Source organism: Pseudomonas sp. UBA6315 (genome assembly GCF_002438125.1).
GTDB classification, from domain to species: domain Bacteria; phylum Pseudomonadota; class Gammaproteobacteria; order Pseudomonadales; family Pseudomonadaceae; genus Aquipseudomonas; species Aquipseudomonas faucium.
The window spans coordinates 1-57,671 of the sequence record NZ_DJTF01000172.1 but is presented as its reverse complement, the minus strand read 5'-3'; the positions used below and the strand labels follow the sequence as shown (position 1 = coordinate 57,671).

General features: G+C 65.4%; 48 protein-coding genes and 1 tRNA gene (1 of these 49 running past the window's edge). 27 read left to right on the top strand and 22 right to left on the bottom strand.

All coding sequences use genetic code 11. From position 1 onward, the window contains the following. Positions 1-3,590 carry the 3' portion of an EAL domain-containing protein gene (locus B3E94_RS20270; RefSeq protein ID WP_176517385.1) on the top strand. The gene continues 157 nt to the left of window position 1, outside the view, so the window shows 3,590 of its 3,747 coding nt (coding positions 158-3,747); its start codon lies off the left edge, out of view; its stop codon occupies positions 3,588-3,590. A 16-nt stretch (positions 3,591-3,606) separates the two neighbouring features. Next, positions 3,607-3,683 (top strand) — tRNA-Ile (locus tag B3E94_RS20265). A gap of 49 nt (positions 3,684-3,732) precedes the next feature. Here the strand turns inward: B3E94_RS20265 and B3E94_RS20260 are convergent. Next, on the bottom strand, positions 3,733-4,254 hold the full coding sequence (locus B3E94_RS20260; protein ID WP_286914905.1) for a serine acetyltransferase: 522 nt from the start codon (positions 4,252-4,254) through the stop codon (positions 3,733-3,735). A 152-nt stretch (positions 4,255-4,406) separates the two neighbouring features. Here B3E94_RS20260 and B3E94_RS20255 point away from each other — a divergent pair, with 152 nt between their 5' ends. The 11 genes from B3E94_RS20255 (at position 4,407) to B3E94_RS20205 (ending at position 15,617) form a co-directional block, all read left to right on the top strand. Next, a complete protein-coding gene (locus B3E94_RS20255) occupies positions 4,407-4,868 on the top strand; it encodes an Lrp/AsnC family transcriptional regulator (RefSeq protein ID WP_286914903.1) in 462 nt (153 codons plus the stop codon). 300 nt (positions 4,869-5,168) lie between these two features. Further along, positions 5,169-5,483 (top strand): helix-turn-helix domain-containing protein, encoded by a 315-nt coding sequence (locus B3E94_RS20250; RefSeq protein WP_236238286.1) that lies wholly within the window; start codon positions 5,169-5,171, stop codon positions 5,481-5,483. 162 nt (positions 5,484-5,645) lie between these two features. After that, positions 5,646-7,328 carry a flavin monoamine oxidase family protein gene (locus tag B3E94_RS20245; RefSeq protein WP_286914901.1) on the top strand — a complete coding sequence of 561 codons (1,683 nt, stop codon included), beginning with the start codon at positions 5,646-5,648 and terminating at the stop codon, positions 7,326-7,328. A gap of 15 nt (positions 7,329-7,343) precedes the next feature. Further along, positions 7,344-8,138, top strand: coding sequence for a carbon-nitrogen hydrolase family protein (locus B3E94_RS20240; RefSeq protein ID WP_286914900.1), 795 nt, complete (start codon positions 7,344-7,346; stop codon positions 8,136-8,138). A gap of 11 nt (positions 8,139-8,149) precedes the next feature. Next, positions 8,150-10,438 (top strand): pyrroloquinoline quinone biosynthesis protein PqqF, encoded by a 2,289-nt coding sequence (gene pqqF, locus B3E94_RS20235; RefSeq protein WP_286914899.1) that lies wholly within the window; start codon positions 8,150-8,152, stop codon positions 10,436-10,438. A 169-nt stretch (positions 10,439-10,607) separates the two neighbouring features. Beyond that, a complete protein-coding gene (pqqA, locus tag B3E94_RS20230) occupies positions 10,608-10,679 on the top strand; it encodes a pyrroloquinoline quinone precursor peptide PqqA (protein ID WP_003243383.1) in 72 nt (23 codons plus the stop codon). Between the two features lie 80 nt (positions 10,680-10,759). Then, complete coding sequence (pqqB, locus tag B3E94_RS20225; protein WP_286914898.1) at positions 10,760-11,671, top strand: pyrroloquinoline quinone biosynthesis protein PqqB; 912 nt, start codon at positions 10,760-10,762, stop codon at positions 11,669-11,671. Between the two features lie 9 nt (positions 11,672-11,680). Next, positions 11,681-12,436 (top strand): pyrroloquinoline-quinone synthase PqqC, encoded by a 756-nt coding sequence (gene pqqC / locus B3E94_RS20220; protein ID WP_176514892.1) that lies wholly within the window; start codon positions 11,681-11,683, stop codon positions 12,434-12,436. After that, complete coding sequence (gene pqqD / locus B3E94_RS20215) at positions 12,433-12,708, top strand: pyrroloquinoline quinone biosynthesis peptide chaperone PqqD (protein ID WP_176514890.1); 276 nt, start codon at positions 12,433-12,435, stop codon at positions 12,706-12,708. Before pqqC ends, pqqD begins: the two co-directional genes overlap by 4 nt. Next, positions 12,680-13,828 carry a pyrroloquinoline quinone biosynthesis protein PqqE gene (gene pqqE, locus B3E94_RS20210; RefSeq protein WP_286914897.1) on the top strand — a complete coding sequence of 383 codons (1,149 nt, stop codon included), beginning with the start codon at positions 12,680-12,682 and terminating at the stop codon, positions 13,826-13,828. Before pqqD ends, pqqE begins: the two co-directional genes overlap by 29 nt. Continuing rightward, positions 13,794-15,617, top strand: coding sequence for a S9 family peptidase (locus tag B3E94_RS20205; RefSeq protein WP_286914896.1), 1,824 nt, complete (start codon positions 13,794-13,796; stop codon positions 15,615-15,617). Before pqqE ends, B3E94_RS20205 begins: the two co-directional genes overlap by 35 nt. A 3-nt stretch (positions 15,618-15,620) precedes the next feature. Here the strand turns inward: B3E94_RS20205 and B3E94_RS20200 are convergent, their stop codons facing one another. Together B3E94_RS20200 and B3E94_RS20195 are read right to left on the bottom strand one after the other, a co-directional pair. After that, positions 15,621-15,779, bottom strand: a complete 159-nt coding sequence (locus B3E94_RS20200) for a YqaE/Pmp3 family membrane protein (RefSeq protein WP_009681539.1) — start codon at positions 15,777-15,779, stop codon at positions 15,621-15,623. A gap of 139 nt (positions 15,780-15,918) precedes the next feature. Beyond that, a complete protein-coding gene (locus tag B3E94_RS20195; RefSeq protein ID WP_286914895.1) occupies positions 15,919-17,199 on the bottom strand; it encodes an aspartate aminotransferase family protein in 1,281 nt (426 codons plus the stop codon). Positions 17,200-17,410: 211 nt separating this feature from the next. On the opposite strand from B3E94_RS20195, the gene B3E94_RS20190 reads away from it, so the two are divergent. Continuing rightward, the gene (locus B3E94_RS20190) at positions 17,411-18,337 is read left to right on the top strand and encodes a LysR family transcriptional regulator (RefSeq protein WP_286914894.1); all 927 of its coding nucleotides are present in this window, start codon (positions 17,411-17,413) and stop codon (positions 18,335-18,337) included. Between the two features lie 230 nt (positions 18,338-18,567). On the opposite strand, the gene B3E94_RS20185 is transcribed toward B3E94_RS20190, so the two are convergent. From B3E94_RS20185 to bioB, 9 genes are all read right to left on the bottom strand, one after another. Further along, positions 18,568-20,346: an acyl-CoA dehydrogenase C-terminal domain-containing protein gene (locus tag B3E94_RS20185; protein ID WP_286914892.1), complete on the bottom strand. Its 1,779-nt coding sequence runs from the start codon at positions 20,344-20,346 to the stop codon at positions 18,568-18,570. A 124-nt stretch (positions 20,347-20,470) separates the two neighbouring features. Continuing rightward, positions 20,471-21,754, bottom strand: coding sequence for a GGDEF domain-containing protein (locus B3E94_RS20180; protein ID WP_176514877.1), 1,284 nt, complete (start codon positions 21,752-21,754; stop codon positions 20,471-20,473). 202 nt (positions 21,755-21,956) lie between these two features. Further along, complete coding sequence (locus B3E94_RS20175; RefSeq protein ID WP_176514875.1) at positions 21,957-23,762, bottom strand: phenylacyl-CoA dehydrogenase; 1,806 nt, start codon at positions 23,760-23,762, stop codon at positions 21,957-21,959. A 303-nt stretch (positions 23,763-24,065) separates the two neighbouring features. Beyond that, a complete protein-coding gene (locus tag B3E94_RS20170; protein ID WP_176514873.1) occupies positions 24,066-24,362 on the bottom strand; it encodes a pyrroloquinoline quinone biosynthesis protein PqqE in 297 nt (98 codons plus the stop codon). Between the two features lie 117 nt (positions 24,363-24,479). Next, complete coding sequence (gene bioD / locus B3E94_RS20165) at positions 24,480-25,160, bottom strand: dethiobiotin synthase (protein WP_176514871.1); 681 nt, start codon at positions 25,158-25,160, stop codon at positions 24,480-24,482. 10 nt (positions 25,161-25,170) lie between these two features. Beyond that, positions 25,171-25,989 (bottom strand): malonyl-ACP O-methyltransferase BioC, encoded by an 819-nt coding sequence (gene bioC, locus B3E94_RS20160; RefSeq protein WP_286914891.1) that lies wholly within the window; start codon positions 25,987-25,989, stop codon positions 25,171-25,173. Next, on the bottom strand, positions 25,982-26,713 hold the full coding sequence (locus B3E94_RS20155; protein WP_286914889.1) for an alpha/beta fold hydrolase: 732 nt from the start codon (positions 26,711-26,713) through the stop codon (positions 25,982-25,984). The genes bioC and B3E94_RS20155 overlap by 8 nt, the downstream gene beginning before the upstream one ends. Next, complete coding sequence (bioF, locus tag B3E94_RS20150; RefSeq protein ID WP_286914888.1) at positions 26,706-27,878, bottom strand: 8-amino-7-oxononanoate synthase; 1,173 nt, start codon at positions 27,876-27,878, stop codon at positions 26,706-26,708. The genes B3E94_RS20155 and bioF overlap by 8 nt, the downstream gene beginning before the upstream one ends. A 1-nt stretch (position 27,879) precedes the next feature. Further along, the gene (gene bioB, locus B3E94_RS20145) at positions 27,880-28,938 is read right to left on the bottom strand and encodes a biotin synthase BioB (RefSeq protein ID WP_286914887.1); all 1,059 of its coding nucleotides are present in this window, start codon (positions 28,936-28,938) and stop codon (positions 27,880-27,882) included. Positions 28,939-29,027: 89 nt separating this feature from the next. Here bioB and B3E94_RS20140 point away from each other — a divergent pair, with 89 nt between their 5' ends. From B3E94_RS20140 to rarD, 4 genes are all read left to right on the top strand, one after another. Next, positions 29,028-29,765 carry a ComF family protein gene (locus B3E94_RS20140; protein WP_286914886.1) on the top strand — a complete coding sequence of 246 codons (738 nt, stop codon included), beginning with the start codon at positions 29,028-29,030 and terminating at the stop codon, positions 29,763-29,765. 54 nt (positions 29,766-29,819) lie between these two features. After that, a complete protein-coding gene (locus B3E94_RS20135; RefSeq protein WP_286914885.1) occupies positions 29,820-30,584 on the top strand; it encodes a TOBE domain-containing protein in 765 nt (254 codons plus the stop codon). 136 nt (positions 30,585-30,720) lie between these two features. Further along, a complete protein-coding gene (locus B3E94_RS20130; RefSeq protein WP_286914883.1) occupies positions 30,721-31,695 on the top strand; it encodes a serine/threonine protein kinase in 975 nt (324 codons plus the stop codon). Between the two features lie 64 nt (positions 31,696-31,759). Further along, positions 31,760-32,647, top strand: coding sequence for an EamA family transporter RarD (rarD, locus tag B3E94_RS20125; protein WP_176514855.1), 888 nt, complete (start codon positions 31,760-31,762; stop codon positions 32,645-32,647). Positions 32,648-32,866: 219 nt separating this feature from the next. On the opposite strand, the gene B3E94_RS20120 is transcribed toward rarD, so the two are convergent. Then, a complete protein-coding gene (locus tag B3E94_RS20120) occupies positions 32,867-33,385 on the bottom strand; it encodes a glycine cleavage system protein R (protein ID WP_286914882.1) in 519 nt (172 codons plus the stop codon). A 455-nt stretch (positions 33,386-33,840) separates the two neighbouring features. Between B3E94_RS20120 and B3E94_RS20115 the strand changes: the two genes are divergently transcribed. Next, a complete protein-coding gene (locus B3E94_RS20115; RefSeq protein WP_286914880.1) occupies positions 33,841-36,018 on the top strand; it encodes a malate synthase G in 2,178 nt (725 codons plus the stop codon). Positions 36,019-36,114: 96 nt separating this feature from the next. Here B3E94_RS20115 and B3E94_RS20110 read toward each other — a convergent pair whose 3' ends face one another. Beyond that, the gene (locus B3E94_RS20110) at positions 36,115-36,558 is read right to left on the bottom strand and encodes a response regulator (protein WP_176514849.1); all 444 of its coding nucleotides are present in this window, start codon (positions 36,556-36,558) and stop codon (positions 36,115-36,117) included. 190 nt (positions 36,559-36,748) lie between these two features. Here B3E94_RS20110 and B3E94_RS20105 point away from each other — a divergent pair, with 190 nt between their 5' ends. The 7 genes from B3E94_RS20105 (at position 36,749) to B3E94_RS20075 (ending at position 45,104) form a co-directional block, all read left to right on the top strand. After that, positions 36,749-38,686, top strand: coding sequence for a putative nucleotidyltransferase substrate binding domain-containing protein (locus B3E94_RS20105; RefSeq protein ID WP_236236987.1), 1,938 nt, complete (start codon positions 36,749-36,751; stop codon positions 38,684-38,686). Continuing rightward, positions 38,683-39,393 (top strand): 3'-5' exonuclease, encoded by a 711-nt coding sequence (locus tag B3E94_RS20100; protein ID WP_286914879.1) that lies wholly within the window; start codon positions 38,683-38,685, stop codon positions 39,391-39,393. Before B3E94_RS20105 ends, B3E94_RS20100 begins: the two co-directional genes overlap by 4 nt. Before the next feature lie 201 nt (positions 39,394-39,594). After that, the gene (locus tag B3E94_RS20095) at positions 39,595-40,113 is read left to right on the top strand and encodes an RNA polymerase sigma factor (RefSeq protein WP_286914877.1); all 519 of its coding nucleotides are present in this window, start codon (positions 39,595-39,597) and stop codon (positions 40,111-40,113) included. Beyond that, entirely contained in the window at positions 40,110-41,066 is a 957-nt protein-coding gene (locus tag B3E94_RS20090) for a FecR domain-containing protein (protein ID WP_286914876.1), read from the top strand. Before B3E94_RS20095 ends, B3E94_RS20090 begins: the two co-directional genes overlap by 4 nt. A gap of 233 nt (positions 41,067-41,299) precedes the next feature. After that, positions 41,300-43,732: a TonB-dependent siderophore receptor gene (locus tag B3E94_RS20085; RefSeq protein WP_286914875.1), complete on the top strand. Its 2,433-nt coding sequence runs from the start codon at positions 41,300-41,302 to the stop codon at positions 43,730-43,732. 83 nt (positions 43,733-43,815) lie between these two features. Next, positions 43,816-44,928 carry a PepSY-associated TM helix domain-containing protein gene (locus tag B3E94_RS20080; protein WP_286914874.1) on the top strand — a complete coding sequence of 371 codons (1,113 nt, stop codon included), beginning with the start codon at positions 43,816-43,818 and terminating at the stop codon, positions 44,926-44,928. Then, complete coding sequence (locus B3E94_RS20075) at positions 44,925-45,104, top strand: hypothetical protein (RefSeq protein ID WP_176516939.1); 180 nt, start codon at positions 44,925-44,927, stop codon at positions 45,102-45,104. The genes B3E94_RS20080 and B3E94_RS20075 overlap by 4 nt, the downstream gene beginning before the upstream one ends. A gap of 473 nt (positions 45,105-45,577) precedes the next feature. On the opposite strand, the gene B3E94_RS20070 is transcribed toward B3E94_RS20075, so the two are convergent. From B3E94_RS20070 to glnE, 8 genes are all read right to left on the bottom strand, one after another. Next, a complete protein-coding gene (locus B3E94_RS20070) occupies positions 45,578-47,017 on the bottom strand; it encodes a lipopolysaccharide kinase InaA family protein (RefSeq protein WP_286914873.1) in 1,440 nt (479 codons plus the stop codon). Beyond that, positions 47,017-47,769, bottom strand: coding sequence for a lipopolysaccharide kinase InaA family protein (locus B3E94_RS20065; RefSeq protein ID WP_286914872.1), 753 nt, complete (start codon positions 47,767-47,769; stop codon positions 47,017-47,019). The genes B3E94_RS20070 and B3E94_RS20065 overlap by 1 nt, the downstream gene beginning before the upstream one ends. Continuing rightward, the gene (locus B3E94_RS20060; RefSeq protein WP_176516945.1) at positions 47,766-48,500 is read right to left on the bottom strand and encodes a lipopolysaccharide kinase InaA family protein; all 735 of its coding nucleotides are present in this window, start codon (positions 48,498-48,500) and stop codon (positions 47,766-47,768) included. The genes B3E94_RS20065 and B3E94_RS20060 overlap by 4 nt, the downstream gene beginning before the upstream one ends. After that, a complete protein-coding gene (gene rfaP / locus B3E94_RS20055; protein ID WP_236236995.1) occupies positions 48,500-49,306 on the bottom strand; it encodes a lipopolysaccharide core heptose(I) kinase RfaP in 807 nt (268 codons plus the stop codon). Before rfaP ends, B3E94_RS20060 begins: the two co-directional genes overlap by 1 nt. Next, positions 49,303-50,427 carry a glycosyltransferase family 4 protein gene (locus B3E94_RS20050; protein WP_236236996.1) on the bottom strand — a complete coding sequence of 375 codons (1,125 nt, stop codon included), beginning with the start codon at positions 50,425-50,427 and terminating at the stop codon, positions 49,303-49,305. Before B3E94_RS20050 ends, rfaP begins: the two co-directional genes overlap by 4 nt. Next, on the bottom strand, positions 50,427-51,485 hold the full coding sequence (gene waaC, locus B3E94_RS20045) for a lipopolysaccharide heptosyltransferase I (protein WP_286914869.1): 1,059 nt from the start codon (positions 51,483-51,485) through the stop codon (positions 50,427-50,429). The genes B3E94_RS20050 and waaC overlap by 1 nt, the downstream gene beginning before the upstream one ends. Then, complete coding sequence (gene waaF / locus B3E94_RS20040) at positions 51,486-52,535, bottom strand: lipopolysaccharide heptosyltransferase II (RefSeq protein ID WP_286914867.1); 1,050 nt, start codon at positions 52,533-52,535, stop codon at positions 51,486-51,488. A gap of 198 nt (positions 52,536-52,733) precedes the next feature. Next, positions 52,734-55,667: a bifunctional [glutamate--ammonia ligase]-adenylyl-L-tyrosine phosphorylase/[glutamate--ammonia-ligase] adenylyltransferase gene (gene glnE, locus B3E94_RS20035; RefSeq protein WP_286914866.1), complete on the bottom strand. Its 2,934-nt coding sequence runs from the start codon at positions 55,665-55,667 to the stop codon at positions 52,734-52,736. A gap of 383 nt (positions 55,668-56,050) precedes the next feature. On the opposite strand from glnE, the gene aceE reads away from it, so the two are divergent. Beyond that, the coding region (gene aceE / locus B3E94_RS20030; RefSeq protein ID WP_286914865.1) for a pyruvate dehydrogenase (acetyl-transferring), homodimeric type at positions 56,051-57,671 on the top strand (1,621 nt) is incomplete at its 3' end.

Sequence of the window (57,671 nt, the reverse complement as noted above, 5' to 3'; positions counted from 1 at the left end):
ACCAGGAAGGCCGGTACCAGGGATTGGCCGCCGATTACATCGCCTTGCTCCAGGAACGCCTGGGTGTAACGCTCAAGCCGATCGAGCCCAGCAGCTGGACCGAGGTACTGCAGCAGGCACGGGAAAGCCGCATCGACCTGCTACCCGGCATCATGTCCACGCCGGAGCGCCAGGGTTACCTGGCCTTCACCCGCCCTTACCTGGATTTCCCCATCGTCATCCTGGCCCATGAAGGCGGCGCACAACCGCGCACCCTCAAGGACCTTTACGGCCTGAAGATCGCCGTGGTGGAGAACTATGCGCCCCATGAGCTGCTACGTACCCACCACCCCGACCTCAACCTGGTGGCCATGCCCAATGTCAGTTCGACCTTGCAGGCGCTGGCCACCGACGAAGTGGACGCGGTGGTCGGCGACCTTGCCTCGAGCATCTGGAGCCTGCGCCAGCTCAAGCTCGAGGGCCTGTACGTCAGCGGCGAAACCCCGTACCGCTACCAGCTGGCCATGGCCGCACCGCGCGACGACAAGGTCTTGGTCGGTATCCTCGACAAGGTCATGGCCGACATGTCCAGCGACGAAATCAGCCAGATCCAGCAACGCTGGGTCGGCAACGTGGTGGACCAACGCACCTTCTGGCACGACATGCTGATCTACGGCCTGCCCGCCATGCTGCTGCTGGTCGCCATCCTCGCCGTGGTCATCCGCATCAATCGCCGGCTCAGCTCGGAAATTTCCCGGCGCATCGCGCTGGAGCAGGAGCTTCGCAGCAGCGAGTACCACTACAGGGGCCTGATCGAGAGCCTGTCGGCCATTGCCTGGGAGGCCGACGCCAACGATTTCACCTACAGCTACGTCTCGCCACATGCCGAAGACCTGCTCGGCTACCCCTTGCACGACTGGCTCAAACCCGGGTTCTGGCGCAGCATCCTGCACCCTGACGACGCCCTCTGGGCCCAGGCCTTCTGCGAAAGCGAAACTGCCGCCGGGCGCGACCACAGCCTCGATTACCGGGTGATCCGCGCCGATGGCCAGGCGCTTTGGGTACGCAACATCGTCAGCATGATCGAGCACGGCCACCGGCCGGTGATGCGCGGGCTGATGATCGACATCAGCGAAACCAAGCACACCGAAGACGCCCTGCGCTTGTCCGAGCAAAAGTTTGCCTCGGTGTTCCAGCAATGCCCCGACATCCTGCTGATCGCCCGCCTTGGCGACGGCTGCCTGCTGGAGGTGAACGAAGCGTTCGAGGAACAGATCGGCCTTTCCCCTGGCCAGGTGGTCGGCCGCACGGCGACCGAGCTGAACCTGTGGGGCGTGCAAGGCACCGGCCCTTTACTGCTCGAGCGCCTGCACCAGGGCAATGGCATCCGCAACCTGGAGATGAGCTTCCGTCGCAGCAATGGCCAGCTGTTCACCGGCCTCACCTCCGCCGAAACCTTCGAGCTCGACGGCACCCTGGCCTTCGTCGTGGCAGTGCGCGACATCAGCCAGCTGAAGGAAACCCAGCAGCAGCTGCAAATTTCCGAAGAAAAGTTCGCCAAGGCCTTCCACGCCTCCCCCGACGGCCTGCTGCTGTCGCGCCAGAGTGATGGCCTGCTGGTCGAGGTCAACGAAGGCTTCTGCCGCCTGACCGGTTACGAACTCAACCCATCGATCGACCAGACCTCGTTCGACCTGGGCATCTGGGTCGACCTCAACGAACGCAAGCGCCTGATCGACCTGCTGGCCCGCGACGGCTTCGTGCGCGACTTCAGCTGCCACATCCGCCGCAGCGACGGGCAGATTCGCCTGTGCGAGCTGTCCACTCGGCCACTGCCGATCGGCGGCGTCGACTGCATGCTGACCATCGCCCGCGACATCACCGAACGCCACCTGATGCAAGAGAAGCTGCAGCTGGCCGCCACCGTTTTCGAAAACACCGCCGAAGGCGTATTGATCACGGATATCGACCAGCGCATCAGCGCCGTCAACCGCGCCTTCAGCGAAATCACCGGCTACAGCGAAATCGAAGCGCTCGGGCAAACCCCGCGCCTGCTCTCCTCTGGCCAGCATGACAGTGCGTTCTACGCCGCCATGTGGCACCAGCTCACCGCCGAAGGGCATTGGCAGGGCGAAATCTTCAACAAGCGCAAGAACGGTGAGCTTTACCCGGGCTGGCTGACGATCAGCGCCGTGCGCAACAGTGAGCGCGCGATCACCCATTTCGTCGCCGTGTTCGCCGACATTTCCAGCCTCAAGCACGCCCAGGCCAAGCTCGACTACCAGGCCCACCACGACCCCCTCACCGGGCTGCCCAATCGCGCCCTGTTCGAAAACCGCCTGCAGGCGGTGCTCACCTGCTCGCAGGTGTCCAACCGCCAGGGCGCGGTGCTGTTCCTCGACCTCGACCGCTTCAAGCACATCAACGACAGCCTCGGCCATCCGGTTGGCGACCTGCTGCTCAAGGGCATCGCCCAGCGCCTCAAGGAGCAGGTACGCGACGTCGATACCGTGGCCCGCCTGGGCGGCGACGAATTCATCATCCTCCTGCCCGGCCTGCACAAGCCCAGCGATGCCAGCGCCATCGCCAACAAGCTGCTGGCAGGCTTCAGCGCACCGTTCCAGGCCGGCGAGCACGAATTCTTCACCAGTGCCAGCATCGGCATCAGCCTCTACCCGCAGGATGGCACCGACGTCGCCACGCTGATCCGCAACGCCGACGCCGCCATGTACCGCTCCAAGGCCAAGGGCCGCAACCGCGTCGAGGCCTACACCCGCGACCTCACTGCCCAGGCCAGCGAGCGCATCGCCCTGGAGCACGAACTGCGCCGCGCCATCGAGCGCAACGAAATGAGCTTGAGCTACCAGCCCAAGTTCAGCCTCAAATCCCAGACCCTGGTGGGTGCCGAAGCGCTGATCCGCTGGAGCCACCCGACCTTCGGCGAGGTGCCGCCCGAGCACTTCATCCACCTGGCCGAGGAGAACGGCACCATCCTGCAGATTGGCGACTGGGTGCTGGACCAGGCCTGCCGGCAGATGCACCACTGGAAGATGGATTACCAAGCCTTCGGCCCCTTGTCGATCAACCTCGCCGGGGCACAGCTGCGCCACGGCGGCCTGGCCAAACGCATCGAACAGCTGCTCAAGACCTACCAGCTCAAGGCCGGCGACCTGCAGCTGGAGATCACCGAGAACTTCATCATGAGCCAGGCCGAAGAGGCCCTGGCCGTGCTGCACCAGCTCAAGCAGCTGGGCGTGCAGCTGGCGATCGACGATTTCGGCACGGGCTATTCGTCGCTCAGCTACCTCAAGCGCCTGCCGCTGGACATTCTCAAGATCGACAAGTCGTTCATCCGCGGCCTGCCCGATGACCCGCACGACGCCGCCATCGCCCGGGCCATCATCGCCCTGGGCCGCAGCATGCAATTGACGATCATTGCCGAGGGCGTAGAGAACCTGGCGCAGCAGCGGTTCCTGGCCGCCGAAGGCTGCGAGCAGATCCAGGGCTACATCGTCAGCCTGCCACTGCCGCCCGAGGAATTCGCCGCGAGCTTTCTTCGCATAGCACTATCCGATCTTTCGGATGGCACCCTTTCCAAACCCTCGTTATAATCCGGGCGCTTACTGAGGGCCTATAGCTCAGTTGGTTAGAGCAGAGGACTCATAATCCTTTGGTCCACGGTTCGAGTCCGTGTGGGCCCACCAGATACGACAAAGCCGCGCCAATGCGCGGCTTTTTTGTGCCTGCTCGAATCTACTGCGCGTTATCGCGCAATTGCGTCCGGCGAGGGTTGTAGAAGGTGCTGTCGGCCGGGATATCACGGGTTACCAGCGACATGGCGCCGATCACCACATTGTCACCAACGCTGATGTGGTCGGCGATGATGCAGCTGTTGGCCCCCAGGCTCACGTTGTCGCCGATGCGCAGCGCGTAGTCCTCCAGCCCCAGGGTCTTGATCCCGATCGAGCAGTTCTGGCGAATGAAGAAGTTGCGGCCGATGCTCACATGGCGGGTTATCACCACGCCGGGCAGGTGAGCGATGCGCAGGCCGGGGGCGATCTGTGCGCCGATGTCGATATCCACGGCGTACTTCAGGTTCAGGCGCTGCTGCATCCGCCGGGCATGGCGCCTGGCCAGGCCGCCGCGAGCCTCGAGGAACTGGGCCAGGCGAAAGGCGAAGAGAAAGCGCAGTTTATTGTCCTTGCGGGCACGCCGCAGAACATTGAAAAACAGGCTGGTAGAGCGTCCTGGCCGTTTCTTGTTGGAGACTTCCATCCTCCAACATTCGAGCAGGTCGGCGAACTTCACACCGGGGCCTCCAGCAAATGGGCCCACCATGATGACGCAAAACTCGTCTCGATGCACTTGGCCTTGCCCTGCCAACCCTTGCGTGGCTAGGCTTGCCAGCCCACTGCCGAGAGCTTTCCATGACCGATTCACGCCCCATCACCCTCGACGAAATCGACCGCCAACTGATCGCCCTGCTGCAGATCAACGCCCGCGAGAGCGTCGCCACCCTGGCCCGCCAGCTGGGTATCGCCCGCACCACGGTCAACTCGCGCCTGGCGCGGCTGGAAAAGGGCAAGGTCATCACCGGCTACGGCGTGCGCCTGGGACAGCGTCTGATCGGGGGTGGCCTGCAAGCCTACGTGGGGATCAAGGTGCAGCCGCGTTCCGGCAAGGAAGTCGTGCGGCGCTTGAGTGCAATGGGGCAGGTGCAGCAACTGTGCGCGGTGAGTGGCGAGTTCGACTACGTGGCCTGGTTGCGCAGCGATACGCCGGAACAGCTGGACCAACTGCTGGACCAGATTGGCAGTGTCGAGGGCGTCGAGAAGACCACCACCTCGATCATTCTCAGCAGCAAAGTCGATCGCGGTCAGCCGGTATGATTTCGGAGTTTTCCTACACGCGTTACAAGCGGTAATTCTCCAGCGCGCTCATGCAGCGCCGAGAAGTATAGGCTGGAAAAACGGCCCATTGACGGGCCTGCTCACCCCCTCCAAACTATACGCAGATAACGTACAATCAATGGATGCCATTTTTGTTGAGCTGCCGCCGTTCGAACGTCACCGGTCCGAGTTTCTCAGTGACGAGGAATATCGCTCGTTGCAGCAAATCCTGCCTAACTGATCAGCAGTGCAAGGTGCTGAAAAACCTGCTTGAACGCGAAATACTGATGAGGACACTCCATGCCCCGCAACCTCTTCACTGAACTGACTGAAGGCTTTGACGCGCTAGCCGAACAACGGGTGGGCAAGATGACCTTGCGCACGCATAAAGCCACCTTGACCGAGCTCGCCCCCCTGGCACCGAACGAGCTGATCGAACTGCGCCAGCAGCTCAACATGTCCAGGGCGCTCTTCGCCAACTACCTGCGGACCAATGCCCGTACCTTGGAAAACTGGGAACAGGGCCGCTCCAAACCCAATGCCCAGGCAATCGCCCTGATCCGCCTGGTACAGAAATTCCCGGAGACCGTAGAGCATCTTGCCTCCTTGGCGTGATCAGTCAAAATCTATCAACCCATCGTCGTTACGACGAAACAACATACATTAAGCCACCACTCTGCTCCTTAATTACGAACACCCCGCTCCCTAAAATGACCCCCAGGCATCTCCTATACTCAGGCTCCGCTCCTCGCGCAGCCGCTCTGGCAAGGTCACTTCATGAACAAGAAAAACCGCCACCCCGCAGACGGCAAGAAACCCATCACCATCTTCGGCCCGGACTTTCCCTTCGCCTTCGACGACTGGCTGGAACACCCCGCAGGGCTGGGCAGCATTCCGGCGGCTCGACACGGTGAGGAAGTGGCCATCGTCGGTGCCGGCATCGCAGGCCTGGTGGCGGCCTACGAGCTGATGAAGCTGGGCCTCAAGCCTGTGGTGTACGAGGCATCGAAGCTGGGCGGCAGGCTGCGCTCGCAAGCCTTCAACGGCACCGACGGCATCATCGCCGAGCTGGGCGGCATGCGCTTTCCGGTGTCCTCCACCGCCTTCTACCACTATGTCGACAAGCTGGGCCTGCAGACCAAACCCTTCCCCAACCCGCTGACCCCGGCCTCGCGCAGCACGGTGATCGACCTCGAAGGCCAGACCTACTACGCCGAGAAGGCCAGCGACCTGCCCGCACTGTTCCACGAAGTGGCCGATGCCTGGGCCGATGCGCTGGAAAGCGGTGCCCAGTTCGCCGAGATCCAGCAGGCGATCCGCGACCGCGACGTGCTGCGCCTCAAAGAACTGTGGAACAAGCTGGTACCGCTGTGGGACGACCGCACCTTCTACGACTTCGTCGCCACCTCGCGCTCGTTCGCCAAGCTCAGCTTCCAGCACCGCGAAGTGTTCGGCCAGGTCGGTTTCGGCACCGGCGGCTGGGACTCGGACTTCCCCAACTCGATGCTGGAAATCTTCCGCGTGGTGATGACCAACTGCGACGACCACCAGCACCTGATCGTCGGCGGCGTGGAACAGGTGCCGCAAGGGATCTGGCGCCATGTGCCCGAACGTTGCAGCCACTGGCCCGAAGGCACCAGCCTGAGCTCGCTGCATGGCGGTGCGCCGCGTACCGGGGTCAAGCGCATCGCCCGCGCAGCCGACGGGCGCCTGGCGGTCACCGACAACTGGGGCGACACCCGCCACTACGGCGCGGTTCTCGCCACCTGCCAGAGCTGGCTGCTGACCACCCAGATCGACTGCGAAGAATCGCTGTTCTCGCAGAAGATGTGGATGGCCCTGGACCGCACCCGCTACATGCAGTCGTCGAAGACCTTCGTCATGGTCGACCGACCGTTCTGGAAAGACAAAGACCCGCAAACCGGCCGCGACCTGATGAGCATGACCCTCACCGACCGCCTGACCCGCGGCACCTACCTGTTCGACAACGGTGACGACAAGCCGGGGGTGATCTGCCTGTCCTACGCCTGGATGAGCGACGCCCTGAAAATGCTGCCGCACCCGGTGGAAAAACGCGTGCAGCTGGCCCTGGATGCACTGAAGAAGATCTACCCGAAAACCGACATCGCCGGGCATATCATCGGCGACCCGATCACCATTTCCTGGGAGGCCGACCCGCACTTCCTCGGCGCCTTCAAAGGTGCCCTGCCGGGCCACTACCGCTACAACCAGCGCATGTACGCGCACTTCATGCAGCAGGGCATGCCCGCCGAGCAGCGGGGCATGTTCATTGCCGGTGACGATGTGTCGTGGACACCGGCCTGGGTCGAAGGCGCAGTACAGACTTCGCTGAATGCGGTGTGGGGTATCATGAACCACTTTGGTGGCCACACCCACCCGGACAACCCAGGCCCGGGCGATGTGTTCGACGAGATCGGGCCCATCGCACTGGCAGATTGAAACAAAGGAGGCAGCATGCGCATCGCTCTGTTCCAGGGCGCACCCCACCCGCTGGACGTGCCTGGCAACCTGCAACGTCTGCGGCACCAGGCGCAACTGGCGGCCGAGCGCGGTGCGCAGTTGCTGGTGTGCCCGGAAATGTTCCTGAGCGGCTACAACATCGGCCTGGCCCAGGTAGAGCGCCTGGCCGAGGCCGAGGATGGCCCGTCGGCCATGGAGGTGGTGGAGATCGCCCGGGCCCACCGCATCGCCATCGTCTATGGCTACCCGGAGCGCGGCGACGACGGGGCCATCTACAACAGCGTGCAACTGATCGACGCCCATGGCCGCAGCCTGAGCAACTACCGCAAGACGCACCTGTTCGGGGAGCTGGACCGGGCGATGTTCAGCGCCGGCGCCGACCACTTCCCGGTGGTCGAGCTCGATGGCTGGAAGGTCGGCCTGCTGATCTGCTACGACATCGAGTTCCCGGAAAATGCCCGACGCCTGGCCCTGGCCGGAGCCGAGCTGATCCTGGTGCCGACGGCGAACATGGCCCCTTACGACTTCGTCTGCCAGGTGACGGTGCGCTCGCGCGCCCAGGAGAACCAGTGCTACCTGGTGTACGCCAACTACTGCGGCGCAGAAGGCGAGATCCAGTATTGCGGGCAGGGCAGCATCATCGGCCCGGACGGCAGCCTGCTGGCGATGGCCGGGCGCGAGGAGTGCCAGTTGCAGGCAGAACTGGAGCATGAGCAGGTAGCAAAGGGGCGCGAAGCGTTTCCTTACCTGACCGACCTGCGTCAGGAACTGCACCGGCGCGGGCACTGACGAGCCCCGCCATGCCAGACGCCACCCGCCACCTCTGCCTGGCCAACGGCCTGCACCTGACCCTGCGCCACGCCCCGCGTCTGCAGCGCTCGGCGGCGGCGCTGCGGGTGCACGCAGGCAGCCATGATGCACCGGCGAAGTGGCCTGGCCTGGCGCATTTTCTCGAACACCTTTTCTTCCTCGGCACGCCGCGCTTTCCACTGGCGGACGGGCTGATGCGCTATGCCCAGGCCCTGGGCGGCCAGGTCAACGCCAGCACCCGCGAACGCACCACCGACTTCTTCTTCGAAGTACCGCCTGCAGCCTTGGCCGGCGGGCTTGAGCGCCTCTGCCAGATGCTCGCCGAACCCGACCTTGGCATCGAGCGCCAGCGCCGCGAGCGGGAAGTGATCCACGCCGAATTCATCGCCTGGTCGCGCAACCCGCAAGCCCAACAGCAACATGCGCTGCTGCAAGCGGCACCCGCAGGCCATCCCCTGCGCGGCTTTCATGCAGGCAACCGCTACACCCTGGCCTTGCAGGACCCGGCCTTCCAGAAGGCCCTCGGCGGTTTCCACGAGCGCTTCTACCAGGGCGGCCAGATCACCTTGAGCCTGTGCGGCCCCCAGTCGCTCGACACACTCGAACAGCTTGGCAGGCAGGCGGCGGGCCTCTTCGCACCCGGCGCGCCCGTGCCGCAGGCGCCGCCACCTGCCTTGCCGGCGCAGCACAGCCAACGGATCGTTGCCCACGACAACCTGCCCGCAGGCGCCGAACAGGCACTGGAGCTGTTGCTCGCCTGCCTGAACGACAGCAGGCCGGGCGGCTGGCTCGACGCCCTCCAGCAGCGAGGCTGGCTGCAAGGGTGCAAGGCGCAGATGCTGTACGCCTTCGCCGGGCAGTTGCTCTGGCACATCGACTTGCAGTTGAGCCCCGAGGCCAGCGCCGATGAAGCCTGGGCCTTGCTGCAGGGTTGGTTCGGCTTCCTTCGCCAGGTTGGCACCGCGCAGCTGAATGCCGAATTCGGGCTCTTGCAACAGCGCCGCGAACGCAGTGCCAGCGCGCTTGAGCTGGCGCGCCGGGACAGTACCGGTCAACCTTTTGCGGCGCTGGCGCCTCAAGGGCTGCGCGCCTTCACGTCGCTGCTGGAACAGCTGCCAAGCCGCGAGCACGGGCAATGGTCGCTGCCTGCGGTCGACCCACTGCTGCTGGATCAATTGCCTGATGGCCCGGTAAAACCGCTGCCCGCCGCGTTGAAGTTCAGCGACCAACTGCCCATAACGCGCCAGTACGCGGCACTCTATCTGCGCTGGCAGGTACCTTCGGCTTTGCGCCAGCCGCTGCACGCCGCACTCGATCGCGCCCTGCGCCCCTTGCAGCAACGATGCGAACGAGCCTCGCTCCAACTGCAATTCAACGCTGCCGGCGAGTTCTGGCAGTTGCGCTGCGCGGGGCACCCGGCAGCGGTGACAAGGGCCGTGGAACAGGCGCTGGCGATCTTGGCCGCGCCCCCACCCGCTAGCTGGTCTGCACCCGTCACTGCGCCACCTGCGCTGATCCCGATCAGAGCCCTGCTCGAACAACTGCCAGATGCCGTGCTCGGCGCCCCTCCCAAACCTGCGCCCGCCCATACCCTCGACCAGCAGGTGCTCGAAGACGCCTGGCAGCACAGCCGCTGGCATGGGCTGGCCATGGGCTTCGACGAAGCCGCAAGCGCGACTTTGGCTACAGTGCTGCAAGGCTGCCCTGGCCAAGCCGGCAACGCAGAGGCGCCACCTGCCTGGCAGGGTGGTCGCTGGCATCACGCCGAGGTTCCCGGCAGCGAACATGCACTGCTGCTGTTCTGCTCGCTGCCGCCCCACCTGCAAGCCTGCGGCCGCCTGCTCGCGCAATTGCTGCAGGGGCCGGTGTACCAGCGCCTGCGGGTGGAGCTGCAACTTGGCTATGCGGTATTCAGTGCCTTTCGTCAGGTAGAGGGGATGGGCGGGATACTGTTCGGCGTGCAATCACCACACGTTCGCCAGGCAGAAATCCTCGACCACCTGCGCACCCTGCTGCGCCAGGGCGTGACACTCGACCCAGCCGCGCGCCAGGCACTGGCCGATCAATTCGACGAAGCGGCCATGGCCAACGACGATCTCGCGCATTGGCTGTGGCAGACACACCTGGCGGCGCACAGCCAATCGCTGGCCGCGTTGCGCGCGTCTATTCTGAACACGCAACAAGCGGATCTGGATGGCCTGCTTGCGCAGATTCTCCACCCCCACACCCCCTGTCTGTGCCTGGCCAATACAGCCGCGCCAGCAGGTACGTGGTGGTAGGCGCAATCAGGATTATTACGTTGGCTGCAAGAGCGCTTTTCGAAGAATTAACCTTCCGGTACAAATTTTTCTTGTAAGATAGCGCAATCCCAGCCAATGGAACCTCCTGAGCCAGGCGGCATCCCAACAGTAGCTGACCCCACCCACCCATCCGGAAGGAGAGACTCCCATGTGGACCAAACCTGCTTACACTGACCTGCGTATCGGCTTCGAAGTCACCATGTATTTCGCCAACCGCTAAGCCTTGCTTGCGGCTCGACGCCTCGGCCCGCCGGGGCGTCGTCGTTTTTCGGATACGCTTTTCGCACAGAGAGCCACGCCATGTACATCCAGATTCTCGGCTCCGCCGCCGGCGGCGGTTTCCCCCAGTGGAACTGCAACTGCGTCAACTGCAAGGGCTATCGCCAGGGCAGCCTGCGCGCCACGGCGCGTACCCAGTCGTCCATCGCCCTGTCGGATGACGGCGAACACTGGATCCTGTGCAACGCCTCGCCCGACATCCGCGCCCAGCTCCAGGCCTTTGCGCCCATGCAGCCGGCGCGAGCGCTGCGCGACACCGGCATCGATGCCATCGTCCTGCTCGACAGCCAGATCGACCACACCACCGGCCTGCTCAGCCTGCGCGAAGGCTGCCCGCACCAGGTCTGGTGCACCGACATGGTCCACCAGGACCTGACCACCGGCTTCCCGCTGTTCAACATGCTCAGCCACTGGAACGGTGGCCTCACGTGGAACCGCATTGAGCTCGAAGGCAGCTTCGTCATCCCGGCCTGCCCCAACCTGCGCTTCACCCCCTTCCCCCTGCGCAGCGCCGCCCCGCCCTACTCGCCGCACCGTTTCGACCCGCACCCGGGCGACAACCTGGGGCTGCTGGTGGAAGACACGCGCAGCGGCGGCAAGCTGTTCTACGCCCCCGGCCTCGGCCAGGTCGACGACAAGCTGCTGGCGATGATGCACGGCGCCGACTGCCTGCTGGTGGATGGCACGCTGTGGGAAGACGACGAAATGCAGCGCCGCGGCGTCGGCACCCGCACCGGCCGCGAAATGGGCCACCTGGCCCAGAACGGCCCTGGTGGCATGCTCGAGGTGCTCGATGGCTTCGCGCGCCAGCGCAAGGTGCTTATCCACATCAACAACACCAACCCGATTCTCGACGAAGACTCCCCGGAGCGGGCCGAAGTCCAGCGCCGCGGCGTTGAAGTGGCCTTTGACGGCATGAGCATCGAGTTGTAAGGAGGCGCCATGAGCGACGCATTGCCAATGTCCCCGGCCGAATTCGAACAGGCCCTGCGCGCCAAGGGCGCCTACTACCACATTCACCACCCCTACCACGTGGCGATGTACCAGGGCCGCGCCAGCCGCGAGCAGATCCAGGGCTGGGTCGCCAACCGCTTCTACTACCAGGTCAACATCCCGATGAAGGATGCCGCGATCCTGGCCAACTGCCCGGACCGCGAAGTGCGCCGCGAGTGGATCCAGCGCCTGCTCGACCACGACGGCGCGCCCGGCGAGGACGGCGGCATCGAAGCCTGGCTGCGCCTGGGCCAGGCCGTGGGCCTGGACCCCGACCAGCTGCGCTCCCAAGAGCTGGTGCTGCCTGGCGTGCGCTTTGCCGTGGACGCCTACGTCAACTTCGCCCGCCGCGCCAGCTGGCAGGAGGCGGCCAGCAGCTCGCTGACCGAGCTGTTCGCCCCGCAGATCCACCAGTCGCGCCTGGACAGCTGGCCGCAGCACTACCCGTGGATCGACCCGGCCGGCTACGAGTACTTCCGCACCCGCCTGGGCCAGGCCCGGCGTGACGTGGAGCACGGCCTGGCGATCACCTTGCAGCACTACACCACGCGGGCCGGCCAGGAGCGTATGCTGGAAATCCTGCAGTTCAAGCTGGATATCCTCTGGAGCATGCTCGATGCCATGAGCATGGCCTACGAGCTGAACCGCCCGCCTTATCATTCCGTCACCCAGCAACGGGTGTGGCACAAGGGGATCGCCCTATGAGTCTTGACCGCAAACAGGTACCGAACTGGCGCCCCGGCTACCGCTTCCAGTACGAGCCGGCGCAAAAGGGCCACGTGCTGCTGTACCCCGAGGGCATGATCAAGCTCAACGACAGCGCCGGCCTGATTGGCGGCCTGATCGACGGCAAGCGCGACGTGGCGGCGATCATCGGCGAACTTGAACAGCAATTCCCTGGTGTGCCCGAAGTCGCCGACGACATCGAGCAATTCATGGAGGTGGCCCGTGCCGAACACTGGATCAGCCTCGCCTGAGGTACCGGTCGGCCTGCCGCTGTGGCTGCTGGCCGAGCTCACTTATCGCTGCCCGCTGCAGTGCCCGTACTGCTCCAACCCGCTGGACTTTGCCCAGCAAGGCCAGGAGCTGAGCACCGCGCAGTGGTTCAAGGTGATGGCCGAGGCGCGCGAAATGGGCGCGGCGCAGATCGGTTTCTCCGGCGGTGAACCGCTGGTGCGCCAGGACCTTGCCGAACTGATCGGCGAGGCCCGCCGACTGGGCTACTACACCAACCTGATCACCTCGGGCATCGGCCTGACCGAGGCGCGCATCGCCGCGTTCAAGGAGGCAGGCCTGGACCATATCCAGATCAGCTTCCAGGCCAGCGACGAGCAGGTGAACAACCTGCTGGCCGGCTCCAAAAAGGCCTTCGCGCAAAAGCTGGAAATGGCCCGCGCGGTGAAGGCCCATGGCTACCCGATGGTGCTCAACTTCGTCACCCACCGGCACAACATCGACAAGATCGACCGCATCATCGAGCTGTGCATCGCCCTGGAAGCCGACTTCGTCGAGCTCGCCACCTGCCAGTTCTATGGCTGGGCGCACCTCAACCGCCTGGGCCTGCTGCCCACCCGCGAGCAGCTCGAGCGCGCCGAGCGCATCACCAACGAGTACCGCGCCAAGCTCAAGGCCGAAGGCCACCCGTGCAAGCTGATCTTCGTCACGCCCGACTACTACGAAGAGCGCCCCAAGGCCTGCATGAATGGCTGGGGCAGCCTGTTCCTGACCATCACCCCGGACGGCACTGCCCTGCCTTGCCATGGCGCCCGGCAGTTGCCGGTGCAGTTCCCCAACGTGCGCGACCACGACCTGCACCACATCTGGTACGACTCGTTCGGTTTCAATCGCTTTCGCGGTTATGACTGGATGCCCGAACCTTGCCGCTCCTGCGACGAGAAGGAAAAGGACTTCGGCGGCTGCCGTTGCCAGGCCTTCATGCTCACCGGCGATGCCAGCAAGGCCGACCCGGTGTGCGCCAAGTCGCCCGACCACGGCATCATCCTCAAGGCCCGCGAGGAGGCGCAAACCGCCGAGCTCGCCATTGAACAGATGACCTTCCGCAATGAACGAAACTCCCGTGTCATCGCCCGCGGCTGAATTCAGCGCCGCCCAGGCCGTCGCCGCCGGCACCGATTTCGCCGAGCTCAAAGTCAGTGCCCAAGGGCTGTTCTGGAACGAGTTCCGGCCCGCCGATGGCGCCTGCCGGGTGTGGCGCTGGCATGGCTACCAGGCCAGTTGCCTGACGCCGGATGGCTTCAGCGTCCGCAGCCGGGTCTACGAGTATGGCGGCGGCAGTTTCTGCCTGGGGGGCGACGGGCTGCTGTTCGTCAATGAACAGGACCAGCAGGTCTACACCCAGGCACTGGATGGCGGCGCACCCCGTGCACTGACCCACGATGACGCCTGCCGCTACGGCGACCTGCAATGGCAAGACGGCAAAGTGCTGGCGGTGCAGGAGCGCCACGGGCAGGGCGTGCAGCATTGCCTGGTGGCCTTCGACGAAAACGGCGTCGAAGTACTGGCCGAAGGCGCCGATTTCTACGCCTCGCCCACCTTGAGCGACGATGGCTCGCGGCTGGCCTGGGTCGAGTGGGACCGCCCGGCACAACCTTGGACCATCACCCGGCTGATGTGCCGCGAGCGCGACGTCATTGGTGCCTGGGGCCCGGCGCGCTGCCTGGCCGGCGCGGACGAATCCCTGCAGCAACCGCGTTTCGATGCCCAGGGCCGGCTGTATTGCCTGTCCGACCGCAACGGGTTCTGGCAGCCGTGGGGCGAAGTCGACGGGCGCTGGCAAGCCTTGCCGGCCGAGCCCGCCGACCACGCCGCAGCGCCCTGGCAGCTGGGCGCCAGCACCTGGCTGGCGATGGGGCCGCACAGCTACCTGGCGAGCTGGTTCGAAGACGGCTTCGGCCAGCTGGGCCTGCGCCGCGCCGATGGCCAGGTGGAACGCTACGCCAGCGCCTACACCCGTTTTCGCAGCCTGGCCATGGATGATGCGCAGCTCTACGCCATCGCCGCCTCGCCGATCAGCCCGCCCGCCGTGATCGCCATCGACCGCGCCAGCCACGAGGTGCGCATCCTTGCCGGGGGCGCCGAGGTCTTGCCGGCCGAGCGCATCAGCCTGCCCGAGCCGATCCACTACGGCAGCGGCGGCAGCACCGCCCATGGTTTCTTCTACCCGCCCGCGCACACGCAAGGCCCGGCGCCGCTGGTGGTGTTCATCCACGGCGGCCCCACGTCCGCGTGCTACCCGGTGCTCGACCCGCGCATCCAGTACTGGACCCAACGCGGCTTTGCCGTCGCCGACCTGAACTATCGCGGCAGCACCGGCTATGGCCGCGCGTATCGCCAGGCGCTGCACCTGCGCTGGGGCGAAAGCGATGTGCAGGATGCCTGCGCAGCGGTAGAGCACCTGGCCTCGCGCGGCATGATCGACCGGCATAAGGCCTTCATTCGCGGCGGCAGCGCCGGCGGCTACACCACCTTGTGTGCCCTGGCTTTGCAGGATGTTTTCCGTGCCGGCGCCAGCCTGTATGGCGTCAGCGACCCGATTGCCCTGGGCCGCGCCACGCACAAGTTCGAAGGCGATTACCTGGACTGGCTGATCGGCGACCCGCAGCACGATGCCGAACGCTACCGCCAGCGCACCCCGCTGCTGCATGCCGCGCAGATCAAGGTGCCGGTGATTTTCTTCCAGGGTGAGCTGGATGCAGTGGTGGTGCCGGAGCAGACGCGCTCGATGCTGGAGGCGCTACGGGCCAACAGGATCGAGGCCGAAGGGCATTTTTATGGCGGTGAACGGCATGGCCTGCGCAAGGCCGAGAACCTTGCGCATGCACTGGAAGCCGAGTGGAGGTTCTATTGCCGGGTGCTGGGCCAGTAACACCTAGCGCTTGGCGATGATGTACACCGCATGCACGATGCCCGGAATGTACCCCAGCAAGGTCAACAGGATATTCAGCCAGAACGCGCCGCCGAACCCCACCTGCAGGAACACACCCAGTGGCGGCAGGATGATGGCGATGATGATGCGAATGAAGTCCATGCGAGTCTCTCCTCAAAGGGTCTAAACAGAGACTAGCTGCGCCAGACAGAGGTTCCACAGGCAAAAAAAAACGCCCCTGGCCAAATGAAACAGGCCAAGGGCGATGCGCAGGAACGCCAGACGGTTCGTTGAATTCGTGTTACGCCGATACTTCGCGGCGGGCATGCTGTTGCGCATGCAGGCGGGCAAAGGCCCGGGCCAGGCGCAGGAGCATCTCGTCGATGTTGCCCTTGCTCACGGTCAGTGCCGGCGAAAAGCGCACCACATCCGTTTGCGGTGCATTGAGCAGCAGCCCTTCGTGCAACGCTGCCTGAACCAGGTCATGGGCCAGGTTCTCCTGCAGCTGCAAGGCCCAGAGCAGGCCTTGGCCACGCACTTCGCCCTGGCCGTAGCGCCCTGCCAGGCGGCTCAGGCCATCGCGCAGGTGACGGCCGCTGTCCTGCACATGCTCGAAGAACCCCGGCTCCAGCACGGTATCGAGCACCGCAAGGCCCGCGGCGCTCATCAGCGCATTGCCATGGTGGCTGCCTTCCAGCTCGCCGGGCTCGGCGCAGCAGGCACTGCCACGGGCCAGCAAGGCCGCCAGCGGCACGCCGCCACCCAGGCCCTTGCCCAGGGTGATGATGTCGGCGCGCACACCATAGGTCTGCTCGGCCAGCAGCGCGCCACAGCGGCCGATACCGGTCTGCACTTCGTCGAGGATCAGCAGGAAGCCCAGTTCGCGGCACAGCTTCTCGACGCCTTGCAGGTACGCCTGGGTGGCCGGAATCACCCCGGCTTCACCCTGGATCGGCTCGAGCATGATCGCCACGGTGCGCGAGTCGACCTGCGCATGCAGCGCCGCCAGGTCGTTGAACGGCACCTTGCTGAAACCCGGCAACCCCGGCTCGCAGCGGTTGCACGGCAGCGGGTCGGAGGCCGACAGCGCGCCCAGGCTGCGGCCATGGCAGCCCTGGGTGGCGGTGATGATGTGATAGGCACCATTGCGATGCAGCTGGCCCCACTTGCGCGCCAGCTTGATCGCCCCTTCACAGGCTTCGGCGCCACTGTTGAGCAGGTAGGCCTGGTCGCTGCCGGTGCTGCGGCACAGGCGATCGACCAACGCCAGCAAGCCACGGCTGTGGTAGCCGGCCCCTGGGTTGATCAGCGCCTGGGCCTGGCTGCCGAGCGCCTTGACCAGCACGCTGGGGCTATGGCCCAGGCTGTTGACCGCACAACCCTGGGTGAAATCCAGGTAGGCACGCCCTTGGTCATCCCACAGCCAGGAACCCTGGCCACGAACGAACACATGCTCGGCCCGTGTGCTGCCCGGCATCAGGCGCTCGCGGCTCGGCGCTGGCACGTCCGCTTCGAGCACCGGCGCACGCTTGGGCTCGGCGACCGCGGCAGGAGCCGAGCGGCGCAGGTTGAACAGGTTCATCGGGGCTCCAACCAATCACGGTAAAGGGCGGCCAGGGTCCGGTCTTGGTGCCGGCGCATGAATATTTTGCCTTGCCTATCAAAAGTGTTTTTCAAACGGGGTAACAATGCCTTGATTGCTCGCTGTAACCCGTTGCAATACGGCGATAGACTAGGCGTCGGCCGCGCTTGCGGCCATTCCGTTTTTCCAGCTTTTTCGATAAGTGTTGCTTATGGATTTTCGCCAACTGCGTTATTTCGTCGCGGTGTATGAAGAAGGCCATGTCGGCCGTGCCGCCGAACGCCTGTCCCTGTCCCAGCCGGCGCTGTCGCAACAGATCCGCCAGCTCGAGCACAGCCTCGACCTGAGCCTGTTCGAGCGCAGCAACAAGCGCCTGCTGCCGACCTTGGCTGCGCACACCCTGTACAACCACGCCCTGCCCCTGCTCGACGGCCTGCAGCGCGCCCATGAGGCGATGCGCAACTTCAAGGGCCAGTCGCTGCGCACGCTGGCCATCGGCGTGCTGCAAACCGTGCGGCCAAGCCTGGTGCCGCAGCTGCTGGAGCGGGTGCGCAAGGCCCAGCCGCACCTTGTGGTGCAGATCTATGAACTGTCGGGGCTGGAGATCGAGCGGCGCCTGCTCAACGGCAGCCTGGACATCGGCATCAGCTACCTGCCACCGCGCCAGCCCGGCTTGCATGGCATGCTGCTGTACGAAGATGAACTGCAACTGGTCATCCCCGAAACCCACCCGTTGAAGGATTTCAAGAAGGTATCCATCCGCCAGGCCGCAGAGTTGCCGATGCTGATGCTCGGCGAGGAATTCCAGATCCGCCAGATCTGGAAGGAGCAGCTGGCAAGCCAGGGCCGCCGCCCCCAGGTGCAGGCGGAGATGAACAACATGGGGGGGATTCTCGACAGCCTGGCGCACACCGCGCTGGCGACGATCCTGCCGGGGCGGGCCAAGGATGCTGCCGAAGATGACCAGGGGCTGCTGTGGAAGCCGTTGAGCGAACCGCGGGTGCCGCTCAAGGTCGGCCTGGTGTTTCGCGATGCGCAGCGCCAGCAGGCTTCGGTGGAGTTGCTGCGCAACTTGCTGGAAGAGGAGGCGGATGCCAGGCCGCTGGGGGCCTCACCGCTGGATGTGCTGGGCGGATAAAACACGCGCACAAAGAAAACCCCGCCTAAGCGGGGTTTTCCAGACTGTTTCCCTGTGACATCCCTATCGCCCCACCGTCCTGGCAGGAAATCCTTCGTTGTCCCTGTTCTGTCCTTTGCGCTTCCTGCGCAACGTCCATGTACAAAGAGTAACCGTGGATCCAATCTGAGACCAGTGGCGAAAAGTCACCGCGTCATGTAGGAAAATGCTTACAGGCAACCTGATATCAATCAGAACTGCTCGGCGTCCAGCAGGTACAACGACTCGCTGCCCGCCTTCACCGACGTCACCAGCGAAGTCACCCGCGGCAACAGGCGCGCGAAGTAGAAGCGCGCAGTGCCAAGCTTGGCTGCGTAGAACGCCTCGTCGCCCTCGCCCGCCTTGGCGGCCCGCGCCATCAATGCCCACATGTAGCCATAGGCAACATAGCCAAAGGCGTGCAGGTACTCGACCGAGGCGGCGCCGATTTCGTTCGGGTTGCCTTTGGCCTGTGCAAGCACCCACTCGGTCAGCCCGTCCAGCTGGTCCAGGTAGGCGGCCAGGGGTTTGGCGAACTCGTCCAGCTCGCTGCCGGCGCTGGCGATGAACTGGCGGATTTCATCGGAGAACAGCCGGTAGTAGGCGCCACCGCTGGCCACCACCTTGCGCCCCATCAGGTCCAGGGCCTGGATACCGTTGGTGCCTTCGTAGATCTGGGTGATGCGCACATCACGCACCAATTGCTCCTGGCCCCATTCGCGAATGTAGCCATGGCCACCGAACACTTGCTGGCCGTGCACCGTGCACTCCAGGCCCAGGTCGGTGAGAAACGCCTTGGCCACCGGGGTCAGCAGGGCCACCAGTTCCTCGCTGCGCTTGCGCGTGGTCGGGTCTTCGCTGTACTTGGCGCTGTCCAGCTGCATGGCCACGTAGGTGGAGAAGGCGCGGCCGCCTTCGATCAGTGCCTTCATGGTGAGCAGCATGCGCCGCACGTCCGGGTGCACGATGATCGGGTCGGCCACCTTGTCCTTCGCTTGCGGGCCAACGGGGGCGCGGCTTTGCAGGCGGTCGCGGGCGTACTCCACGGCGTTCTGGTAGGAGCGTTCGGCCGAGGCCAGGCCTTGGATGCCCACGCCCAGGCGCTCGTAGTTCATCATGGTGAACATCGCCGCCAGGCCCTTGTTGGGCTCGCCGACGATGTAGCCGACCGCTTCGTCGAAGTTCATCACGCAGGTGGCCGAGGCCTGGATGCCCATCTTGTGCTCGATCGAGCCGCAGGTGGCCGGGTTGCGGGCGCCGAGGCTGCCGTCTTGGTTGACCAGGAACTTCGGCACCAGGAACAGCGAGATGCCCTTGGGCCCTGCCGGCGCGTCCGGCAGCTTGGCCAGCACCAGGTGGATGATGTTCTCGGTCAGGTCGTGCTCGCCGCCGGTGATGAAGATCTTGGTGCCGCTGACCTTGTAGCTGCCATCAGCCTGGGGCTCGGCCTTGGTGCGGATGATCCCCAGGTCCGTGCCGGCATGGGGCTCGGTCAGGCACATGGAGCCGGCCCAGACGCCGGCATACATGTTCGGCAGGTACTTTTCCTTGAGCGCTTCGCTGGCGTGGGCGTTGATCGACAGGCAGGCGCCCGCGGTCAGCATCGGATACAGGCCGAAGGCCAGGCTCGAGGCGTTGACCATTTCCTCGACTTGGGCGGAGATTGCCTTGGGCATGCCCATGCCGCCGAACAGCGGGTCACCGCCCACGCCGACCCAACCGCCTTCGGCGTAGGTCTTGTAGGCTTCGATGAAGCCGGCGGGGGTGCGCACCGCGCCGTTGTCCCAGTGGCAGCCTTCTTCATCGGCGGCGCGGCTGAGCGGGGCAATGCGCTTGCCGGTGACCTTGCCGGCCTCTTCCAGCACGGCCAGGGCCGTTTCAGCGTCGACCGCTTCGGCCAGCTCGGGCAGTTGCGCCCACTGCTCTGCCACCTTGAAGACTTCATTCAGAACGAAGCGCATGTCGCGCAGGGGCGCTTTATAGTCAGCCATCACAACCTCTCGCTAGTCGGGTCGGGGGCGGTCACTGTTGACCGCGGCACGGGGTTGAATCCAGTGTAACCGAACAACTTTTGCGAGACATAGGGTCATCACGCGACCATATGGTCATATTCGGTCACGCCATTCGTACCGCCCCGCGCCGCGATTGTTGCCCATGGACCATGACGCAATTGCGCCCGGCGCCCTTGGCGCTGTACAGCGCCTGGTCGGCAGACTTGAGTACTTCTTCCGGGTTGCGGTGTTCGGCCTGGCGTTCGGCCACGCCGATGCTGATGGTCACCGACACCGTACCACCGCCGCTGCCGCTGCGGCGCTGGCGCCCTGCCGAGTCGTCCTGCGGGCGGTTGTTCTGGTCGCGCAACTGCATGGCGTAGTTGGCGATCATCTCGCGCACCGCCTCCACGTGGGGCACGCATTCCTCTGCCGTCTTGCCGGCAAACACCAGGGCGAACTCTTCACCGCCGTAGCGATAGGCGCGCCCGCCACCGGTCACCTTCGACAAGCGGCTGGCGACCAGGCGCAGCACCTGGTCACCCACATCGTGGCCGTGGGTGTCGTTGAATTTCTTGAAGTGGTCGACGTCGGTCATGGCGATCACGTAGTTGCGCCCCAGGCGCTGCATGCGCTCGTTCAGCGCGCGCCGCCCGGGCAGGCCGGTCAGCTCGTCACGGAAGGCCATCTGGTAGGCCTCGTGGGAGACCGCAGCAGCGATCATCAGCATCACCTGGCTGCACATGATGTTCAGGGTGAACGGCAGGATGAAGGTCTTGGGCAACATCCAGAAAATGCCCACCAGGCCGATGAGCTGCGCCGCATGCAAGGGCCTGGGCTCGCGCAGGTACTGCACCACCAGCAGGATGAACACGCCGATGAACAGCGGGTAGACCATCTGGATCAGGCTCATCCATTGGCCATGCAGCGACGGCCAGCGGATTTCCGCCAGCCAGCTGAGCAAGGCTTCGGGGAAACTCTGCTCCAGCGCCACCGCCACGCTGCCGACGGCAAACAGCACGGCGAAGCGGGCCAGCAGGTCCTGGGCCAGGTGGGTACGCTCCTGCCACGCGCCGAACAGGCCGTACAAGGCCGGCAGCAACAGGCAGACGAGGTGGAAGATCACCGCTGCGTCTTCGCGCACGCGGCCGTTGTCGCGGTAATAGTCGGTCTGGGTATCGAGCAGGAAGTAGGCGATATACACCGTGACCATCAGAAACAGTTCGCGCTGGCGACGGTATACGGCGCAATAAGCACCGCCCAGCAGCAGAACCAACGTGGGCAGGACGTTGAACAGTGAGGTGAAGAAGACGCTGAGGTCTCTTACGTAAGCCGCCGCAAGCCCTGCCAACAATAGAACCAGCGAAGGCAGGAAGTGGCTCGCGCGTACAGCGTTTAGACGAAACAAGGGTAATCTCCGACCCGGCAGATCAATAATGGCATTGTGCCCTTACTTCATCGGCAGCGCACATGAATAGATGAGGACAACCTGGGTTAACGGCCATGGGGGCGCTGCGCTTGAGGTTTTGTTGTAACCAGTTTTAAGCAGACCAGAATGAAAAAACCCGCCTGCCGGTGAGGGCAGGCGGGTTTCTGTAGAGCCTTGCGGCTTAGTAGGACAGGCCGAAGTTTTCTTCGTCCATCGCCATCAGGTTATTGGCACCCGACAGCATGGTCGCCACGTGGGTACGGGTACGCGGCAGGATGCGCTGGAAGTAGAAGCGTGCGGTCTGCAGCTTGGCGGTGTAGAACGCCTCCTCGCTGGTACCGGCTGCCAGCTTCTCGGCTGCCAGGCGGGCGATGTCGGCCCAGAAGTAGGCCAGGCAGGCATAACCGGAGTACATCAGGTAGTCCACCGAAGCGGCGCCCACTTCCTCGCGGTCTTTCATCGCGGCCATGCCGACCTTCATGGTCAACTCGCCCCACTCCTTGTTCAGCGCGGCCAGCGGCTCGACGAATTCCTTGAGCGCGTCGACGCCTTCCTGGGCCTGGCAGAACTTGTGCACGATCTTGGTGAAGCCCTTGAGCGCTTCGCCCTGGGTCATCAGCACCTTGCGGCCGAGCAGGTCGAGTGCCTGGATGCCGGTGGTGCCTTCGTACAGCATGGAGATACGGCTGTCGCGCACGTTCTGCTCCATGCCCCACTCGGCGATGAAGCCGTGGCCACCGTAGATCTGCACGCCGTGGTTGGCGGCCTCGAAGCCGACTTCGGTCATGAAGGCCTTGGCGATCGGGGTCAGGAAGGCCAGCAGGGCATCGGCCTTCTTGCGCTCTTCCTCGTCCTGGCTGTACTTGACGATGTCCACCTGCTTGGCGGTGAAGTACACCATCGCGCGGTTGCCTTCGGCGAAGGCTTTCATGGTCAGCAGCATGCGGCGCACGTCCGGGTGGACGATGATCGGGTCGGCTGCCTTGTCCGGCGCTTTCGGGCCAGTCAGGGAACGCATTTGCAGGCGGTCACGGGCGTACTTCAAACCACCCTGGAAGGCCACTTCGGCGTGCGCCAGGCCCTGCAGGGCAGTGCCCAGGCGCGCGGTGTTCATGAAGGTGAACATGCAGTTCAGGCCCTTGTTGGCTGGGCCGATCAGGTAGCCGGTGGCGCTGTCGAAGTTCATCACGCAGGTGGCGTTGCCATGGATGCCCATCTTGTGTTCCAGCGAGCCGCAGCTCACGCCGTTGCGCTCGCCCACGCCGCCTTCGGCGTTGGGCAGGAACTTCGGCACGATGAACAGCGAAATGCCTTTGGTGCCGGCCGGGGCGTCGGGCAGGCGGGCCAGGACGATGTGGACGATGTTATCGGCCATGTCGTGCTCACCGGCGGAGATGAAGATCTTGGTGCCGGAGACTTTGTACGAACCGTCGGCTTGCGGCTCGGCCTTGGTGCGCAGCATGCCCAGGTCGGTGCCGCAGTGTGGCTCGGTCAGGCACATGGTGCCGGTCCACTCACCGCTGACCAGCTTGGTCAGGTAGGTGTGCTGCTGCTCTTCGGTGCCGTGGGCCGAGATGGTGTTCATCGCACCGTGGGACAGGCCCGGGTACATGCCCCACGACCAGTTGGCGCCACCGACCATTTCGCTCAGGGCCAGGCCCAGCGACTCTGGCAGGCCCTGGCCACCGTGGGCGACGTCGTGGGCCAGGCTCGGCCAGCCACCTTCGACAAATTGTTCGTAGGCTTGCTTGAAGCCGGTCGGCGTCTTCACGCCCGACTCGCTCCAGGTGCAGCCTTCCAGGTCGCCGACGCGGTTCAGCGGGGCCAGCACCTGCTCACAGAATTTCGCGCCTTCTTCAAGGATCGCGTCGACCATGTCTGGCGTTGCGTCCTGGCAACCCGGCAGGCTCTGATAGTGCGCCTCGTAGCCGAGCAGCTCGTCGCGGACGAAACGAATATCACGCAAGGGGGCTTTGTAATCAGGCATTGCGATGAACCTCTGTGATGAGTTCTGGGGAGACCGCCGATACCGACCAGCTCTTGGTGGCTTTCGGTCAAACAGTTGTTTGAAACTTACGTTTAGCACCGCCGGATGTCAAGGAGGGACCATGGTGCCATTTCAGTCACGAAAAATGGCATATCAGCCATTACGGTAAATCCTGCCCATAAATGACTGTGGGAGCGGGCTTGCCTCGCGAAAGCGCCGGCCCAGACAACAGTGGATGTCCGTTCTGACGCATTCGCGGGCAAGCCCGCTCCCACAAAATTTGAGGGGCTGCTGATTGTTGGATCAGGCGTAGGTGTCGATGAAGCGGCCGAGCATTTCGTCGGAAGCCTTGGCGACTTTTGCGCCAAGCTCGACTTCGGTCTTGCCCAGGGCCAGCTGCACGGTGCTGGTCGCCAAGTCCATCTGCTGGCTGCGATCAACCCCGCGCAGGCGCTCGGCCTGGAAGTCGCTGGACTGGCTGGTGGCGGCACGTTCGACGGTGGTGTTGGCGATCTGGCCGGCGGCCTGGTCGATGCGGTTCTGCCCGGCCTGGATGGCGCCGAGGCCCGCGTAGTAGGCGGAGCTACCGGTGATTTCCATGTCAGAACTCCAATGACGCTGGATAGGAACACTGGCAATTAAAGCAGGCCACGACGCAAAAGGCCCGTTTAAATCCCTAATGGCCTAGTGCTAGCTGATAGACCCTGGGCATGCCCGCTAGTCCAGCAGGTCCAGTTGCAGGTGTTCTGCCACCGCGTCTGCACTCGCCACCTTGAGCCGCGGCACACGCCCCAGGCAAGGCGCCGGCAGGCGTTCTGCAAGGCTGGCCAGGTTCTCTTCCAGGCGCGAGGTACGCGGCTCGATGATATTGGCGACCCAACCCGCCAGCTGCAGCCCATCGCGGGCAATCGCCTCGGCGCTGAGCAGGGCATGGTTGATGCAGCCCAGGCGCACGCCCACCACCAAGATCACCGGCAGTTTCAGCGCAACCGCCAGGTCGGAGAGGTTGGCATGGTCGGACAACGGCACCCGCCAGCCGCCCGCGCCTTCGACCAGGGTGAAATCCGCCCCCTGGTCCAGCACATGGCGCATGGCCTTGAGCAGCGCCGGCACTTCCAGCGCCACGCCCGCTTCGCGCGCGGCCACATGGGGGGCGATGGCAGGCTCGAAGGCAAACGGGTTGACCGCCTCATAGGCCAGCTTCAGCGTGCTTTCGTCGATCAGCGCCTGGGCATCGGCATTGCGCAGCCCTTTGGCCGTGGCCGTGCAGCCGGAGGCCACCGGCTTGGCGCCGAGGGTGCTCAAGCCCTGCAAACGTGCCGCATGCAACAGGCCTGCGGCGATCGTGGTCTTGCCGACATCGGTATCGGTGCCGGCGATGAAATAGGCTTGGCTCATTTCACTCCTCTCATGCCCGTGGCTTGCGCATCACACCATAGACCACCTGATAGGTGGCTGGCAGCCCCTGGGGCTGGCGAAACGCCTCATATGCCTGCAGCAGGCCCTGCATACGGGCGCGCCCGGTCAGCCCGGAAGGCCTGCCAGGGTTGAGATTATGGGCGCCGAGCGCCTTGAGTTCATGGGTCAGGCTGCGCACATCCGGGTAATGCAGCACATGGGGCTGGCGCTGCAGGCCGAGCTGCTCCAAACCACTGGCCGCGCACAGGCGCTGGTAATCCTCGAAGCGGCGGAAGCGGTTGACGTGGACCATGCCGTCCACCGCCTGCCAGCTGGCGCGCAGCTCATCCAGCGTGCCGACGCACAAGCTGCTGAAGGCCAGCACGCCGCCTGGGCGCAACACCCGCTGCGCCTCGCTCAGCACACTGGCGAACTGGCCACACCACTGCACCGCCAAGCTCGTGAACACCAGGTCGACACTGCCATCGCCCAGGGGCAGGCGCTCGGCATCGCCTGCCACGTGATAGGCCGCGCCACCCTGTTCGCCACGGGCGTGGCGCAGCATGCCTTCGGCGATATCCACCGCCACGCCGCTGGCAGGCGCGAAGCGCTCGGCCAGCACCCGGCTGAAGTAGCCGGTGCCACTGCCCAGGTCGAGCCAGCGCGAAGGCGCCAGGTCGCTCGGCAACTGCTCCAGCAGGCTCACGCCCACGGCGCGCTGCAGTGCCGCCACGCTGTCGTAGCTGGCGGCCGCGCGGGAGAACGAGGCCGCCACCTGGCGCTTGTCCGGCAGCGTGCCAGGCAGGGTTGGATGGGAAAGGTCAGTCATCGCCACTCTCATGCAGGAAACTCTTGATACCCGCCGCCAGCTCCTGTGGGTATTCCAGCAGGAAGGCGTGGGAACTGTCTTCGACCAACCCGACTTCCACGTCGGGCAGCAACTCGCTCAGGGCCTTGGCCGCTTCCGCCGGCACCAGCGCATCGCTGCCGGCGAAAAGGTGCAACTGCGGGCCGCCGTAGGCCTGCAGGGCTTCGCGGGTATCGAGCTGGGCCAGTACTTGCAGGCCGCTGGCCAGGTACAGCGGGTCGGTATCCGGCACACCCACGCCAAGCTGGCGCAACAGCGTGCGCGGCTGCTGGGCGCCGTCGCTGCACAGGGTGCGAAAGCGCTTGAGGGTGACCGAGGTATGGCTGCGGCAACCGTCCAGGAAGGTGCCGAAGGTGTCGGCGGCCATGCCGTGGGGCCAGCCTGGGCGGGCGACGAAACTGGGGTTGCTGGCCAGGGTGAGCAAGCCGCAGCAATGGTCGCCACGCTTGCGCGCCAGTTCGCTGGCAAGCATGCCGCCGAGCGACCAGCCGCCCAGCCAGGTGTCGGTGGGCAATTTGCGGTCAAGGTGCCCCAGCCAGGCCTGCAAATCGGCGTCGGCCAGCTCCGGCAGCGGCATCAGCTCGACCTGCAGGCGGGCGTCCTGGGCCCGCAGGCTGGCGGCCAGCGGCTCCAGGGCAGCGGTGCCCAGCCCCCAGCCGGGCAGAAGGATCAGTCGGTTACGCATCGGCGGCCTCCAGTTGTGGATAACACTCGGCCAATGCATTCAACAATAGCTGCACCTGCGCCTGGCTGTGCGCCGCGCTCAGGGTGACCCGCAGGCGTGCGCTGCCGGCAGGCACGGTGGGGGGGCGAATGGCAGTAACCAGCAGCCCGCGCTCGCGCAGCATGCGCGACAGGCGCAGGGCCTTTGCACTGTCGCCGACCAGGATCGGCTGGATCGGCGTCGGGCTGTCCATCAGCTGCAGGCCGATCTGCTCGGCGCCCTGGCGGAACTGGCCAATCAACGCCGCCAGGTGTTCCCGCCGCCAGGTTTCCCGGCGCAGCAGCTCCAGGCTCTTGAGCGTGGCGCAGGCCAGTGCCGGTGGCTGGCTGGTGGTGTAGATGTAGGGCCGGGCGAACTGCACCAGCGCTTCGATCAGGTCCTCGCTACCGGCGACGAAGGCGCCCGCGGTGCCGCACGCCTTGCCCAGGGTGCCGATCAGCACCGGCACGTCCTCCACGCCCAGGCCGAAGTGCTCGACGACACCACCACCCTGCGCGCCCAAGGTACCCAGGCCGTGGGCGTCGTCGACCATCAGCCAGGCATCCCGCGCCCGGGCGGCCTTGGCCAGTGCCGGCAAGTCGGCCAGGTCGCCGTCCATGCTGAACACCCCGTCGGTAACCACCAGGGTATTGCCGGTGGCCTTTTCCAGGCGGGCGGCCAGGCTGGCTGCGTCGTTGTGCAGGTAGCGGCTGAAACGCGCACCGCTGAGCAAGCCGCCGTCGAGCAGCGAGGCGTGGTTGAGGCGGTCTTGCAGCACGGTGTCGCCCTGCCCCACCAAGGCGGTGATGGCGCCCAGGTTAGCCATGTAGCCGGTGGAAAACAGCAGCGCGCGCGGGCGGCCGGTCAAGTCGGCCAAGGCCTCTTCGACGGCATGGTGCGGCGTGCTGTGGCCGATCACCAGGTGCGAGGCGCCACCGCCGACGCCCCAGCGTTCGGCGCCGGCCTGCCAGGCCTTGATGACCTCGGGGTGGTTGGCCAGGCCCAGGTAGTCATTGCTGCAGAAGGCCAGCAACGGCTGGCCGTCGACCACCACCTGCGGCCCCTGTGGGCTGTCCAGCAACGGCCGCTGCCGATACAGGTCAGCGGCGCGCCGTTCGGCCAGGCGCGCCGCCAGATCGAAGGCCATCTCAGGCCGAGGCTGCGTTGTAGAACAGCTCGCTGCTGCGTTGCTCGACCAGCGCCTGCTCGATGGCAGCCTGGTGCACTTCGTCGGCATGCTCTTCACGCGCTTCGGGCTTGATGCCCAGGCGCGCGAACAGCTGCATGTCCTTGTCGGCCTGTGGGTTGGCGGTGGTCAGCAGCTTCTCGCCGTAGAAGATCGAGTTGGCACCGGCCATGAAGGCCAGGGCCTGCATCTGCTCGTTCATCTGCTCACGGCCGGCGGACAGGCGCACGTGCGATTTGGGCATGAGGATGCGCGCCACTGCCAGCATGCGGATGAAGTCGAACGGGTCGACATCTTCTTCCTCGGCCAGCGGCGTGCCGGCCACCTTCACCAGCATGTTGATCGGCACCGACTCCGGGTGCTCGGGCAGGTTGGCCAGCTGGATCAGCAGCCCGGCGCGGTCATCCAGCGACTCGCCCATGCCGAGGATGCCGCCGGAGCAGATCTTCATCCCGGCATCGCGCACGTAGGCCAGGGTCTGCAGGCGCTCGCCGTAGGTGCGGGTGGTGATGATGCTGCCGTAGAACTCAGGCGAGGTGTCGAGGTTGTGGTTGTAGTAGTCCAGGCCGGCCTGGGCCAGCGCCTGGGTCTGCTCCTGGTCGAGCTTGCCGAGGGTCATGCAGGTTTCCAGGCCCATGGCCTTGACCCCTTTGACCATCTCCAGCACGTAGGGCATGTCCTTGGCGGACGGGTGCTTCCAGGCAGCGCCCATGCAGAAGCGCGTGGAGCCGATGGCCTTGGCCCGGGCGGCCTCTTCCAGCACCTTCTGCACTTCCATGAGCTTCTGTTTTTCCAGCCCGGTGTTGTAGTGGCCGGACTGCGGGCAGTATTTGCAATCTTCCGGGCAGGTGCCGGTCTTGATCGACAGCAGCGTCGAGACCTGCACACGGTTAGGGTCGAAATGCGCGCGGTGCACGGTCTGCGCCTGGAACAGCAAGTCGTTGAACGGTTGCTGGAACAGTGCCTTGACCTCTGACAGGGACCAGTCGTGACGTGTTGTAGCAGTTGTGCTGGCGCTCATCGGCGTTTCCTTGTTTAGGCTGTAGCTGGCGCCGGGACAGGAATGCCCGCCAGCGCATCACGGATAGCTCGCATAGTCATGGAAGGCCTATGAACTGTCAACCGCATGTAAAAGCACTGGTTTACAACTGTACAAATATTAATCATGTCTGTTTACTTTGCGACGCGCCGGCCGAACAGCCCTACCCCCTGTGCGTCGCCTGCGAGCAGGAACTGCCCTGGCTGGACGAGCACTGCGTGCGCTGCGCGCTGCCGCTGCCCATGGCCGGCTTGACCTGCGGCCCGTGCAGCCGGCGTGCTCCGGCCTACGCGCAAGTGGTCGCGCTGTGGCACTACGGGTTTCCCGTGGACACCTTGATCAGCCGTTTCAAGCACCGCCGGCAATGGCCGCTGGGGCGGCTGATGGCTGAACTCCTGGGCCATGGCCTGCTTCACCGCTATGCCGAAGGGCTGGCCGTGCCTGAGCTGTTGTTGCCGGTGCCGCTGGCCCGGCGGCGGTTGCGTGAACGGGGGTTCAACCAGGCCGGCATGCTGGCGCGGTGGCTCTCGACACAGCTGAATGTGCGTTGCGATGAGCGCCTGCTGCTGCGCACCCGCGACACGCCTGCCCAGCAGGGGCTGGATGCCAAGGCGCGGCGCCGGAACCTGCGCCAGGCGTTCAGCCTGCAGCGCCCAGGCACGTTCGAAGGCAGGCATGTCGCCCTGGTCGACGATGTGCTCACCACCGGCACCACGGCCCAGGCGATTGCCCAGCTGCTGCACAAGGATGGCGCGCGGCGCGTCGATGTCTACTGCCTGGCGCGCACGCCAAAGCCGGGCCAGGCTTGACTGTGCACCGGCACGAAGGCACCGTCGTGCCATCAGCCCATGACCGCCAAGCCCATGTCCCTACCTGCCCTGCTCACCCAACACATCGCCCGCCGCCCGCAGCGCATCGCCCTGCTCCAGCACGTCGCCGAGCAAGGCTCGATCACCCGCGCCGCCAAGGCGGCCGGCATCAGCTACAAAGCCGCCTGGGATGCCATCGACGAACTCAACAACCTGGCCAGCCAGCCGCTGGTCGAGCGCAGCACCGGTGGCCGCGGCGGCGGCGGCGCGCGCCTTTCGGCCGAAGGCGAGCGGGTGCTGCGCCTGTATCAGCGCCTGCAGAACCTGCAGGCCCAGCTGCTTGAAGCCGCAGAAGAATCCAGCGACCTCGACCTGCTCGGGCGCCTGATGCTGCGCACCAGCGCGCGCAACCAGCTGCAGGGGCAAGTCAGCGGCCTGCGCCGCGAAGGCCGGCACGACCGGGTGAGCCTCGCCCTGGGTGGCGGGCTGGAAATCGCGGCGCTGATCACCCATGACAGCACTGCGCGCCTGGAGCTGACCCTGGGCACCATGGTGGTGGCGCTGCTCAAGGCGGGCTGGGTGCAGCTGCTGGGGGCCGGCGACGAGACAGAGGCAGGCAGCAATGTGCTTGAAGCCACCGTCGAAGAAGTGCTGGTCGATGGCCACGAGCCCAGTGAAGTGCGCCTGGCTTTGAGCAATGGGCAGACGTTGTATGCATTTGCCGAGGCGCAGTGGCTGGCGCAGCAGCAGGTGCAGGCGGGGAGCCCGGTGCGGGTGCAGTTCCATCCGTCGTCGGTGTTGCTGGGGGTACCGGTCTAGGCTGGCCGCGCAGCGCGCGGTTCGCGGGGCAAGCCCGCTCCCACAGGTTCACCGCCGAGGGGCAATACTGTGGGAGCGGCCCGCGCAAGGGCCGGCACTGATACCATGAGGCCTTGCAGCCAGCCCCGGAGCACTCATGTCGCACCCCTTCGCCACACTTACCCCCGACCTGGTCCTGGACGCCGTGGAAAGCCTCGGCTTTCTCAGCGATGCCCGCGTCCTCGCGCTGAACAGCTACGAGAACCGCGTCTACCAGGTGGGCATCGAGGATGCGCAGCCGCTGATCGCCAAGTTCTACCGCCCGGGCCGCTGGAGCGATGCCGCGATCCTCGAAGAACACCGCTTCAGCGCCGAACTCGCCGACTGCGAAGTGCCCGTGGTCGCGCCGCTGCAGCACGAAGGCCAGACCCTGTTCGAACACCAGGGCTTTCGCTTTACCCTGTTCCCGCGTCGCGGCGGCCACGCACCTGAGCCCGGCAACCTCGACCAGCTCTACCGCCTGGGCCAACTGCTGGGCCGCCTGCACGCCGTGGGCGCGACACGCCCGTTCGAGCACCGCGAGGCACTGGCTGTGGACAACTTTGGCCATGCCTCGCTGAACACCCTGCTCGACGGTGGCTTCGTGCCCAAGGAACTGCTGCCCGCCTTCGAATCGGTAGCCCGCGACCTGCTCAAACGCGTCGAAGACGCCTACGCCCGCACGCCCCACCAGGTGATCCGCCTGCACGGCGACCTGCACCCCGGCAACCTGATGCACCGCGACGAGGTCTACCACGTCGTCGACCTCGATGACTGCCGCATGGGCCCGGCCGTGCAGGACCTGTGGATGATGCTCGCCGGCAACCGTGAAGAGCGCATGGGGCAACTGGCCGAGCTGATCGATGGCTACAACGAGTTCCACGATTTCGACCCGCGCGAACTGGCCCTGATCGAGCCCCTGCGCGCCCTGCGCCAGTTGCACTACAGCGCCTGGCTGGCGCGGCGCTGGGACGACCCGGCGTTCCCGCCGAGCTTCCCCTGGTTTGGCCAGCCGCGTTACTGGGGCGACCAGATTCTCGCCCTGCGCGAGCAACTGGCCGCGCTGGATGAACAACCGCTGAAATTGTTCTAGAAGCGCGCCGCGCTCTGTCTACAATAGGCGTCGCTTCAATTAGCTTCCTAAGCAAGGATTCTGCATGCACGCCGCAAACCCGCGCCGCGGGTACCTCCTGGGCCTTGGCGCCTACATCATCTGGGGCTTGTTCCCGCTGTACTTCAAAGCGATCCAGAGCGTTCCGGCGGTGGAGATCATCGTCCACCGGGTGCTCTGGTCGGCGCTGTTCGGTTCGCTGTTGCTGCTGGTGTGGAAACACCCCGGCTGGTGGCGCGAACTGCGCGACAACCCGCGCCGCCTGGCCATCCTCGCCCTCAGTGGCACGTTGATCGCCGCAAACTGGCTGACGTATGTGTGGTCGGTGAACAACGGCCGCATGCTCGAAGCCAGCCTTGGCTACTACATCAACCCGCTGGTGAACGTGCTGCTGGGCATGCTGTTGCTGGGCGAGCGCCTGCGCCGCCTGCAATGGCTGGCCGTGGGCCTGGCGGCGCTGGGGGTGGCGCAGCAGGTGTGGCAGGTGGGCAGCCTGCCCTGGGTATCGCTGGTGTTGGCATTGACCTTCGGCTTCTATGGCCTGATCCGCAAGCAGGCGCCGGTCGCCGCGCTGCCCGGGCTGGTGGTCGAGACCTGGATGCTGGTGCCGCTGGCGCTGGGCTGGCTGCTGCTGCACCCCACCGCGATAAGTGCGCAACCTTCGTTCTACACCAGCAGCGAGGCGCTGTGGCTGATGGCGGCGGGGCCGGTGACGCTGGTGCCGCTGGTGTGCTTCAACGCTGCGGCGCGGCACCTGCCCTACACCACCCTGGGCTTCCTGCAGTACCTGGCGCCGACCCTGGTGCTGATGCAGGCGGTATGGCTGTTCGACGAGCACCTGTCGCCCAGCAGCCTGGTGGCGTTCGTGTGCATCTGGGCGGGCCTGGCGCTGTACAGCGTCGATGCGTGGCTGAATCTGCGCAAGCGCGCCTGATCAAAAAATGATCACATCTACGCAGGCCACGTATTTCGTGGCCTGCGCAAAGATCTCCAGAGGTTATCCACACCCTGGTCCCCGGCGTTTGTGCACAAGCCACTGAAAACTGGGTGTTTTTTGCTCAAACGGCGGGAGGGCTCGCCCTTGTTGGGCTGGCGAGGTGCGCCCCCAGCTTATCCACAGGGCCATCCCCGCATATTCGGGATAATCGCCCGCTCACTCTTCTGGGCGCAGCTTCAACTCCACCATCAAGTCATCCGCCAGGCTCTCCAGCTTGCGCTGCAGCTCATCCAGCGACAGGGTCAGCGGCAGCGCCAGCAAGGCATCGGCATGGAACAGCGGCTCGCTGCTCATCGGCGCCGGGCGCACCTCGGTGGTGAAACGCTCCAGGTTCACCCCATGGTCGGCCAGCAGGCGGGTGATATCGCGCACGATGCCGGGCCGGTCATTGCCCACCAGTTCCATGGCGATCGGCTTCCAGGTGCACGAGGGCTCGATGCCGCTTTCGGCGATCAGCACGCGAATGCTGTACTGGCTCAGCGCCTGCAGCGACTTCACCAGCTCGTCGTAGTTCTCGGCCGGCACCGCCACCCGCAAGATCCCGGCGAACTGCCCGGCCATGCGCGACATGCGGCTTTCCAGCCAGTTGCCGTTGTGGTCGGCAATGCACTGGGCAATGCGTTCGACCTGGCCAGCCTTGTCAGGAGCGATCACGGTGAGTACAAGATGATCCACAGCGACTTCCTCTGCGTGCAGCCGCGCAAAGCGGCGAAAATTCGGGGGATCGAGTCAGTATAGGCAAGGCGCGGCAACCTGCCGCAGGGCAGTCCGCGCAACTAATCGTGTACTGTTTCAAGATTTATCTGGAACAATCCACCGGTTTTTTGCGAACATACCAATTCCCAGCGTGACCCTACGCGACCAATCGGTCGCAGAGCGACGCTTTTAGTCCGATGTTTACCTGCCTGCTGCTTCATGTAGTATGCATCGGCGCGGACTACAAAACGTCGTTTCGATGTCTGCCAAGGCGCCTGTGAAAATACGCAAACCGCCCGCCAGCGCGTCTGGCGAGCTGCACCCCGCCGCGCTCGTGGATGACTGGGCAGGCACTGGTGCCGTGTTTAGAGAAGCGCTACAGGCTTAATACAGAAGAGCGAAAGCGAAATAGCTGAGCAGAGGTGAGGCAAGCAATGACTGGATACGTTCACGTCGGTGGCCTTCAGGTCGCCAAGGCCCTGTACGACTTCGTCAACAACGAAGCGATTCCTGGAACCGGCATCGATGCCAAACAGTTCTGGGCGGGTGCCGAGAAGATCATCAACGACCTCGCTCCCAAGAACAAAGCCTTGCTCGCCAAGCGCGACGAGCTGCAGGCCAAGATCGACGCCTGGCACCAGGCGCGCAAAGGCCAGGCCCATGACGCCGTCGCCTACAAAAGCTTCCTCCAGGAAATCGGCTACCTGCTGCCGCAAGTCGAAGACTTCCAGGCCACCACCCTGAACGTCGACGAAGAAATCGCCCACATGGCCGGCCCGCAGCTGGTCGTGCCGGTGATGAACGCCCGCTTCGCCCTGAACGCCGCCAATGCCCGTTGGGGCTCGCTGTACGACGCGCTGTACGGCACCGACGCCATCAGCGATGAAGGCGGTGCGGAAAAAGGCCAGGGCTACAACAAGGCCCGCGGCGACAAGGTCATCGCCTTCGCCCGCGCCTTCCTCGACCAGGCCGCGCCACTGGCAGCAGGCTCGCACGTCGACTCCACGGCCTACCGCATTGAAGGCGGCAAGCTGGTGGTCACCCTCAAAGGCGGCAGCAACAGCGGCCTGCGTGACGACGCCCAGCTGATCGGCTTCCATGGCGACGCCGCCGCGCCGACTGCCGTGCTGCTCAAGCACAACGGCCTGCACTTCGAGATCCAGGTCGACGCCAGCACCCCGGTCGGCAGCACCGACGCCGCCGGCGTCAAAGACATCCTGATGGAATCGGCCCTGACCACCATCATGGACTGCGAAGACTCGGTGGCCGCCGTGGACGCCGACGACAAGGTCATCGTCTACCGCAACTGGCTGGGCCTGATGAAAGGCGACCTGGCCGAAAGCGTGAGCAAAGGCGGCAAGACCTTCACCCGCACCATGAACCCGGACCGCGAGTACGCCGCGCCCAATGGCGGCAGCGTCACCCTGCACGGCCGTTCGCTGCTGTTCGTGCGCAACGTCGGTCACCTGATGACCAACCCGGCGATCCTCGATGCCCAGGGCAACGAAATCCCCGAGGGCATCCAGGACGGCCTGTTCACCAACCTGATCGCCCTGCACAACCTCAACGGCAACACCAGCCGCAAGAACACCCGCACCGGCAGCGTGTACATCGTCAAGCCGAAGATGCACGGCCCCGAAGAAGTGGCGTTCGCCGCTGAAATCTTCAGCCGCGTCGAAGACCTGCTGGGTATGAAGCGCAACACCGTCAAGGTCGGCATCATGGACGAGGAGCGCCGTACCACGGTCAACCTCAAGGCATGCATCAAGGCGGCCGCCGAGCGCGTGGTGTTCATCAACACCGGCTTCCTCGACCGCACCGGTGACGAAATCCACACCTCCATGGAAGCCGGCGCCGTGGTGCGCAAGGGCGCCATGAAGAACGAGAAGTGGATCGGCGCCTACGAGAACAACAACGTCGACGTGGGCCTGGCCACCGGCCTGCAAGGCCGTGCGCAGATCGGCAAGGGCATGTGGGCCATGCCCGACCTGATGGCAGCGATGCTCGAGCAGAAGATCGCTCACCCGCTGGCCGGCGCCAACACCGCCTGGGTACCGTCGCCAACCGCCGCGACCCTGCACGCCCTGCACTACCACAAGGTCGATGTGCAGGCGCGCCAGCGCGAACTGGCTTCGCGCGTGCCGGCCTCGGTCGACGACATCCTGACCATCCCGCTGGCTGCCGACACCAACTGGTCGGCCGAAGAGATCCGCAACGAACTGGACAACAACGCCCAGGGCATCCTCGGTTACGTGGTGCGCTGGATCGACCAGGGCGTCGGTTGCTCGAAGGTGCCGGACATCAACGATGTCGGCCTGATGGAAGACCGCGCCACCCTGCGCATCTCGGCCCAGCTGCTGGCCAACTGGCTGCGCCATGGCGTGGTCAGCCAGGAGCAGGTACTGGAAAGCCTCAAGCGCATGGCTGCGGTGGTGGACAAGCAGAACGCCGGTGACGCCCTGTACCGCCCAATGGCGCCGAACTTCGACGGCAACGTCGCGTTCGAGGCGGCTGTGGAGCTGGTTGTAGAAGGTGCCAAGCAGCCCAATGGCTATACCGAGCCGGTGCTGCACCGTCGTCGTCGCGAGTTCAAGGCGAAAAACGGCCTGTAAGTTGCGGGGCCTTTCTGGCCCCATCGCCGGCAAGCCGGCTCCCACAGAAATTGTAGGAGCCGGCTTGCCGGCGATGGGGCCAGAGCAGGCACCCCACTATTCGATCTTCAACTCCCTCTTCACCAGCGCCAACAGCTTGCCCAGGTCCACCGGCTTGAGCAGGAAGTCCACCACCCCCAGGTGCATCACGTCCACCGCCTCCTTCACATCGGTGTCGCCCGACACCACGATGATCGACAACGCCGCCCGCTCCGACTCACGCACCTGACGAATCAGTTCCAGGCCATCCTTGGGCTGCATGCGCAGGTCGGTGATCATCAAGGCGATACGCGGCTCATAGTGCAGCTTGAACATCGCCTCCTGGGCGCCATCGGCCATCATGCAGTCGATGCCCCGGCTCTTGAGGTACAGGCACAGAGCTTCGCTGTTCACCGGGTTGTCATCCACCACCAGCACCACAGGTTTAGGTGCCACCGGCGCACTCACCACGGCCAATGCTTCACGCTCCGCTTCACTCAGGATGTCGTCATGCTCAACCATGGTCGTCTCGTCAAAAAAATAGCCCGCTCAGCCGGTATGACCACGCCTTGAGAAATTGATCACAGCACGCCCCTAGACTTACGTCCAATGGGCACCGCACGGCGGCAAGCCGACCATGGGGGCCGAGAACAACAAGGCCGGCACCTATATATAGATATATATAGTTCGGCGTAGCGATACGGTCAGTTTCATGAGCAAAAAGGACGCCTACAGCCAGGCGGGCAGGACTGCCGTCCTGCAGAACATCCAGGGCACCCTGCAGTTCCTGCAGCGCTTCCCACCGTTCAACCAGATGGAGCACAGCCACCTGGGCTTTCTGGTGGAACAGTGCCAGCTGCGGTTCTACGCCAGCGGGGAAAGCATCCTCAAACCGGCGGACGGCCCGGTCGAGCACTTCTACATCGTCAAGCAGGGGCGCGTGGTCGGCGAGCGCCAGCACCTGGTCAAGCCGGGCGTGGAAACCACCTTCGAGATCACCAGCGGCGAATGCTTCCCGCTGGCAGCCCTGCTTGGAGAGCGCGCCACCCGCACCGAACACCTGGCCGGCGAAGACACCTTCTGCCTGCAATTGAACAAATCGGCCTTCATCCGCCTGTTCTCGATGTCGGATGTGTTTCGAGATTTTGCACTGCGCGGCGTCAGCAGCCTGCTCGAGCAGGTCAACCAGCAAGTGCGCCAGCGGGCGGTGGAAACCCTAGGCACCCAGTACTCGCTGAACACGCCGCTGGGCGAACTGGCCATGCGCCACCCGGTGGTGTGTACCCCGGATACCCCCCTGCGCGACGCCGTGCGGCTGATGCACGAGCAGCAGGTCGGCAGCATCGTGGTGGTCGACCCGCAGCGCTACCCGGTGGGCATCTTCACCTTGCGCGACCTGCGCCAGGTGGTGGCCGAAGCCGACGCCGACCTGGGGGCGCCGATCGACCGGCACATGACCGCCAAGCCGTTCTACCTCAGCCCGCAAGCCAGCGCCTTCGACGCGGCCATGGCGATGACCGAGCGGCACATCGCCCACGTCTGCCTGGTGGACAACCAGCGCCTGTGCGGCGTGGTGTCCGAGCGCGACCTGTTCTCCCTGCAGCGGGTCGACCTGGTGCACCTGGCGCGCACCATCCGCCACGCGCCGCGCCTGGAGACGCTGGTCTCGCTGCGCGGCGAAATCGGCCAGCTGGTCGAGCGCATGCTCGCCCACGGCGCCTCCTCGACCCAGATCACCCAGATCATCACCCTGCTCAACGACCATACCGTGTGCCGGGTGATCGAGCTGGCCCTGGCCGAACGCGGCGACCCCGGCGTGCCCTTCAGCTGGCTGTGCTTTGGCAGCGAAGGCCGCCGCGAACAGACCCTGCACACCGACCAGGACAACGGCATCCTGTTCGAGGCCGCCGACGCCACCGAGGCCCAGGCCATTCGCAGCCGCCTGCTGCCGCTGGCGCAATACATCAACCAGTGCCTGGCCCAGTGCGGCTTCACCCTGTGCAAGGGCAACGTCATGGCCGGCAACCCCGAGCTGTGCCTGTCGCGCGCCGAATGGGCCCGACGCTTTGCCGGCTTCGTGCGCGAGGCCAGCCCGGAGAACCTGCTGGCGTCGAGCATCTACTTCGACCTGCGCGTGGTCTGGGGCAACGAGCAAGGTGGCGAACAACTGCGCCAGCAGCTGCTCGAGCAAGTGGCCGATAACCGCATCTTCCAGCGCATGATGGCCGACAACGCCTTGCGCCAGCGGCCGCCGGTGGGGCGCCTGCGCGAGTTCGTGCTGACCCGCCAGGGCAACGACAAGGCCGCCACCCTCGACCTCAAGGTCCAGGGCCTGACCCCCTTCGTCGATGGCGCAAGGCTGCTGGCCCTGGCCAACGGCATTGGCGCCTGCAATACCCTGGAGCGCCTGCGCCAGCTGGTCGAGCAAGGCGTGATCGAAGCCCTCGATGGCGCCGCCTACGAAGAGGCCTACCACTTCATCCAGCAAACCCGCATGCAGCAGCACCAGCGCCAAACCCGCGACAACCTCCCCTATTCCAACCGCCTGGACCCGGACAGCCTCAACCACCTGGACCGGCGCATCCTGCGCGAGTCGCTGCGCCAGGCCCAGCGCCTGCAAAGCAGCCTGGCCCTGCGGTACCAGCTGTGAGCCTGTTCGCCTGGCTGCGCCCGGTCAGCGTGCCGCTCGCAGACGCCGCGCGCGAGCGCCTGGCGCGCTTGCCCAAGGCGGCGCCGCTGGGTGTGTGTTCGTTGCGCGAACAGCGCTGGGTGGTGCTCGACCTGGAAACCAGCGGCCTGAACCCCAACCGCGACCAGGTGCTGTCGATCGGCGCCGTGGCCATCGAAGATGGCGCCATCGACTTTTCCCAGCAGTTCGAGCGCACCCTGCACCGCCCGCTGCAGAAGACCAACGCCAGCGTGCTGATCCATGGCCTGGGGCCAAGCGCCCTGGCCGCTGGCTGCGACCCGGCCGAAGCGCTGCTCGACCTGCTCGAATTCATCGGCGCCAGCCCGGTGCTGGCGTTTCACGCGCCGTTCGACCAGCGCATGCTCGCCCGGGCGCTGAAGCAAAGCCTGGGCTACCGGCTGCAGGGGCATTTTCTCGACGTGGCCGAACTGGCGCCGATGCTCAACCCCGATACCGTGCTGCGCGAGGCCGGGCTGGACGACTGGGTGGCGCGCTTTGGCCTGCAGATCGACGAACGCCACCACGCCAGCGCCGATGCCCAGGTGACCGCGGAGCTGGCGCTGATCCTGCTCAGCCAGGCACGCCGCCAGCAGCTCGACAGCCCGTTGCAGCTGGAGCAGCGGCTGCGCGGGTGGCGGCGGCGCAAGCTGCAGAACCATGGCCTTTAGGCCGGCAAGCCGCTCCCAAAAATCAAGGCTGGCGCTGTACCTGTGGGAGCCGGCTTGCCGGCGATAGGGCCAACTCTGCCCCCCTCGATCCCCCTGCCATGCTGGCAATCCGATAAGCGTCCATTGCACCCCACCCCCCGCCTCTGCAACAATCGCGAATAATTATCGTTAGTTAATGCATTCGTTCCGGGGGGACGCTGCGTGTCTTCTGCACCAAGCCCACACGCCAATCTGGTCGGTGCGCTGTATCGCGACCATCGCAGCTGGCTGCTCGCCTGGCTGCAACGCAGCATGGCCTGCCGTCAGCGTGCCGAAGACCTGAGCCAGGACACGTTCGTGCGCCTGCTCGGCCGCGAACAGCTGGAGCCCCCCCGCGAACCGCGCGCCTTCCTCGCCGCCGTGGCCAAGGGCCTGATGTTCGACCACTTTCGCCGCGCCGCACTGGAGCAAGCCTACCTGGCCGAACTGGCGCGCCTGCCGGAAGCCGAACACCCCTCGCCGGAAATCCAGCACCTGATCCTCGAAGACCTCAAGGCCATCGACCGCCTGCTCGGCAAGCTCTCGAGCAAGGCCCGCGCCGCCTTCCTGCACAACCGCCTGGACGGCATGGGCCACGCCGAGATCGCCGAGCGCCTGGGAGTGTCGGTGTCGCGCGTGCGCCAGTACATCGCCCAAGGCATGCGCCAGTGCTACATCGCCCTGTACGGGGAGCCGACGTGAACGCTGCACCGGTTTCAGCCCGAGTCCTGGAAGCCGCCATTGCCTGGAAACTGAGCCTCGACGAGGGCAGCGGCACGGCCGATGAACGCAACGAATTCATGCGCTGGCACGCCGCCAGCGAAGAACACGCCCGAGCCTGGCGCCAGCTTGGCGTGCTCGACCAGCGCGTCAGCGCCGCCGCCGGCCCCGCCCGCCAGGCCTTGCTGCAATCACGTGTCAGCCTGCGCCGGCGCATCGGCAGGGCCGGTAGCGGCCTGGCCGGCATGCTCCTGCTCGGCACCTTGCTTGGCTGGCTCGGCGCGCCGTCGCTGCAGCCCAGCTACTGGCTGGCCGACCAGCGCACCGCCACCGGCGAGCTGCGCACCCTGCGCCTGGAAGACGGCACCCTGCTGAGCCTGAACAGCCACACGGCGGTCGATATCGACTACGCCGGCGATCAGCGCGTGCTGGTGCTGCACCAGGGCGAGATTTCGGTGGAAACCGGCCACCAGGACCCTCGCCCCTTGCTGGTGCGCACCGACGATGGCCGCCTGCGCCCCCTGGGCACGCGCTTTTTGGTACGCCGCGAAGACCACGGCACGCGCCTGGAAGTGCTGCAGGCCTCGGTCGCCGCCATGCCGCTCAACAGTGGCGACGAGCAAGTGCTGCACGAGGGCCAGCAGGTGCTGATGAGCAGCAATGGCCTGGGCCATGTCGGCCCGGTGCAGGCCGGCGCCGATGCCTGGACCCGCGGCATGCTGGTGGTCGACAACGTGCGCCTGGCCGACCTGCTGGCCAAGCTCGGCCAGTACCGCAACGGGCACCTTGGCGTGGCGGATGAAGTTGCCGACCTGCGCGTGTCGGGCAGTTTCCCGCTGACCGATACCGACCTGGCGCTGGCTTCGCTGGTGCCGGCGTTGCCGGTCAAGGTCGAGCGGCATACGCAATGGTGGGTGACCGTAGTTCCCAAGTAGTTCCTGAATAGAACCGTGGTGGCCTTATCGCCGGCAAGCCGGCTCCCACAGGAAAGTCACCGCTCAGAGGGGCTGTGCTTTTCTCTGTGGGAGCCGGCTTGCCGGCGATAGGGCCGGAACAGCCCACAACCAAACCCAAACAATTCTCACTTTTTTTCAGATTACCCCTGTCACTTCTGAAATCTCGCTCGGCAAGGAAGCAGAAAGCACTTATCCGTCGAGGAGCCCGCTGCATGTCCCGTGCCGTTGATCGTTTCCTGCGTCCCAGCCTGATGGCCCTGGCCATCGGCCTGGCCGCGCCATTGGCCAGCCCTGCCCTGTTCGCCGCCGAGCAAAATGCCCCGCGCGCCTACAACCTGCCCAGCGCCCCGCTGGCCAGCACCCTGAACCAGATCGCCAGCCAGTCGGGCATTGCCCTGGCCATCGACCCGGCACTGGTCAGCGGCCGCGATTCGTCCCCGGTCAACGGCCAGTACGACGGCCTCGGCGCCCTGCAGGCAGCCTTGCGCGGCACCGGGCTGCAGCTGCAGCAAAGCAGCGTCGGCAGCTACAGCCTGGTGGCCGTGCCCGATGGCAGCCTGGCCTTGCCGGAAACCAGCGTGAACGCCAGCAGCGACAGCGAAAGCGCCTGGGGCCCGGTGGAGGGCTACCTTGCCAAGCGCACCGCCGCCGGCACCAAGACCGATACCGCACTGGTGGAAGTGCCGCGCTCGATCTCCGTCGCCACCCGCCAGCAGATGAGCGACCGCGGCGTGCACAGCCTGGACGACGCCGTGCGCTACATGCCGGGCATCGTCTCGGCCAGCTACGGCAGCGACACCCGCTATGACTGGATGCGCGTGCGCGGCTTCGAGCCCACCCAGTTCCTCGACGGCCTGCCGCTGCCGCGCGGTGTGTACGCCAACCCGAAAGCCGAAACCTGGAACCTCGACCGCCTCGCCCTGCTGCGCGGCCCGGCGTCCTCGCTGTATGGCCAGACCCCGCCCGGCGGCCTGCTGGACATGGTCAGCCGCCGCCCGCAGGCGCAGAGCGAACATGAAATCGAGCTGCAGTACGGCAGCGACAACCACCGCCAGATCAACTTCGCCAGCACCGGCAAGATCGACGACCAGGGCCAGTTCCTGTACAGCGTCAGCGGCGTGATCCGTGACGGCGGCACGCAGATCGACCACATCGACGACAAACGCTACAACATCGCCCCGAGCCTGACCTGGAACATCGACGAGGACACCTCGTTGACCCTGCTGTCCCAGTTCACCCGCGACGATACCGGCGCCACCAGCCAGTTCCGCCCGATCCAGGGCACCAAGATCGACATGCCCTTCGGCAAGATCTCGCACCACAAGAACCTGGGCGACCCGGACTACGAGTTCTATGACCGCACCTACTACGCGCTGGGCTATGCCTTCGAGCACCGCCTGAACGATGTCTGGCAGTTCCGCCAGAACCTGCGCTACACCAAGTCGGACCTGGCCTTCCAGGTCATCACGCCCGGTGCCTACTACGAGCCCGGCGGCCCGGTGAAAGACGACGGCACCGTCAGCCGCATGTCCACCAACACCGATGAAGACATCAGCCAGTTCGCGGTGGACAACAACTTCCAGGCCGACTTCGCCACCGGCGACGTCAGCCACACCCTGCTGCTCGGCCTTGACCACCAGCGCGTCAACAACAACTACCTGTCGATCTATGGCTTCAACGTGCCGGACAGCAACGTCAACAACCCGATCTACGGGTTGCCGATCACCCGCCCTGATCGCTCCTCGGCGTTTTACGACTACGACCAGAAAACCCGCCAGACCGGCGTTTACGTGCAGGACCAGATGGCCCTGGACAACTGGCGCCTGACCCTCGGTGGCCGTGAAGACTGGGTGCATACCAGCACCAAGTTCTTCAACAAGGGTGACGCCACCAACACCCAGCGCGACAAGAAATTCAGCGGCAACGCCGCCATCAGCTACGTGTTCGACTCGGGCTTCGTGCCCTACCTGTCCTACGCCGAGTCGTTCCAGCCGGCCAGCCACGCCGACGCCGACCCGGAGAAGTCGTTCAAGCCCACCGAAGGCAAGCAATGGGAGCTGGGCATCAAGTATCAGCCGCCGGGCTCCAACACCCTGCTGTCGGCAGCCGTGTATGACCTGACCCAGAAAAACGTCTCGGTCACCAACAACGTTGGCGGCGTGCCGATCACCAGCCAGACCGGCGAAGTGAAGGTGCGTGGCCTGGAGCTGGAAGCCGTTTCCGACGTCACCGACAACCTCAAGGTGATCGCAGCCTACACCCTGGCCAAATCGGAAGTGCAGGACGGCCAGTACAAAGGCAACCGCCTGCAGCTGATGCCCAACCAGCAGGCCTCGCTGTGGGCCGACTACACCTGGCACACCGGCGTGCTCGATGGCTTCGGCATCGGCGCCGGCGCCCGCTACACCGGCAACACCTACGGCAACGAGGCCAATACCTACCTGGGCAAGGCCAACGCCTACACCGTGTTCGACGCCTCCGTGCACTACGACCTGGGCCGCCTGGACAACAGCCTCAAGGGCGCCTCGGTGGCCGTCAACGCCACCAACCTGCTGAACAAGGACTACATCTCCACCTGCGACGGCTACTACTGCTACTACGGCGACGAGCGCAGCGTGGTCGCCAGTGCCACCTACAAGTGGTAAGCAGCTGACACTGTGAGCTCGCCGGCCAAGCCGCCCCCTCGTGGGCGGCTTTGGTCTTTCTGAACGTCGAGAAATAAAATGTAATGAAAAGCCCAACCATCCGCCGCTGGTCCGTGATCCATACCTGGAGCAGCCTGGTTTGCACGGTGTTCCTGCTGTTGCTAGCCCTCACCGGCCTGCCGCTGATCTTCCACCACGAGCTTGAACACCTGCTCGGCGATGCCGCCGAGTTGCGCGAGCTGCCGCCCGGCACCCCGCACCTGGACATGCAGCAACTGGTGCTCAAGGCCGAGCAGCACCGCCCTGGCGAGGTGATGCAGTACTTCGGCTTCGACGAAGACGAGCCCAATGGCGTGATGGCGATCACGGCCGCCACCGCCGGCACCGAACCCAATTCGTCGCACAACTTCATGCTCGACGCCCGTACCGGCGAGGCCGTGGCCATGCCGGCCGCCAACGGCGGCTTCATGATGATCATGCTGCGCCTGCACGTGGACATATTCGCCGGCCTGCCGGGCAAGCTGCTGCTGGCCTTCATGGGCGTGCTGTTCGTCGTCGCGATCGTCTCTGGCACGGTGCTTTACGCACCGTTCATGCGCCGCCTGGAGTTCGCCACGGTGCGCCACGACAAGTCGCGCCGCCTGCGCTGGCTCGACCTGCACAACCTGATTGGCGTGGTCACCCTGGCCTGGGCCTTGACTGTGGGGGTCACCGGGGTGATCAGCGCGCTCTCCGACCTGGTCATCGCCGCCTGGCGCAACGACAGCCTGGCCGCCATGGTCGCCCCGTACCGCGATGCGCCGCCGCTGACCGAACGCGCTCCAGCCAGCGAGCTGCTGGCCATCGCCGAGCGGGCCGCCCCGGGCATGCGCCCGGACTTCATCGCCTTCCCCGGTACCCGCTTCTCCAGCGAACACCACTACGCCGTGTTCATGAAAGGCGCCACGCACCTGACCTCGCACCTGTGGACCCCGGTGCTGATCGACGCCCGCACGCTGGAGGTCACGGCAGTCGGCGAGCGCCCCTGGTACATGGACGCCATGGGCCTGTCGCAGCCGCTGCACTTTGGCGACTACGGCGGGCGGCCGATGCAGGTCCTCTGGGCCGTGCTCGATGTGCTGACCATCGTCGTGCTCATCAGCGGCCTGTACCTGTGGTGGGGCAAGCAGCGCAAAGGCAAGGGAGCACGCCCATGAGCCACCGATCGCAATCCACCTGGCGGCTGTTCACCTGGCCGCTGCTGATCGCCTTGCTGGGCGCCGGCGGCCTGTTCGCCGCGCTGCTCGGCGACGGCGGCTGGGATGTATTGTCCTGGGTCGGGCTCGGCATACCCGCGCTGCTCAGCGCGCGGGCACTGTTCTGGCGCCGTTGAGGCTGATCAGTAACTGTGCAGCAGTTCTTGTGGGAGCCGGCTTGCCGGCGATAGGGCCAGAACAGGCTACCCAAGCCTGCCCGCACTGGCCTCATCGCCGGCAAGCCGGCTCCCACAAAGGCTGAGGCGTGTTGCGTCAGTCGAGCTTCGGGAGCAACAGGTCAAGCCGCTGGTGCAAGGCACTGCCTAGCAGTTCCTGTGGGAGCCGGCTTGCCGGCGATAGGGCCAGAACAGGCTACCCAAGCCTGCCCGCACTGGCCTCATCGCCGGCAAGCCGGCTCCCACAAAGGCTGAGGCGTGTTGCGTCAGTCGAGCTTCGGGAGCAATCGGTCAAGCCGCTGGTGCAAGGCACTGCCAGCAACTCCTGTGGGAGCCGGCTTGCCGGCGATAGGGCCAGAACAGGCTATCCAAGCCTGCCCGCACTGGCCTCATCGCCGGCAAGCCGGCTCCCACAAAGGCGGGGGTGTGTTGCGTCAGTCCAGCTTCGGGAGCAATCGGTCAAGCCGCTGGTGCAAGGCACTGCCACTTGGCCAATTGCGCAGCAGCCGCGCACGGTCACGGGCATAGGCCGGGGCGAAGCTGAGCTGGGTGGCGTGCTGGCACATGGCATCGAGGTCGATCAGCGACCACTGGCCGTTCTGCCAGAACAGGTTATGCCCCTTGAAGTCGCCATGGCTGATGCGCTCGCGAATCAGCTGCTGCATCAGGTGCACCAGCGCATCGACCTGCTCTTCAGGCGCATCGCCGTTTTCCACGAACGGCGCGAAGCACGCGGTGAGGTCCGGGCCATCGGCAAATTCGGTAACCAAAAACGCCCGGCTGCGCAGGCCCATCACCCGCTGCTCGAGCACCGCCAGCGGGCGCGGCGTGGCGATGTCGAGGAACTCCAGGCGGTGGCCTTCGATCCACGAATGCCAGGCGCGGCTCGGGCGCCAGAAGCGCTTGAACCAGTGGGCGGTGTTCTTGATGTTGTAGCGCTTGAGCACCAGCGTGCGGCCACCCACCTCGATGCGTGCCACGCTGGCCGCACCGCCGGTCTTGTACAAATGGCCCTGGTCGATCAGCGCATCGGCCTGCTCCAGCACCGGCAGCATGGCCTCCACTTCGCCACGGCGAATGGCCCGCAGGCCAGACATGCTGCGCTCGACGCTGAACAGCGTGCATTCGCGGCCGGCCTTTTCCAGGTAGTCCTTCAGGCGCCAGTTGCGCACCTTGTCCACCTGCTTCTGCAGCGCTTCCATGGGCAAGGCGTGCTCGCCATTGGCCAGCAGGTAATGCACCAGCAACTCTTCGATGAAGGGCTCCAGGCGCTTGGGCAACTGGGCGAAGAACACCCCGAGGTTTTCCAGCACACGCGAGCGCGACAGCTGCTGGCCCGGCGTTTCGGCCTTGATGCCGGCGCCGTCGATCAGGTACAGCTGGCCGCCATGGCGCAGCAGGTTGTCCAGGTGCAGGTCTTCCTGCCACAGGCCCTTGGCGTGCATCTGCGCCACGGCCGTCAGCGCTTCACCGAGCACCAGGTGCTGCTCGTCGGCCAGCACTGGCAGGTTCTGCACCTGGGCCCAGGCATCGGCCAGGCTTTGCGCACCGTCCAGGTACTCGAACAGCAGCCAGCCGCCCTCGCCTTCCTTCAGGCCATCGGCCAACAGCTTGGGCGTGGTCAGGCCTTGCTCGGCCAGCAGCTTCACGCCCTCCAGCTCGCGCTGGAAATGCCGGGCGGCGCTATTGCCCACCAGCAGCTTGGCCAGCACCGGCGTACCACGCCACACGCCGGCGCCCACGTAGCGCTGGCCGGGCAATACCCGCAGCAGGCTCAGCAGCTGCAGCTCGGCGCTGCCAGCGGCATCGGCCAGGGTCACCGACAGCGGCAGCGATGGGTTGCGGCCGGTGGCTTTCAATTCAGACAAACGCATCAGCGGGCCTCTTTTTCACGACGGCGTTGCGTCAGGCCTTGCAGCCAGGTACCGACCAGGGCGCTGTCGGCCGGCTTGGCCAGGTAGGCGGCCAGCAGCTGGCGCACGTCCGCCTCGCTCCAGGCACGGGCGCGGCGCAGCAGCGGCTCCAGGTCCTTGAGCCGGTCACGCTTGCCGAACAGCAGCGGCCGGGTCTTTTCCAGGTCGATCAGTTGCGCGTCCCAGCCGTCACGGCGCTGGCGCAGGAAGATGTGCTTGGGGTAGAAGCAGCCGTGCACCTGGCCTGCGCTGTGCAGCGTGCGCGCCAGTTGGCCGGTGGCCTGGAGGATGCCGCCGCGCTCGGCGTCGGCCAGTTGCGGCCACTGCGCCAGCAGGCTTTCCAGGTCGCTCCAGTCGTCGAGCGCGCGAGTCATCAGCATCGCCCGGTGCTCGCCGCCCTGCTTGCGCTCGCCGTAGAACACCGCCTGCAAGGCCGGGATCTGCAGCTTCTGGTAACGGCTGATGTTGCGAAACTCGCGGGCGAAGGTCGGTTCGCCCAAGGGCCGGTGCAGGGTGCGGGTCAGGTAGTTGCACTGGCGCTTGAGGTAGTAGCCCTTGCCTTCGAGCTCCAGGCGAAACACGCTGCTCCAGCCGCCACGGCCGGTGTTGGGTTCATCCACGGCGTCGAGCTGCAGCGCCCACAGCGCCTCGAAATCGTTCAGGCCATGGCGCTTGAGCAGCGCGATGTCCGCGCTGGCCAGGTAATCGGTCATTCCCTTCCCTCGAAGAAGCTCAGTACCTGACGAATGCGCCGTTTGTCGCGCAGGTTCAGGCGCTCGCGCCCACGGTACTGCAGGTAGAAACGCAGGCGCTGGGTCGCCGACAGGTGATATTTGGCGACCTTGTCCAGGCACGCCAGGTCCTTGACCATGCGGTGGCGCCACATGAAGCCACGCCAGAAGTCGCCGGTCGGGCAGTCGATGAAGAACACCGTGCCCTTGTCGTCGACCAGCAGGTTGCGCCATTTCAGGTCGTTGTGGGCAAAGCGGTGCTCGTGCATCACCCGGGTGTGCCGGGCCAACTGGCGGCTGAGGTGGTCGACCCAGTGGCGGTCGGCCAGGCGCGGGTCGTTGCGCTCGGCCAGCGCCGACAGGTCTTCGGTGTTGGGCAGCTCGCGGGTGATCATCGCCCCGCGGCCAAACGCCAGGCCGTTGCGCTCAAGGCCCCAGGCGACCACTTCGGCGGTGGGGATGCCCCACTTGGCGAACTGCTTGAGGTTCTGCCATTCGGCCTTGATCCGCGGCCGGCCCAGGTAGCGGCGCATGTGCTTGCCGGCGCCGGTGTAGCGCTTGACGTAATAGTGGACGCCGCCACGCTCGATGCGGATGACCTCGCTGATGGGGTCACGGGTCAGGCGTTCGCCCTGCAGGGCGAATACCGCATCGAGGCTGCCGAAGTCCGCCGCCAGGTGTTCATAGCCTGGCGCCAGGTTCCAACTCGCCATCAGAGTGCATCCCCATAGCGTTGCTTGCGGTCGTAGAGTTTCTGCGCCTTGCGCTCGAGCCAGGCGATCAGCGCCGCCTCTTCGGCAAGCACCTGGCGCAGCGGGCGCTGGAAGTACCCGCGCAGAAAGCGCAGCTTGTCGCGCTGGGTCAGGCCGATGTCCAGCGCCGAGAAGTACAGCGCGGCCAGGTCCTTGTCGCGCCAGCGGCGGCTGATGGTGGCGCGGGTCTGGGCACGGTGCAGGTCGATGACCGACAGCTTGAAGTCGTCCGCCGTCACCGGGCGGTCGGTGTGCAGCAGGAAGTGGCAGATGTAGCAGTCGCGGTGGTTGACCCCGGCGCGGTGCATGCCGCCGGTCATCTTCGCCACTTCGGCGATCAGCGCACGCTTGAGGCGTGGCTCGGGCGGCTGCTTGACCCAGTCGATGCTGAAGTCTTCCAGGCTGATGGTCGGCGCCAGCTCTTCGGTGACGATGAACGAGTGCTGGGTCGCCGGGTTGCTGCCGCGCTCGCCATAGGCAACGGCGGTCATGGTCGGCACACCCACCTCGTGCAGGCGCTGGATGGCCTGCCATTCCTGGCCGGCGCCGAGCACCGGCAGCTTGGCGGTGAACAGGTTCTTGAAGATCTCGCCCCAGCCGATGCCGCGGTGGATCTTGACGAAAAAGCCCTCGCCATCGACCTCGGTACGCAGCGTGCGGCGCCCTTCCAGCTCGCGGTACACCTCGCCTTGCAGCGCTTCCACGGCCTCGAAGGCGTCACGCCCGGCCCACAGGCGCTTGAAGGGTTCGGCCAGTATCAGCTTCATGCGGTCTCCTGCCCCAGGATCACGTCGGCAGCATGCTGCGGCATGCTGTACAGGTCAGCGGTCTCGGCAAAGGCCAGGCCGTTGCGCGACCACTCGGCGCGCGCTTGCGGCTCATCGAGCATGCGCTGCAGGTAGCGGTTGAGCTGCTCTTGCTCGAACGGCTCGTCGAGCACCAGGCCGCAGTCGGCCTCGGCGATGTAATGGGCGTAGCCGCAGACCTTGGACACCAGCACCGGCAGGCCGGCCACCAGGGCTTCGAGCAGCACCGTGCCGGTGTTCTCGTTGTAGGCCGGGTGAATCAGCAGGTCGGCGCCGAGCAGGAAGCGCGGGATGTCGCTGCGCCCCTTGAGGAACTGCACCTGGTCGCCCAGGCCCAGGGTGGCGCTTTGCAGCTGGAACACCTTGGGGTCGTCCTGGCCGATGACCATCAGCCTGGTGCGCTTGCGCAGCGCCGAGGGCAGCGCGGCCAGGGCCTTGAGGCTGCGGTCCACGCCCTTGGTCTTGAAGCCCGAACCGATCTGCACCAGCAGCAGGTCGTCATCGCCCAGGTTGAATTCCCGGCGAAACTCGGCGCGGATCTCGGCGGCATTGGCCGGTGCGCGGCGGTCCTGGGAAATGCCTGGCGGCAGCAGGTGGAAGCGCTCCACCGGGGTGCCGTAATGCTTGATGAACAGCGGCTGCTGCACCTCGGAAATCATCAGCACTTCGGTGTGCGCATCCTTGGCGAACACGGCCCGCTCGTACTCGGCAAAGTGCCGGTAGCGGCCCCAGCGCCGGTACAGGCCGCCACGCAGGGTCTGGGCCTTGTCCTCGAAGCAGCCGTCGGCGGCGTAGTACACGTCCAGCCCCGGCATCTTGTTGAAGCCCACCAGGCGGTCGACCGGGCGCTTGGCCAGGTCCGCAGCCATCCAGGCGCTGAGCTTCTCGTTGCGCCGGTGATTGAACAGCGCCTTGACCGGCGCTACCAGCACCTCGAAGCCCGGCGGAATATCACCCTCCCAGATCAGCGTGTAGACGCGGATCTGGTGGCCCCGCTTCTGGCATTCCAGGGCAATGCGCATGAAGTCGCGCTGCAGCCCGCCGAAGGGGAAATACTTGTAAAGCACGAAAGCCAGTTGCATCAACGGACATCCTCAGCCAGCAGCAGCGCGCTCAAGCGGCTCGCCACATGCTCGGGATTCAGGCGAGTGAAGCACAGCGGCCACTCGCGTTTCAGATCGAACCGGCGCAGGTCGTCGGCGCTCGGTTTGTAGGTGCACTTTTTCTGCAGGCACGGCGCGCAGGGGAAGTCGCTGGCCTGGTGAACCTGGACGCGGCCATAGGCGCCGGTCAGGCCCGGGTTGGTCGGGCCGAACAGGGAAATGGTCGGCACATCCAGCGCCGCGGCCAGGTGCCCAAGGCCGGTGTCCACCGCCACGCAGGCCTTGGCTGCCGCCAGCACGCGGGCGACGCCGGCAAGGTTCAACTTGGGCAGTACCTGGCAGTTGTTCAAGCCCTGGGCAATGCGCTCGGCACGGGCCTTCTCCGCCGGGTTGCCCCAAGGCAGGCGCACTTGCAGCTTGCGCCGGCCCAGGCGTTCGGCCAGCTCGCGCCAGTAGGCTTCGGGCCAGTGCTTGGTCGCCCATGTAGTGCCGTGCAGGAACACCACGTAGGGTGCCGCCGGCGGCAGTTGCAGGCGGTCGAGGTCCAGGCCGTAGTTGCCGATGCCTTCCGGCAGGTCATAGGCCAGGGCCATGGCGAACAGCTGGCGCACACGCTCCACCGCATGCTGGCCGACCGCGACCGACAGGCGCCGGTCATAGAAGCGGCTGGCCAGGCCTTCACGCGCCGAGAAGCGGTCCAGGCCGGCCACCGGGGCCTTGACGTAGCGGGTCAGCCAGGCCGACTTGACCAGGCCCTGGGCGTCGATCACCAGGTCATACTTGTGCTCGCGCAGGCGCTGCTTGAAGGCCTTCCACTCGCCGCTCTTGAGGGTCTGCCAGAGGTTCTTGCGCCAGCGGCGGATGGCCACCGGGATGACCCGGTCGACCGCCGGATGCCAGCTGGGGATTTCGGCGAAGCCTTCTTCCACCACCCAGTCGAAGCGGATGCCCGGGATCGCGTGGGCGGCATCGGTGAGCGCCGGCAGGGTGTGGATCACATCACCCAGCGACGAGGTCTTGATGATCAGTACCCGCACTTAGTCGACCTCGGCCACGGCATCGATCAGGTTCGGCCCACCCAGGCTGTGCAGGGCAGCGATGACTTTGCCCGGCTCCAGCAGGCGCAGGCAGTTGTAATGGCCGAAGCGGCAGGTGCGGTCGAAGCACGGGCTGCATTCGATGCCGGTGCGCACGATCTCCACCTGCTCTGCCAGCGGTGGCGTGAAGCCAGGCGACGTGGAGCCGTACACCGCCACCAGCGGGCGGTTCAGCGCGGCGGCCACGTGCATCAGGCCCGAATCGTTGGACACCACGGCATCGGCGCAGGACATCAGGTCGATGGCCTCGGCCAGCGAGGTTTCGCCCGCCAGGTTGTAGGACTCCTCCCGGAACCCCGGGATCAACCGGCCGCGGATCTGCTCGCCGACGGCGTAATCGTTCTTCGAGCCGAACAGCCACACCTGCCAGCCCTGGCGAATCATCGCGTCGGCCACCGCGGCATAGTGCTCGGAAGGCCAGCGCTTGGCCTCGCCAAACTCGGCGCCGGGGCACAATGCCAACACCGGGCGGTCCAGCTCCAGGCCGAACTTGGCCATGGCCGCCTCGCGGCTCGCGGCTTCGATCTGCAGGCTGGGCCGCGGATAGGGCTGCGCCAGTTCGGCACCGGGCGCGTAGGCCAGCGCCATGAAGCGCTCGATCATCAGCGGGTAGCGGGCCTTGTCCAGCTTGCGCACGTCGTTGAGCAGGCCAAAGCGCATTTCGCCGCGCCAGCCGGTGCGCTTGGGGATGCCGGCGAAGAACGGCACCAGCGCCGACTTCAGCGAGTTGGGCAAAAGGATGGCCTGGTCGTACTGGCCGGCCAAGGACTTGCCGATGCGCCGGCGCGTGGCCAGCTCCAGCGCGCCGTGGCCGAGCGGGAAGCTCAAGGCCTGGCGCACCTCGGGCATGCGTTCGAGGATCGGCCGGCTCCACTCGGGGGCCAGGACGTCGATCACGCAGTCGGGGTGCTGCTGTTTCAGGCACTGGAACAGGGTCTGCGCCATCACCATGTCGCCGACCCAGCTGGGGCCAATGATCAGTATTCTCATGCTTAGTCCAGAAACGCTCGGGGAGGCTGCAGGCTGCATTACAGCCTGGCCTCCCCTCTTTATATTCAGGCTATGTGGCGGACAGTGTACCACCGAGGGTCGGTTGTGCCGCTAATCGCCGGCAAGCCGGCTCCCACAGGGCCCCCGCAGCTTTCAAGCCGCCATGGCTGTGGGAGCCGGCTTGCCGGCGATTGGGCTTCAAGTCAACCCCAACTGCCCCCAGATCCGCCGCACTTCGCGGCGTTCATCGGCAAACTGCGTCGCGTCGATCACCCCGGCCTGCTTCTGCAGGGCCTGGCGGTGCGAAGCCGAACGAAACGCCTTGTACACCTCGCGCAGCAGGATCGCATCGCTGGCCGGCATCAACTGCGCCTGCTCCAGCTCTTCCAGAATGCGGATGTTATCGGTCCATCGGAGAATGGCCGGATGGTCGTGGGACCAGGCCAGAGCGGCGTATTGCACCATAAATTCGATATCGACGATACCGCCGGCGTCCTGCTTGATATCGAACGCCATGCCGTGGTCGAACGCATTGCTGGCAGTGCCTGCGGCCGTCGCCTTGGTGCCCAGGTTGTCGCGCATCTTGGCGCGCATCTCGCTGACTTCCACGCGCAGCTTGTCGAGGTCGCGCGGCTGCCCCAGCACCTTGGCGCGCACGCTCTTGAATGCCGTGGTCAACTGCTTGCAGCCCACCAGCACGCGGGCCCGCACCAGCGCCTGGTGCTCCCAGGTCCAGGCTTCGTTCTGCTGGTAGCGCTCGAACGCGCCCAGCGAACTGACCAGCAACCCCGAGGCGCCGGACGGGCGCAGGCGCATGTCGACGTCGTACAGCTGGCCGGAGTTGGTCTGGGTGGTCAGCAGGTGGATGATGCGCTGGCCCAGGCGGGTGTAGAACTGCGCGCTGTCGATCGGCTTGGCGCCGTCGGTTTCGGCCTGCGGGTCGCCATCGTGGATGAACACCAGGTCCAGGTCCGAGCCGTGGCCAAGCTCCAGGCCACCGACCTTGCCGTAGCCAATGATGATGAAGCCCGGGTCGCACAGGCTGCCGTCGCTGCGCTTGGGCTGGCCGTGGCGGGCCACGGTCTGGCGCCAGGCCAGTGCCAGCACCTGGTCGAGGATGGCCTCGGCCAGCCAGGTGAGGTAGTCGCTGACCTTCATCAGGCGCAGGTTGCCGCTGATTTCCGAGGCGGCCACGCGCAGGCTGTGGGCCAGCTTGAAGTGGCGCAGCGCTTCCATCTGCTGCTCGAGGTCGTCCTCGGGGATGCGCGTCAGCCGCTCGCGCAACTCGGCCGCCAGCTCCGGCGCCATCGGCGGGCTGAACAGCCGGCCTTCGTTGAGCAGCTCATCGAGCAGCAGCGGGTAGCGGGCGATCTGCTCGGCGATCCAGGGGCTGGCGGCGCACAAGGTCAGCAGCCGGCGCAGCGCGCTCGGGTTTTCGGTGAGCAGCACCAGGTAGGCAGAGCGCCGCGCCACGGCCTCGACCAGCGGCAAAACGCGCTCCAGCACCAGGTCCGGGTTGTCGTGCTCCACGGCCTGGGCCAGCAGGCGCGGGATGAAGGCATCCAGGCGTTCGCGGCCAATGCGCTGCATCGAGCGCAACTGCGGGCTGGCGCGCAGCCCGGTCAGGCGCCGCAGGGCTTCGGCCGGTTGCTCGAAGCCGGCCTCCTGCAACTGCCGGCAGGCGGCTTCTTCGTCTTGTGCCTGCTCCCACAGCGGCGACCACTCGCCGCCGACCACCAGCTCGCCCTCGCCGTCTTCGTCATCCGGGTCGGCGATCACCTGGCGGAAGTGCCAGTCGACCCGGCCACGCCAGTGCATCAGGTGCTGATGGAAGCTGTCCCAGTCGGCATAGCCGAGCATGTAGGCCACCCGCGCACGGTCGAGGTCGCTGTCCGGCAGCATCTGCGTCTGGCGGTCGGCGATGGCCTGGATGGCATGCTCGGTATAACGCAGAAACTCATAGCCCTCGCGCAGCTCCAGCACCACCGCCGTCGGCAGGTAGCCCTGGCCCTCCAAAGTGGCCAGCACCTTGAGCAGCGGCCGCTGCTGCAGGCTCAGGTCGCGCCCGCCGTGGATCAACTGGAAGGCCTGGGCGATGAACTCCACCTCGCGGATGCCGCCGGCACCGAGCTTGATGTTGTCGGCCATGCCCTTGCGCCGCACTTCCTGCTGGATCAGCTGCTTCATGGTGCGCAGCGCTTCGATGGCCGAGAAGTCCAGGTAGCGGCGGTAGACGAACGGGCGCAGCATCTCCTGCAGCTGGGCGCCGGCGGCCTGGTCGCCAGCCACCACCCGCGCCTTGATCATCGCGTAGCGTTCCCAGTCGCGGCCCTGGTCCTGGTAGTACTGCTCCAGGGCATTGAAGCTGAGCACCAGGGCACCGGCCGAGCCATAGGGGCGCAAGCGCATGTCGACGCGGAACACGAAGCCGTCGACGGTGACCGGGTCGAGCGCCTTGATCAGGCGCTGGCCCAGGCGGGTGAAGAACTCCTGGTTGTCCAGCGAGCGCTTGACCCCTTCGGTCTCGCCGCCTTCGGGGAAGGCGAAGATCAGGTCGATGTCCGACGACAGGTTCAGCTCCACCGCCCCCAGCTTGCCCATGCCCAGCACCACCATGTGCTGCGGCTGGCCGCTGCGGTTGCCGATCGGCGTGCCGAACTGCTGGCAATGGCGCGGGTACAGCCATTGATAGGCTTCGTCGATGGCCGAATCGGCAAGGTCGGACAGGTCGCGGCAGGTTTCGCCGAGTTCGGCCTGGCGGGTGATGTCGCGCCAGATGATGCGCAGTTGCTGGCGGTTGCGCTCGCGGCGCAGGTTGCGCGCCAGCTCCTCTTCACTCTGCGCCGCCTGGGCTGCGGCGGCGACGTGCCCGCGCAGCTCGCCCGCAGCATAACGCCGCTCCAGCTCGCCGCTGGCCAGCAGCGCGAACAGCAGCGCCGGCTCGCGCTGGGCCAGGCCGAGGACGAAGTCGCTGGCCGCCGCCACCTGGTCGAATTGCAGGCGTTGCGCCGCGCTCCAGCTGTTCAGGTCAAGCTCAGGATGGCCAGCCAGGGCATCGAGCAGAAACTGCTGGTTGCGCGCGACCAGCGGTTGCAGGGTGGCAGGCAGTTCGAGCGGCAAAGGCAGGCGCATGGTCTATCCTTGATCGGCGTGAAAGAGAGGGGTAAATGCGGCCACGGGGAGGCTGGACCACGGTTGGACTGTCGTACAAAAGTTGGAAATAGCTGAAAAAAACGAATCATTGGCAATAAACATCAAGAATCACCCGTTCGCGACACAAAGCCAACCAACATGAACGTTTTTCCTCACAAGCCAAGGTGCGACCAAACGTCGCATTTGTGTAGTTTTACTACTACCCCGACCGTGCAAAAGCATGAAATGCGAAAGCAAATGTAGTAAAACTACACGCCGCCGGTGCACACTCCGGCAATCCAAGAATTCACGACGTCTGCCCATAAGGCCAGTCGCAAACTCAGGCCCCCGATTCTGGTGGCCTTTCCGCCCTGGAGCAAGCCATGCAAGACCTCGATCCAATCGAAACCCAGGAATGGCTGGATGCCCTGGAGTCGGTCCTCGACAAAGAAGGCGAAGACCGCGCTCATTACCTGATGACCCGCATGGGCGAGCTGGCCACCCGCAGTGGCTCCCAGCTGCCATACGCAATCACCACGCCATACCGCAACACCATCCCTGTCACCCACGAAGCACGCATGCCTGGCGACCTGTTCATGGAACGCCGCATTCGCTCGATGGTGCGTTGGAACGCGCTGGCCATGGTGATGCGCACCAACCTGAAGGATTCGGACCTGGGCGGCCACATCTCCAGCTTCGCCTCCAGCGCCACCCTGTACGACATCGGCTTCAACTACTTCTTCCAGGCCCCTACCGAAGAACACGGTGGCGACCTGATCTTCTTCCAGGGCCACGCTTCGCCAGGCGTCTACGCCCGTGCCTTCATGGAAGGGCGCATCAACGAAGACCAGATGAACAACTTCCGTCAGGAAGTGGACGGCAAAGGCCTGTCTTCGTACCCGCACCCATGGCTGATGCCTGACTTCTGGCAGTTCCCGACCGTTTCCATGGGTCTGGGCCCAATCCAGGCGATCTACCAGGCGCGCTTCATGAAGTACCTGGAAGCCCGTGGCTTCATCCCGGCCGGCAAGCAGAAGGTCTGGTGCTTCATGGGCGACGGCGAGTGCGACGAGCCGGAATCCCTGGGCGCGATCGCCCTGGCTGGCCGCGAGAAGCTGGACAACCTGATCTTCGTCATCAACTGCAACCTGCAGCGCCTCGACGGCCCCGTTCGCGGCAACGGCAAGATCATCCAGGAACTCGAAGGCGTGTTCCGTGGCGGTGGCTGGAACGTCAACAAGGTCGTCTGGGGCCGCTTCTGGGACCCACTGTTCGCCAAGGACACCAACGGTGCCCTGCAGCGTCGCATGGACGAAGTCATCGACGGCGAGTACCAGAACTACAAGGCCAAAGACGGCGCCTACGTGCGTGAGCACTTCTTCAACACCCCAGAGCTCAAGGCCATGGTCGAAGACCTGTCCGACGACGAGATCTGGAAGCTCAACCGTGGCGGCCACGACCCGTACAAGGTCTATGCGGCCTACCACCAGGCGGTCAACCACAAAGAGCAGCCGACCGTCATCCTGGCCAAGACCATCAAGGGTTACGGTACCGGTGCTGGCGAAGCCAAGAACACCGCGCACAACACCAAGAAGGTCGACGTCGACAGCCTGCGTCACTTCCGTGACCGCTTCGACATCCCGGTCAAGGATGCCGAGCTTGAGAACCTGCCGTTCTTCAAGCCAGAAGAAGGTTCTGCCGAAGCCAAGTACCTGGCCGAGCGCCGCGCCGCACTGGGTGGTTTCGTGCCTCAGCGCCGTGCCCAGAGCTTCAGCGTGCCGACCCCGCCACTGGAAACCCTGAAGGCGATCCTGGACGGTTCGGGCGACCGCGAAATCTCCACCACCATGGCCTTCGTGCGTATCCTCGCGCAGCTGGTCAAGGACAAGGAAATCGGCCAGCGCATCGTCCCGATCATCCCGGACGAAGCCCGTACCTTCGGTATGGAAGGCATGTTCCGCCAGCTGGGCATCTACTCGTCGGTCGGCCAGCTCTACGAGCCAG

What these genes read in the sequence shown, in the direction of transcription:
- B3E94_RS20260 (WP_286914905.1), bottom strand. Translation starts at nt 4,254, where the DNA reads ATGGAAGTCTCCAACAAGAAACGGCCAGGACGCTCTACCAGCCTGTTT.
- B3E94_RS20255 (WP_286914903.1), top strand. Translation starts at nt 4,407, where the DNA reads ATGACCGATTCACGCCCCATCACCCTCGACGAAATCGACCGCCAACTG.
- B3E94_RS20250 (WP_236238286.1), top strand. Translation starts at nt 5,169, where the DNA reads ATGCCCCGCAACCTCTTCACTGAACTGACTGAAGGCTTTGACGCGCTA.
- B3E94_RS20245 (WP_286914901.1), top strand. Translation starts at nt 5,646, where the DNA reads ATGAACAAGAAAAACCGCCACCCCGCAGACGGCAAGAAACCCATCACC.
- B3E94_RS20240 (WP_286914900.1), top strand. Translation starts at nt 7,344, where the DNA reads ATGCGCATCGCTCTGTTCCAGGGCGCACCCCACCCGCTGGACGTGCCT.
- pqqF (WP_286914899.1), top strand. Translation starts at nt 8,150, where the DNA reads ATGCCAGACGCCACCCGCCACCTCTGCCTGGCCAACGGCCTGCACCTG.
- pqqB (WP_286914898.1), top strand. Translation starts at nt 10,760, where the DNA reads ATGTACATCCAGATTCTCGGCTCCGCCGCCGGCGGCGGTTTCCCCCAG.
- pqqC (WP_176514892.1), top strand. Translation starts at nt 11,681, where the DNA reads ATGAGCGACGCATTGCCAATGTCCCCGGCCGAATTCGAACAGGCCCTG.
- pqqD (WP_176514890.1), top strand. Translation starts at nt 12,433, where the DNA reads ATGAGTCTTGACCGCAAACAGGTACCGAACTGGCGCCCCGGCTACCGC.
- B3E94_RS20205 (WP_286914896.1), top strand. Translation starts at nt 13,794, where the DNA reads ATGAACGAAACTCCCGTGTCATCGCCCGCGGCTGAATTCAGCGCCGCC.
- B3E94_RS20200 (WP_009681539.1), bottom strand. Translation starts at nt 15,779, where the DNA reads ATGGACTTCATTCGCATCATCATCGCCATCATCCTGCCGCCACTGGGT.
- B3E94_RS20195 (WP_286914895.1), bottom strand. Translation starts at nt 17,199, where the DNA reads ATGAACCTGTTCAACCTGCGCCGCTCGGCTCCTGCCGCGGTCGCCGAG.
- B3E94_RS20190 (WP_286914894.1), top strand. Translation starts at nt 17,411, where the DNA reads ATGGATTTTCGCCAACTGCGTTATTTCGTCGCGGTGTATGAAGAAGGC.
- B3E94_RS20185 (WP_286914892.1), bottom strand. Translation starts at nt 20,346, where the DNA reads ATGGCTGACTATAAAGCGCCCCTGCGCGACATGCGCTTCGTTCTGAAT.
- B3E94_RS20175 (WP_176514875.1), bottom strand. Translation starts at nt 23,762, where the DNA reads ATGCCTGATTACAAAGCCCCCTTGCGTGATATTCGTTTCGTCCGCGAC.
- B3E94_RS20170 (WP_176514873.1), bottom strand. Translation starts at nt 24,362, where the DNA reads ATGGAAATCACCGGTAGCTCCGCCTACTACGCGGGCCTCGGCGCCATC.
- bioD (WP_176514871.1), bottom strand. Translation starts at nt 25,160, where the DNA reads ATGAGCCAAGCCTATTTCATCGCCGGCACCGATACCGATGTCGGCAAG.
- bioC (WP_286914891.1), bottom strand. Translation starts at nt 25,989, where the DNA reads ATGACTGACCTTTCCCATCCAACCCTGCCTGGCACGCTGCCGGACAAG.
- B3E94_RS20155 (WP_286914889.1), bottom strand. Translation starts at nt 26,713, where the DNA reads ATGCGTAACCGACTGATCCTTCTGCCCGGCTGGGGGCTGGGCACCGCT.
- bioF (WP_286914888.1), bottom strand. Translation starts at nt 27,878, where the DNA reads ATGGCCTTCGATCTGGCGGCGCGCCTGGCCGAACGGCGCGCCGCTGAC.
- bioB (WP_286914887.1), bottom strand. Translation starts at nt 28,938, where the DNA reads ATGAGCGCCAGCACAACTGCTACAACACGTCACGACTGGTCCCTGTCA.
- B3E94_RS20140 (WP_286914886.1), top strand. Translation starts at nt 29,028, where the DNA reads ATGAACTGTCAACCGCATGTAAAAGCACTGGTTTACAACTGTACAAAT.
- B3E94_RS20135 (WP_286914885.1), top strand. Translation starts at nt 29,820, where the DNA reads ATGTCCCTACCTGCCCTGCTCACCCAACACATCGCCCGCCGCCCGCAG.
- B3E94_RS20130 (WP_286914883.1), top strand. Translation starts at nt 30,721, where the DNA reads ATGTCGCACCCCTTCGCCACACTTACCCCCGACCTGGTCCTGGACGCC.
- rarD (WP_176514855.1), top strand. Translation starts at nt 31,760, where the DNA reads ATGCACGCCGCAAACCCGCGCCGCGGGTACCTCCTGGGCCTTGGCGCC.
- B3E94_RS20115 (WP_286914880.1), top strand. Translation starts at nt 33,841, where the DNA reads ATGACTGGATACGTTCACGTCGGTGGCCTTCAGGTCGCCAAGGCCCTG.
- B3E94_RS20110 (WP_176514849.1), bottom strand. Translation starts at nt 36,558, where the DNA reads ATGGTTGAGCATGACGACATCCTGAGTGAAGCGGAGCGTGAAGCATTG.
- B3E94_RS20105 (WP_236236987.1), top strand. Translation starts at nt 36,749, where the DNA reads ATGAGCAAAAAGGACGCCTACAGCCAGGCGGGCAGGACTGCCGTCCTG.
- B3E94_RS20085 (WP_286914875.1), top strand. Translation starts at nt 41,300, where the DNA reads ATGTCCCGTGCCGTTGATCGTTTCCTGCGTCCCAGCCTGATGGCCCTG.
- B3E94_RS20080 (WP_286914874.1), top strand. Translation starts at nt 43,816, where the DNA reads ATGAAAAGCCCAACCATCCGCCGCTGGTCCGTGATCCATACCTGGAGC.
- B3E94_RS20075 (WP_176516939.1), top strand. Translation starts at nt 44,925, where the DNA reads ATGAGCCACCGATCGCAATCCACCTGGCGGCTGTTCACCTGGCCGCTG.
- B3E94_RS20070 (WP_286914873.1), bottom strand. Translation starts at nt 47,017, where the DNA reads ATGCGTTTGTCTGAATTGAAAGCCACCGGCCGCAACCCATCGCTGCCG.
- B3E94_RS20065 (WP_286914872.1), bottom strand. Translation starts at nt 47,769, where the DNA reads ATGACCGATTACCTGGCCAGCGCGGACATCGCGCTGCTCAAGCGCCAT.
- B3E94_RS20060 (WP_176516945.1), bottom strand. Translation starts at nt 48,500, where the DNA reads ATGGCGAGTTGGAACCTGGCGCCAGGCTATGAACACCTGGCGGCGGAC.
- rfaP (WP_236236995.1), bottom strand. Translation starts at nt 49,306, where the DNA reads ATGAAGCTGATACTGGCCGAACCCTTCAAGCGCCTGTGGGCCGGGCGT.
- B3E94_RS20050 (WP_236236996.1), bottom strand. Translation starts at nt 50,427, where the DNA reads ATGCAACTGGCTTTCGTGCTTTACAAGTATTTCCCCTTCGGCGGGCTG.
- waaF (WP_286914867.1), bottom strand. Translation starts at nt 52,535, where the DNA reads ATGAGAATACTGATCATTGGCCCCAGCTGGGTCGGCGACATGGTGATG.
- glnE (WP_286914866.1), bottom strand. Translation starts at nt 55,667, where the DNA reads ATGCGCCTGCCTTTGCCGCTCGAACTGCCTGCCACCCTGCAACCGCTG.